The sequence below is a fragment of the Pseudomonas sp. SbOxS1 genome, assembly GCF_013416725.1.
Taxonomy (GTDB): domain Bacteria; phylum Pseudomonadota; class Gammaproteobacteria; order Pseudomonadales; family Pseudomonadaceae; genus Aquipseudomonas.
The window spans coordinates 111,516-169,186 of record NZ_JAAVXC010000007.1 but is presented as its reverse complement, the minus strand read 5'-3'; the positions used below and the strand labels follow the sequence as shown (position 1 = coordinate 169,186).

Below are 57,671 nucleotides of genomic sequence, written 5' to 3'. Positions count from 1 at the left end.
TGCGCAACATCATCGCTGAGCGGGTGCTGGGTTTGCCGCCTGAGCCGCGTAGTGACCGGGATACGCCCTTTAACCAGTTGGGCAAGGGCTGATCGGTCAAGCACCTCCTGAGTAAACAGCGTGATTAAAACATTGGATTGCGCAAGAACTGCAGGTCGACAAGCACCTAGGCCCCGGTGTGAGCGCCCCATGCCACCCACAAACCGTTGCTTACTTGGCACTGTGGAGGGTGGCTTGGGAGAGGCGTGATCCATTGCTCTACCTTTGCGGCGCTGCAAGGCATGCCAGGTAGCATGGATGCGCCTGTGCATCGATCGAGCTTTTCGGGCGTACCGAGGTGCATTTGTTGTCGAAGCGCTAAGTGTTTTTGAATTTCAATGGTGTTTCAGCGTTTCGTCTACGAGCCCAGCGCGCGGCAATAACTTGCCGCGTCGTTCAGCATCGACAAGATAAACGTGAAGGAAATGGGTGAAGAATCAGCTCTTCGATATGATGCCAATGCCACGCCAGAAGGCTCGCCGCGGCTACGAAACAGCCTATGGCCAACACGTTCAGCCATCGGCGTGCTCTTTCATAATCAGTGTGGAAGGCGGGCAAGTACTTCGCTCAGTACACTGACCAAGCCGCATTTTCTCGGCAGTCACGCCCCTTGTCATCTGCACGAATCAACGCAAACGATATAGGCCTTCCTGCCCTAACGTTGCCACCAGCCGTCCTTTCCGATCATGCACATGACCCAAGGTCAAACCACGCCCCAGGCTGGTCGAAGGACTGTGGGCAGAAACCAGCAACCATTCATCCGCCTGTACATCTTGCTGGTGGAACCAGATCGTGTGGTTGAGGCTGGAAACAAACAGGTCTTCCCCCAGTTTGTGCTCGCGGTGAGGCATCAGTGCGGTGATGCCGAACCAGAAGTCACTCAGGTAAGCGAGCACGGCTGGTTGCAGGCGCGTGGGCAGGTTGGGGGACTGAGTGGTGCGCATCCAGTAACGGATCCTGGCTTGATCGTCGCGGCCGAGTACAAACTGTTCCGGGTCCGCGGGACGAATATCCACCGAACGGGTTTTGCCGATAAAGACCCGTTCTATGGGGTTGAGTCGCTGATGAAAGGCTTCGCGAACTTGTGCCAGCCCCATTAGGCTTTCCGGATCGGGTGCGGGCTCAAAGTGCTGTTGATGCTCCATGCCGATTTCACCGGCATGGAAGGACAATGTGGCTATCGCAATGGCGCGGCCGTGCTGAACGAGCCGAACCAGCCGCGCGGCGAAGCGTCTGGTTTGTTGTATGCGTTCGACTTCAATCGACAGGGGAGCGTTAACATCTCCAGCAGCCAGAAAGCTGACTTGAAGGACATGGGGATGCAAATGTGCTTCAACAGTGGCGATGGCTGCTGCGACGGCCAGGCCGAGCGTTTGCCCACCGTAGATCGCGGCATTCTGATTGGAGTGGAAGCAATTGCAGGAGAAGCGGTCCGGCCCCACTTCATGAACGTCCAGCAGCGGCGTGATATCCACGCCATCCCACATTTCTGAGATTATGGCCAGATGCTGCACGGCGGTTTCAGAGCCCACGGAAGACTCCTGCACGCTTCTGGAAAAAGGCATCACGCCCCTCGAGGAAATCTTCGGAGCCGATCAGCAGCGCCTGAGTATCGGCCTCCCAGTCGAGCAGCGTTTCCAGACTTAAAGGGTGTCGTCCCAGTAATGATTTGGCCGCTGAAAGCGGTCCAGGCGCGCTGCTGGCCAGTTGTTGGGCGCGCTGGAGTGCGGTCTCCAAAGCTTTTCCGGCATCGACCAGAAAGTCGACAAGACCGATTTGTGCTGCTTCTTCGCCACCAAGAATCTGCTGGAACATGACCAACTGGCGAGTGCGGGGCAGGCCAATGCGCTGTGGCAATGTCCAGAGTGCACCCCAGTCCGGCATGACTCCGACTTTGCCGAATACTGCACCAAAGCGGCTGTCGGCATCGGCCACGACGAAGTCGCAGGCCGCCGCCAATGACAGCCCGGCGCCGAATGCAGCACCTTGCACGGCGGCGATTACGGGTACCCGGCCATTGACGATGGCACGGATTACGCGATGGCCGCAGCGCATGTCCTTGCGCATGGCCATCGGCCGGGTATCCAGGCCATCCAGTGGCCCCCCTGCGCAGAAGTGCTGACCACCGCTAAGTACGATAACCCGGACCTGCTCATTGTCTTGCAGGCTCTCGAGTTCGTCGGCCAAACGGCGATAGAGCTCAGGAATCAGGCTGTTGCGCTTTTCCGGCAGGTTCAGGCTGACCAGTGCGACAGCACCGTGGTGGCTTACAGTGACGGCTGTATTCATCATGAAACTCCTTAGGGCGATGGGTTTAAAGCCGCTCGATAATGGTCACGTTGGCCAAGCCACCGCCTTCGCACATGGTCTGCAAGCCATAGCGACCTCCGCTGCGCTCCAACTCATGGAGCAGGGTGGTCATCAGTTTGGTGCCGGATGCGCCGATAGGATGGCCCAACGCAATGGCGCCGCCATTGACGTTGGTCTGTTCGCTCGGGTAATCCATTTCATGCAGCCAGGCCATGGCGACGCTGGCGAAGGCTTCGTTGATTTCCACCAGGTCGATATCGGTCATGCGCAGGCCGGCTTTTTCCAGGGCGCGACGAGTCGCAGCGATAGGGGCGGTGAGCATCCACACCGGGTCATCGCCCAGAACGCTCATGTGGACAATGCGTGCCCGTGGTTTCAGGCCATAACGTATGACCGCGTCTTCCGAACAAACCAATACGGCGCTGGCAGCATCAGCCATCTGGCAGCTGGTGGCTGCGGTCAATAGGCCGTCTGGTAGAAGAGTCTGTAGTGTGGCCATTTTTTCCAGGCTACTGCGACGAGCCGTTTCATCCATACGCAGATCACCGTAGGGAACGATCTCGTGGTCGAATCGCCCTTGTTCGATGGCCGCCAGCGCGCGCTCGTGAGAGCGCAGGGAGTAGGCTTCCATGTCTTGGCGAGTGAAGCGCCAGTGGCGGGCAATGCGTTCGGCGGCTTCGAATTGCCTGAGCTGTTGCGTGCCATAGCGGGCGCGGTAGGTCTGGGCCGTGGTCCAGGGATCGGCAAAGCCTAAGTCTTTGGCGATGTACAACGCTGTGTTGATTGGTACCTGACTCATGTTTTGCACGCCGCCCGCAATCACCACGTCCTGAGTGCCACTCATTACCGCCTGGGCAGCAAAATGCACGGCTTGCTGGGACGAGCCACACTGTCGGTCGATGGTCACGCCGGGCACGCTATCGGGAAGCCCGGCGCCCAGCCAGCAGAAGCGCGCGAGGTTGCCGGCATTCGGGCCAATGGCATCGATAGTGCCAAAGATAACGTCGTCATAATCCTCGGCGGGAATCGGGTTGTGTTCCACCAGTGACTTAATGACATGAGCGCCCATGTCCATGGGGTGTACCTGGGACAGGCTGCCGGCTCGTTTGCCGGTCGGCGTACGCAGCGCATCAACGATATAGGCTTGCTTCACGGAAAACTCCTTGATCGAGTGGGGCGCGCTCAGCGAGCCTGAGTGTGGGGACGCAGAATGTTCTTGGCGATGCTCCAGCGGTGTACTTCCGATGGGCCGTCATAGATGCGGAAGGCGCGAACATCGGCGAAAATCCGCGCGACTATCGTTTCATGGGTGACACCCTGGCCACCGAGAATCTGCACGCTGCGGTCGACCACGCGCCAAATCGCTTCGGACGAAATGACCTTGGCGATGCTCGAGGCATGTCGCCCGAGATTGTCCTGGTCCAAAAACCAGGCGCAGTGCCAGACCGCAAGGCGGGTGATGTGCAGGTCCATTTCGTTGTCCGCCAGCTTGAAGCCGACGCCTTCGTGCTCACCCAGTGACTTGCCGAAAGCCTGGCGCTGGGCAGCGTAACGGGTCGCCACGTCATGGGCACGACGGGCCGCCCCGAGCCAGCGCATGCAGTGGGTCAAGCGGGCAGGGGACAGGCGCACCTGAGCATATTTGAGCCCCTCGCCGGGTTCACCCAATACGTCACTGGCGGGTACTCGGAGCTTGTCGAAGCGCACCACCGCATGGCCACCGGGGAAGCACGAATCCAGTGCGTCCATCGCGCGTACGATCTGAATGCCCGGACGGTCCATGTCCGCGAGGAACATGGTCGCCCGGCCATCTTCGAGCTTGGCCATGATGATGGCGAAACTTGCCCCCTCAGCCCCGGTGATGAACCATTTCTCACCAGTGATCAGGTAGTCGTCGCCGTCACGCACGGCGGTGGTGGCGAGCATGCCAGGGTCCGATCCCGAACCTGGCGACGGTTCGGTCATGCAGAAGCACGAACGAATTTCACCCAGGGCCAGGGGTTTGAGCCACCGCTCCTTCTGGGCCGCGGTCGCGATGACTTCCATCATGTGCATATTGCCCTCGTCGGGCGCAGCAATGTTCAGTGCGACAGGCCCCAGTGGCGAGTAGCCGGCTTCCTCGAAAAGAATCGCCTTGGCCCGATGGTTCAGACCAAGACCGCCCAACTCGCTGGGCATGTGCGAGGACAACAGACCGGCCTTGCGCGCTAGCGAGATCATCTCTTTGCGCAGGTCTTCAGTCGGGCCATGGGCTGTGCAGCGGGGATCTTTTTCGAGCGGGATAATGTGCTCAGCGATAAAGGCACGTGTCCGTTGTTGCAAGTCGAGCAGTTCGGGTGACAGGGTGAAGTCCATGGTTATTTCCGCTTCAAAGGGCTGATGAAGATGGTCGAAGGTGCAAACCCGAATTCATGAATAGAACTTCAGGTTGTTCGAAGCCATCTCTCGCATTTGGGGAGTGACCTGATAAAGCCCACCAAGAGCGGCGTAGTGGTCGCAACGCGCAACCAGCGCCGGCAAGCCGAGCCAATCGGCATACTTGAGGGCACCACCCACTGGCCTTGGGAAGCCAACACCCAGGATCAGTGCCATGTCGATTTCAATGGCGCTTTCGCAGATACCTTCTTCGAGCGCCCGGGCCGCTTCTATCAGCATCGGCAGCATGATGCGCTCGACGATTTCTTCGGAACTGAACTCACGACGCCCTTGTGGCTGCACGCGGGTCAACAGAGCCTGGGTGTCAGGATCAACCGACTTCATCAGTCGGCCCTTGATGTCCCGATCGTAACGATAGAAGCCCAATCCGTTCTTCTGGCCCAGGCGCTGTTCGGTGACCATGAGTTCAACCGCATGGGTGAAGCCAGGCAACATGCGATCGCCATAGCCCTGACTGATGCAGTCGATCACATGGCGCGAAGTGTCCATGCCAATAACGTCCTGCAAATACGCTGGGCCCATTGGCCAGCCAAAGGCTTCCATGGCTTGGTCGACGGCTTGGTAGTCTGCGCCATCATGAATCAGGCGCAGAAAAGCCAGCACGTTGGCGGTCAGGATGCGATTGACCAGAAAGCCGGGGCAATCCTTGACCACGATCGGCGTTTTACCCAGTGTTGCCGCATAGCTGGCAACCGTTGCGGCCGATTGCTCACTGGTGTGTGGACCACAGATGACTTCAACCAGCGGCATGACTGGCACCGGGTTAAAGAAGTGCATGCCCACGAAGTTTTCCGGGCGTTGCAGCGCACTGGCGATTTCAGTAATGGACAACGATGAGGTGTTGGACGCCAGTACCGTGGAAGCAGCCACCTGGGTTTCGACTGCCGCCAACACGGTTTTTTTCACGGCGAGGTTTTCCACCACCGCCTCCACCAGCACGTCGACTTTATCCATGCCTTGATAGGTCAGGGTCGGTGTAATCGACTCCAGCACTCGTTCTGCCTGGAACTGGGTCATACGGTTGTTGCTGACCTGTTTGTCCAGAAGTTTGCCGGCTTCGGCCATTCCCAGATCCAGCGCAGCCTGAGAAATGTCTTTCATGATCGTCAGTACGCCATTGGCAGCACTTGTATAGGCGATGCCGCCACCCATAATGCCAGCGCCCAATACGGCGGCGCGGGATAGCTTGCGCGACGCCTTGGCGTAATCCCGGGTTTTCTTGCGCAGGTACTGATCGTTGATGAACAGTTGGACCAGTGCCTGAGCGGCCTGGGTCTGGGCGACTTGCGCGAAGGTACGGTTCTCTTCGATCAATGCCTCAGCCAGGGATAATCCAGCACTGCGTTCGAGCAGCTCAATGGCCAACAGTGGAGCGGGTACCAACGGGTTGCGGGCAATCACGGCAGCCTTGGCATTGGCGCTCTGTTCCGTATCCAGTGCAAAGCTCAGGCTGCGCTGGCGCCGCAACGCTTGCCAGTCACGCTGGCCGCTAACAGCTTCGGCCAACACGGCTAGCGCACATTGACGCACGGCTTGATCATCGACTACTTCGTCGACGGCACCGAGTTGTTTGGCCGCCGCAGAAGTTTGAGGTTTGCCGGAGGTAATCCAGTCAATACTGGCCGCTGAACCGATCAGGCGTGGCAACCTGGCAGTCCCCCCTAACCCGGGAATAATGCCCAGGCCGACTTCTGGCAAACCGACCTTTGCGGCGTTACCCAATACTCGGAAGTCGGTGGCCAGGGTGACTTCGAAACCACCCCCCAACGCCAGGCCATTGATCGCGCAAACCGTTGGAAGCGGGAGCTGCGCGAGTTCGTTAAACACCTGGTTCTGGGCCAGGTTGTAAGCCGCCAGTTCGCTTTCAGGCCGTGCAAACAACTGGGTGAATTCGAAGATGTCGGCACCGACGATGAAGCTGTCCTTGGCGCTGGTCAAAACCAGGCCATGGACGTCACCGCTATCGCGAATGGTTTTGCAGGCGATGCGTAGCTCTTCGACTGTCAGGGCATCGAATTTGTTGACGGCCTCGCCCTTGCGGTCGAAGCACAGTTCGACCAGTTGATTGTCGAGGCGGGTCAGGTGCAGCGTTTGACCTTGGTACATGCGATAACCTGCTTTTTGTCGGTTTTATTTAGGCTGGACTGGATCAGGCGCTGGCCAGGCGCGTGGCAAACGCCAGGCGCTCGCGGCATTCGCGAACCATGCGCTCAAGCAGTTCGTCACAGGTTGGCAAGTCATCGATCAAGCCAATGACCATGCCCGCCGTGATGATCCCTTCGTTGATCTCGCCAGCCTCCAGCGCAGCACGGCCGCGAGCACCCGCCACCAAAGGGCGAATGTCTTCAAAGGCACAACCGCCAGGACGACGCTCGGTGGCGACGACTTCATCGGAAATGGCGTTCTTGAATACCCGGGCACTGTTCTTCATGGTGCGGAAGATAAGGTTGGTATCGCGCTCGGTGCCCTTGAGCAGGGCAGCCTTGATGTTTTCGTGAATCGGCGCTTCCTGGGTCAGGCAGAAGCGGGTGCCCATGTTGATCCCTTCGGCACCCAGGGCCAGAGCGGCGGCCATGCCGCGGCCATCGCCAATGCCACCCGAGGCAATCACAGGAATGGTCAACGCCTTGGCTGCGGCGGGGATCAGCACCAGCCCTGGAATATCTTCTTCACCTGGGTGCCCGGCACACTCGAAGCCATCAATGCTGATGGCGTCGACGCCGAGTTTTTCAGCGCTCAGGGCGTGCCTGACGGCAACGCATTTATGGATGATGCGAATACCGGCCGCTTTCATCTTCGGCATGTATTCAATCGCTTTGTTGCCGGCGGTTTCGACGATGGTCACCCCGTTGGCAATGATTGCATCGATGTACTCGTCGTAAGGCGGCGGGCTGATGGTCGGGAAAATGGTCATGTTGACGCCGAACGGGCTGTCGGTCATTTCCCGGCAGCGGCGGATTTCCTTGGCCAAGGCCTCCGGCGTTGGTTGTGTCAGGCCGGTCAGCATGCCCAGACCACCTGCGTTGGATACCGCTGATGCAAGCTCGGCGCGGCCTACCCACTGCATGCCGCCTTGAATGATCGGATAACGGATGCCAAGCATTTCGGTAATACGTGTCTTCATGGTGACTGCCTCGTTCACTTGACTTTGCGTTCATCCAGGCCGAGGGCCCGGCCAATGATTTCTTTCATGATTTCGCTGGTGCCGGCGAAGATTCGCGACACCCTCGCATCGCGGTACATGCGGGAGATTCGGTACTCCTCCATGTAACCGGCACTACCATGGAGCTGCACGCAGTCATCCATGACCCGGCCTTCGAGTTCCGAGGTCAGCAATTTGGCGGATGCAGCGGCTTCGGCACTTAACCGGCCGGCGTTGTGTTGCAGTACCAACTGGTCGACCCAGGTCTGCTGGCAATCGAGCAGGGCGCGCAGCTCAGCCAGCTTGAACCGGCTGTTTTGGAAGGTGCCGACCGGCCGGCCGAAGGCTCGACGATCCTTGACATAGTCCAGGGTCAGGTCGAAAGCGACCTGGGCGTGGGCCATTGACTGGATGGCTGAAAGCAATCGCTCTTCGGCCAGACCTTCAGCGAGGTACGTAAAGCCTTTTTGCGGATCGCCCAGACCGTTGCTCTTCGGGATGCGTACGTTGTCGAAGAAAACAATCACGGTGTCCTGGGCATCGAGGCCCATCTTCGCCAGCGGCGTACGACTCACCCCCGGCCAATCCGCTTCCACCAGAAACAGACCGATTGAATAGCGTTCACTGCCGGTGCGAGCGGCGACGACCATCAAGTCGGCATTGAGCCCATTCGAGATGTACATCTTCGAGCCATTGAGTATCCAATGATCGCCACAGTCCTCAACGCGCGCTTTCATGCCGGCCAGATCCGAACCGGCATCCGGTTCGGTCATGGCGACGGCGAGGATGGTCTCGCCACTGATGCAGCCTGGCAGATAGCGCTGGCGCTGCTCTTCGGTGCCGAAGCGTTGCAGATAGGGCCCGACGATGCGTGAGTGCAGGGTGAAAAACACCCCTATGTCGCCGTGACGAATCACTTCTTCGTAGACGATCTGCTCGTAGCGCAGATCGTCTACGCCGGAACCGCCGTAAGCTTCATCAGCCCACATCAGCAGCAAACCCTGGGCGCCGGCTTTGCGGAAAATTTCCCGATCACAGCGTCCGGCTTCACGCCAATGGTCGACGTGGGGGGCTATTTCCTTCTGCACGAATTTGCGAACCTGATCGCGGAACAATTCATGGTCGCTGTCAAAGATCAGTCGATTCTGGAGCATGGGTTGTCCTCTCAGGCCGCGTCGTTACGTGGATGGAAGCGCTCACCACGCTCGGCACGGGCACGCAGCCAGACCGAAGGGCGGAAACGCTCGCCGAACGCATCGGCCAGCTCATCGCAACGGGTGACGAAAGCTTGGGCACCCAAGGTATCGATCAGGGAGAGCGTGCCACCGGTCCAGGAGGGGAACCCCAGGCCGAGAATGCTGCCCAGGTCGGCGTCGGCAGCGTCGTTGAGAACGCCTTCCTCGACACAGCGCGCGGTCTCCAGCGCCTGGATGTAGAGCAGGCGGTCCTTGACGGTTTCGACGTCCGGTTGTTGCGGGGCAAGAGGAAAATGCTCCGCAAGCCCTTGCCAAAGATGCTTCTTGCCACCCTGTGGAAACTCGTAAAAACCACCGCCACTCTTGCGGCCCAGGCGGCCCAGGAAATTCATTAATTCGACGACTGGCCTTGCATGCAGGCGCAGGAATTTCTCCTCCAGGCCATCTTTGTGAGCTTGATCGATGACGCTTTTCTGCAGATCCAGCGAAACTTCATCGGTCACAGCCAGCGGGCTGGTGGCGGCACTGGCCAGGCGTGCGGCGTTTTCGATCAGGGCCGGGTTGACGCCTTCGGCCAGCATCGCCATGCCTTCATCGGTGTAAGTACTGAAGATGCGGCTGGTGTAGAAGCCTGGGCTGTCATTGACCAGGATCGGGGTTTTGCGCAGTTGACCGACGAAGTCCAGGGCACGGGCAATGGTTTGTTCGCTGGTCTTCTTGCCAACGATTACTTCGACCAGCGGCATGCGCTCGACGGGTGAAAAGAAGTGCAGGCCGATGAAATGGTCCGGGCGCTTGGAGCACTCGGCCAGGCCAGTGATTGGCAGGGTTGAGGTATTACTCGCAAATACCGCATCAGGTGCGAGCACTGCTTCGGTTTTGCCGATGACGGAGGCTTTGACTTCACGGTTCTCGAAAACAGCTTCGATGACCAGATCACAGCCGTCGAAGGCAGCATAGTCAGAGCAAGGCTCAATCAGTGCGAGGATCGCATCGGCCTTGTCTCGGGTCTGGGTGCCGCGTTCGATGGCTTTGTCCAGGATCCGTCGCGAGTAGTCCTTGCCCCGCGCTGCAGCATCGGCGTTGGTATCAAGGAGCATGACCTGGACCCCGGCAGCAGCGCTGACGTAAGCGATGCCAGCGCCCATCATTCCGGCACCCACTACACCCAGCTTGTGCACCGTGCTTTTGGCCGGTCCGACCGGACGCCGGACGAGTTTGTCGGCGGCACCCTTGTTGATGAACATCGTACGCATCAGGTTGCGTGCCACTGGGTTGGCCAGCAACGTGCCGAAGTATTTGGCTTCGACTGCCAGTGCCTTGTCCATGGGCAGTTGAGTGCCTTCAAACACCGCCGAAAGAATGGCCAGTCGTGCCGGGTAGTTCTGTGCGCCGGCGGCTTTGGCCAGCGTGGTACCAAATTGGAAGGAGCGGGTTGCGTGCGCAGCCAGGCAACCGGCGCCACCAGGAATCCGATAGCCTTTCACGTCCCACGGCTGACTTGCCTCTGGATTGTCCAGCACCCAGCGACGCGCTTGCTCCAGCAAGCCGGTAACGTCGACCAGTTCATCGACGATCCCCAACTGCAAGGCTTGCGCAGGCTTCAAGGTGTTGCCTTCAATCAACAGAGGCAAGGCCTTTTCTATACCGATCAAACGCGGCAAACGTTGGGTACCACCTCCGGCAGGTAGCAAGCCGACAGTCACTTCGGGCAGGCCGACAATGGCTTTTGGGTCATTGACCAACAGCCGTCGATGGCACGCCAACGCCAGCTCCAGACCACCGCCCAGCGCCAGGCCATTGAGCGCGGCGACGAAGGGCTTGCCGCCGGTTTCGATGCGACGCATCACCGCGTTTTCTCGATCGAAGCGGTGCGAGGCTTGGACTGCATCGATACCTTGGTCGAAGGCGTCAACCAGATCCTTGAGGTCGGCACCCGCGATAAAGCCGGATTTTCCTGAGGTCAAGACCGCACCGCGAATGGCAACGTTGGTCAGCACTTCTTCGACTGCTGCCTGCAGATCGTTGACGAATGCAGACGTAAATACATTCACCGGGCGGTCAGGCAGGTTGATGGTAATGATGGCTACGCCGTCGGCGCCCAGGTCTAGTTTCAAGGTATTCATAGCGTTCGATTCCATGCTCAGATCCGCTCGATCAAGGTGGCGGTGGCCATGCCCGCAGCGGCACACAAAGTGACGAGTGCAGTGTTCAGATCCCGGCGCTCCAGTTCATCGAGCACGATGCCCACGAGCATCGCGCCGGTGGCGCCCAGTGGATGGCCCATGGCGATCGAGCCGCCATTGACGTTGACGCGTTCGGGATCGAGGTTGAAATGGCGCATGTATCGCATCACCACCGAAGCGAAGGCTTCGTTGACTTCGAACAAGTCGATGTCGGCGATGGTCATCCCGGTTCGGGCCAGCAGTTTTTCGGTGCAGGCCGCAGGGCCCGTGAGCATGATGGCCGGCTCTGAACCGATTGAGGTGTAGCTGCGAATACGGGCACGAGGACGGAGCCCTGTCGTGCGACCGAACTCGGCATTGCCGAGCAAAATGGCCGCCGCACCGTCAACGATCGTGCTGGAGTTACCGGCAGTGTGGACGTGACGGATGGCTTCGATATCCGGGTAGCGCTGCAGCATCACAGCGTCAAAGCCATTCTGGCTGCCAGTGGCCTCGAAAGCGGGTTTGAGTCGAGCCAGATCTTCCAGGCTCGCCCCATGGCGAATGGCTTCATCTCGCTCCAGCAGTGGCTGGCCGAGCAGATCCTTGACAACGAATTGCGATTGCTGGAATCGACCTTCGGCTTCTGCAACGGCCGCTCGTTGCTGGCTGCGCAGGGCAAAGGCATCGACGTCTGCTCGACTGTAGCCATCCTGTTCTGCAATCAGATCAGCACCGATGCCCTGGGGGATGTACCAGGTTTTCCAAATCACTTGGGGGTCGGTATAGACAGCGCCGCCATCAGAGGCGATAGGCACCCTCGACATGCTTTCCACACCACCGGCAACGATGGCCTGTGCTTCGCCAGCGCGCAGTGTCGAAGCCGCGAGGTTGACTGCTTCGAGGCCAGAGGCGCAGTAGCGATTGAGCTGCAGGCCCGGCACGCTCTGGTCGTAGTCCGCTGCCAGGGCAGCGACACGAGCGATATTGCCGCCTTGTTCACCGGCGGCCATGACGCAACCCAGCAGTACATCATCGACCAGGCTGGTATCGAGCTGGTTGCGATCACGCAAGGCGCTCAAGGTCTGGGCTGCCAGCGCGGTGGCACTCACTTCATGCAGTGCGCCATCCGGGCGGCCCTTGCCGCGTGGGCTGCGTACGTGGTCGTAGATAATGGCGTCATTCACGTCAAGGATCCCTCAATGTCTGCGCGGCGGCGAACTGCCGCATGAGGCTTAAAGATTATAATCATACATATAATAGAGCAAGAGGCAGGAGCATCTGATTCGTATGAAAACCGGGCGTTTGGAAAATCGCTTACGCAGATTGACAGCCGATTAAATCATATACATCATTATGACCAGTGATATTGTTTTGTCTGCTAAATCATTGCCGCAAATAAAGGAGTTCCGAATGACTCTCGAAACAACACCTTTGCCGGATCTGGCCCGTTTACGCGCATGGCTGGAAACTGAAGTGGGCCCCGTGCAGTCCTTGAGCGTGAACGCAGTACAAGGCGGTGCGAGCAACCTGATCTATAAAATCAATGTCAATGACCGTCAGTTCGCGCTGCGTCGACCGCCCTTGGTGGCTAACGACGCCAGCTCCAACAACATCCTGCGCGAGATGAAATTGCTGCGTGCCATAGCCGAGACGCAGATACCGCATACCCGATTGGTCGCTGGTTGCGTAGATCCAGAGGTCATTGGAGCGCCATTCGCTTTGCTCGAATGGCATGCTGGTTTTGCCGGTAAATCACCTTTGCCGCCGGGCGTAGAGGGGAACCCCGAAGCCTCGCGACAAATGGCTTTCGAGCTGGTCGATGCCCTTGCCGAATTGGCCAATACCGATTGGCAAGCAATCGGTCTGGAGGGCTTCGGCAAGCCTGAGCAGTTTCTCGAACGCCAGGTATCGCGCTGGAATGCGCAGCTCGAGCGCTACAAGGTTCGCGATATCCCCGGGCTTGATGAGCTGGGGCAGTGGCTTGTCGCGAACACTCCGGCAATGCAGCGATCGGCACTGATCCATGGTGATTACCAGTTCATCAATGTCATGTATGACGCCAGTGAGCCGGTCAAGCTCAGTGCCATTGTCGACTGGGAAATGGCGACCATCGGTGATCCGCTTCTGGATCTTGGCTGGGTGCTGGCCGGTTGGCAGGAGGCCGGTGAAGAAGCGACCTATGCGAATTATATCGACTGGCAGTGGATGCCCACCCGGCAGGAACTGGCCCGGCGCTACGCCGATAAAACCGGTCTGGATATTTCCCGGCTGAATTACTACATGGCGCTGTCGATGTTCAAACTGGCGATCATCATGGAGGGCGCGTATGCCCGCTATGTAGCCGGCAAGTCCACCCACGAGGTCCATGCCCGGATGGAACACGACGTCCTGGTCATGGTTCAGCGCGGCTTGCGTTTCACCACTCTTAATTCCTGATCAACCAGAAAAGGTCGAAAACCATGTGGGATTTCAGTACTGAACCGGCGTTTCAAGAAAAACTCGATTGGATGAGTCGCTTCGTTAAAGAAGAGATCGAGCCGCTGGATACGCTCTGGCCAGACATGAGTGCACCGTACGATACCAATAACCATGTCGCGCGTTCGATCATCAAGCCGCTGAGTGATGAGGTACGTAAACAAGAACTGTGGGCCTGTCACTTGGGTTCGGAGTTGGGCGGGCAGGGATATGGTCAGATCAAGCTCGCGCTGATGAATGAAATTCTTGGACGATCGAGTTGGGCGCCAACCGTGTTCGGGACGGCAGCGCCCGATACCGGCAATGCCGAGATTCTGGCCATGTTCGGTACTGCACAGCAGAAGGCTACGTATCTTCAGCCGCTGCTGGATGGAGACATCGTTTCTTGCTATTCGATGACCGAACCACAAGGTGGTGCTGACCCATCAGTGTTTACGACGACAGCCGTGCGTGATGGTGACGAATGGGTGATCAATGGGGAGAAATGGTTCTCCTCAAATGCTCGTTACGCAGCCTTTTTGATTGTGATGTGTGTCACCGACCCGGACGCACCTATTTATGCAGGTACCTCCATGCTGTTGGTACCAACAGACACCCCCGGGGTCAACATCCTGCGTAATCCAGGTGTCTATGGCGAAAACCCGGGGGAGGGAGCCCACGCCTATATCCGGTACGAAAACGTGCGGGTACCCGCCGATGCCTTGCTGGGTGAAGTCGGAAAAGGTTTTGCAGTTGCGCAGGCGCGCCTTGGTGGTGGTCGGGTGCACCATGCCATGCGCACGGTAGGTCAATGCCAGAAAGCTATCGACATGATGGCCGAGCGGGCACTGTCGCGCGTCACCAAAGGTGAGCCGCTGGCCAGTAAGCAGATCGTCCAGCAGTACTTGGCAGATTCATTTATCGAACTTCAGCAATATCGCTTACTTGTTTTGGAAACGGCATGGCGGATCGATAACGGCCATGACTACAAAGCCAACCAGATGTACATCGCTGCGATCAAAGCGGCCGCACCGAAGATTTATCACGACATCGTCCAGCGCACGATGCAAGTCCATGGATCGCTCGGCGTATCGGACGAAATGGTGCTTGGCCAGATGTGGACCTATGCCGCTTGCATGGGGTTGGTCGATGGTCCGACTGAAGTGCATAAAGTGACGGTCGCCAAGAACCTTCTCAAACGCTACCAACCGGCGCAGGGGCTATTTCCAACTGAGCATCTGGTATCGCGCCGCGCTGCGGCAATGGAGAAATTCAAGGACTACCTGGAGTAGGCGGCGATGGACAAGATCGATTACTTCAACCTCACCGGAAAGGTCGTGCTCGTGACGGGTGGCAGCCGGGGCCTGGGGAGAGAGATTGCTCTAGCCTACGCCCGTCAGGGTGCGGACGTGATCATTGCCAGTCGCAAGCTTGAAGCCTGCCAAGAGGTCGTAGGCGAGATCACCGCAATGGGCCGGCGAGCATTGCCCTTTTCTTGTCACATGGGGAAGTGGGCCGAAATTGAAACGTTGGTCGAGACCGTATATGCCGAGTTCGGTCGTATCGACATCTTGGTAAACAATGCTGGAATGTGTCCCCTGGCGCCATCCTCCCATGAAACAGGCGAGGCCTTGTTCGACAAGGTGCTGGAGGTCAATTTCAAGGGGCCATTCCGTTTGAGCTCACTGGTGGCGTCTCGTATGGCCAGGGGAGATGGCGGTGTCGTTATTAACGTCAGCAGCACTGGGGCACTGCGGCCGTTGCCGGCAGTAGTGCCTTATTGCGGAGCCAAGGCGGCGCTGAATGCAATGACTGAGTCCATGGCCAAAGAATATGGACCTAAGGTCAGGTTCAACACGTTGTCGGCAGGACCGTTCTTGACAGATGTGGCGAAGGCTTGGCCTGTCGAGGCACGTGAAAAATTCGACAACGCCTTGGGACGACCCGGCCAACCTCATGAGGTTGTTACGGCTGCGCTATATTTAGCGAGTCCATTCAGTAGTTTTGTCACTGGCAGTCTTGTGAGGGTTGATGGTGGTATTAGCTGATAAAGAGCCCCTGTAGCTTTATGTCTAAGAGCGTGCGCTCAGTGCCAAGGCCGGCAGCTTCGTCGATGCCGTGCGTCGGTTGGTGACATCGGCTGTCGGGGCAGGAGTGTCTCCGAACTGGAAGATTGCGCCTTGGTGTGCGTTCTAGCATCGGCTCGACATCACGGCATACAGAGTTTCATACGCGTGCCCTAACTAAACTTGAGCGTTTCCATCGCGCGACAGCTGGCTGATTCCGTCCGTAATGAAAAGAATTCCAATCGAAGTGAAAACAAATTGTCAGTTTGCGTTCTTGGCAGAGCACATGCCGACGCTTACCAAGGGGCGCTGCGCAGTCTGATCAATAGTTTGTCAGTCTCGATCATGAATGCCACGGCGCGCTTTTATCCATTTGGATGACTGGCGGGGAGAAGATTTCCTGGGCTTTTCTCTGATCGCTAGCTGTAGATCTACTCGGATCGTAGGCCTAGTACTATGCAGTCCTTCATTGCCTTCATCCATTTATCTCTACCGGCTTGACCTGACCTCGGTTCGGTCAGTCAAGCCACTTCCTAATTAGTCAGTGCGAAGATAGTTAACTATTTCGACATAGGGGCATGCAGCATTTCACGTAATCCCTGTGTGGCAGTTTCCATTTTAAGATCTAATGACTTCATTTTATTTTCTAATGACCACTGAAGGGAAGGTAGGCAGTAATTTCAATAGGCTATGTAAACCAAAAGTTTATAGTGGCACTTATGGAAACCTTCAGGAGTATCGAGTCCCTTGCGTGCAGCGCCGGGGACGGCAGCTTCGCCAACAACACTCGATAATTTAGTGACATCAGCTCCGGGGCCAAGAGAAAGGACCTGAGTACGGTCAAAGGTACGGTTACTTGGGACGAACAGCCTGAAGGTTGGGGAACAAAAGCTATCATTTTGACCTACCCATCAATCATGTGGATGTCGCAGTATGAAGCTCAAGCGGTCACTATTGTCGTATTGCTTCATCCGCATGCTGATCCAAGCGTGCCATTCATCGTTGCCAAGCCTCCACTCACCAACGACACCCATGCCCGTCTTACCTATGATTGAAACGGATAAGACTCCTTTTTGGATTGCCCGAAATAAGGCCGCTACGCAGTCCTCTGACATTAAGGGATGCTGGAGTATGTCTCGCAACGAGATGGTGCTTTCAATGGATCGCTGGCGTTTGATTGAAGCGTTGGACATGTCAAAAGATGTCGCATCAATCCACCAGGATTGCCCAGCAGCAGGTCGACCTCCCAGGCAGATAAAAAAGTCATTCCTGCACAGCACCTCAATAGTGCTGATGGGTAACTTTAGGTGGGTGGCAGTCTGCATAACATTCAACCGGGAGGTCAGAGTGGCGGCCAGACGCCTTGCTTGCTTCAGGTCAGCGACAATTGTTCTATTGCCGCATGCAGAAAATCCTCTGTATCCGTGGAGTTCGCCCTCGGCAATCAACCTTTTCAGCAATTGAACGTTGATGTTGGTGGCCTTGGATATGGCCTTCAGAGGCATCATTTCGGTCAATTCTAAAGGCACATAGGGACGATGCTTTATGGTGCCAGGTGCGCGATTGGGAGGTGGGTGGTGCTTTTCGAGCTCAGAACGAACAAAATCAAATGCGGGACTCGCGAGTCTCTCATAGATGTTCACTCTGAATCGGTCTACAAACCTTGCTGCTGAATTCCTCCTGGAGGTGATGACACGGGCATCCAGTTTTTGCAGGTAAGAGTGAAAGGAGACTGGCCAGTCCGACAAGAGTCGGCCGGCCATTGAGGTCATTTGATACACGTTTTCTAGCTGGTGCAGATTGTTCCGTTTCTTTGCGTGGATGTTGTCTGCTTTGCACCCCAGATCCGCCAAACACATTGCTATGCAATGTAGGTCCAACGTATCCAGTTGGTCGATGGAGCGGCAGCCGTCTGAGCGGACGCCCATCAGGCGTTTTTCAAATTCACAACATAACCACAGCGCCTCTTGAGAGACTGAGTGGGACCCAGCACCACTTTTCAAAATCGACATACCGCAGTGAACACACATTTTGGATTCAATCGTTTGGAGATTGAAAAGGCTACCGCAGCTTAGGCAGCGATTCTCAAGCAAAATTTTATGTGAGGTGCACACAGTGTTTAGTGTCAAATCCCAGCACTCCATGAACTGTCCATGCTCAGATAAGCAGGAGGTGCAAAATTTTGGTTGAAGACAAGACCACGTCTTGTTGGTGGTGTTAGAGACCAGGTGCTCATACGCTGATCTCCACGTTGACGGGGAAGGTGGTGTTGGAAAGATGTTCAGCTCTGGTTCGCAAGTACTCCGGATATGGTCCACAAGATCTGTTAACGTTAGATAGTTAGCAGTAGCGGTTCGTCTGAGGAAGTTTATTAGGCCCTCACCAGGCGTTGCAGAGAGACTTACTAACAGGCCGAACATCTCTAGATGTCTCCTAAAAAGAAGAACGCCCCCACGCATCGCGTCTGCTCAAAAAGCTTTCGATGCCCGACAGAATAAAGTTGCTCCATCTCTGCTGCGACCCGATAGGCATGACACCGATGATATGCGAGATGCTTTTATATACAGAGGCCTGTGTCTCGTTGTAGGACCTAAAGCTCCGAACAGAGGCTAGTAGCCGGTGGAATCCATTAGGCCAGTCTAACAAGGCGTCAGTCGCCTTCTTAACGAGTCGGTGTGCGTATTTCAGGCTTACTACCTTGCGGCTCAAATTAAGGTATGTTGTTCCAGGGTCTTCTGATAAGGCGCCTAGAAAAGCGAGTAGCTCCAGTATGTCCGGCAGGCCCATGCAAAGGACGTCATTCGGATAAGAACTTATAGTGTTATTGATTTGTTGATTTTTGAATTTCGATGCAATGATGATGCTCATCTCATGTAACGGCCCAGAACAACTGGCTGAATCTATTTTTGAGTACTCGACGCCACAGGAGCACCGATCATAAGCGGGACGAGTACCTGAGAGTGTTCTCTCACATATAGGGCAACTATCGATGAGCCGGCAGTTATGGGTTTCGCACACCGTAAATGATGCCAGCGACCAATAGGACCTTCCGTAACCCGTTTCTTCTAGGCAACGAGGGCACACTCGGTAGGAGGTGAGTGCGAATTGTTTGGTTGGTAGTAAATTCCCGTATAGTCTAAGCGTCGATTTACTCATCAGTGTGGGAATCGCGGGCGATAGTGTCCTCAATTCATGACCAAGCGCTACGCTTAGCTGTAGGTGGCGTTTGATTGACATCATGCCATTGTCTGGAAGCATAAGTGCGCGTTGGAGGGCAGAAATGCCCGAAAGATGGTTCAATGCAGAGGCCCGGAAAAAAATACTCTCCAGGCTTTCCCAAGGCGAAAGTTCGGTTTTAATCAGCAGGTTTACAGTTGGAACTGTAAGGTGCTCATATTCCGCCCGCATTCTGTATTTTGCCGCGAGCAGACGTGCTTCTTTTTCTTCAGTTAGCATGGCCAACTGGTGGTCAACGAATTCAGAATTTTGATAATTCATGGTAGGGTTCCTATTATTGTTCGTTAAAGTCAAAATCATGAAATGGCTCGCGGTGATCAACCAGTGAGCGGAAATTGAATTGCTGGGAAAATGGATTCCTGTTGTCTTTTACATCGCCCCAAACTTCGTCCGTAAAGGCTTGGGACAGAACCTCTAAGGTGATACCTTCCAAGTTTTTTTTGACTACAATCCAAACAGCGCGATTAAGTATCTTTACCAGGTAGTCTATTAGGCCGTAAGACGCGTAATAAAGTCGCTGCAACATTTCGTCGGTTGTTAGGCTGATCGCTTTAACCTTAAGCAGGCTTTCAAGTGTTTTGATCAGTATCAAAAAATTATCTGAGGGGGTTTTGATGATCTTGAATCTATGGAAGTCAACCGTGGCAGAAAATCTCCTGCGCAATTGATGATCATTGTCTAGGATTTCTTGAGTTGTCCACATGCCGATAAGAACCACGGCAAGTCCCGTATGATCCATTAGGTACTTGATCCAGTTGCTGGCTTCTGTAGTTTTACGGTGATGCTCTACAATGTGTTGCATTTCGTCAAAAATCAAAAGCTCAGTCCCAAGGTCTTTGAGTAAGCGAGTAATTCGAAGTAACTTGTACTCTGACGAGTGACCGTGCTTGCGTGCAAAAGGATCATTCATTCCATCCAAAAACGCCTCGCCCATGGACTTGGTGGTTGGTTTTGCTGGGATGGTCATATACATGGTTTTGTAGTTGAGGCCGTCGGTGACATCTTTTCGGCGGTCGCTCATGAGCTTTTTGATCATTGTGCTTTTGCCAGCCCCGCTAGGGCCGCAAATGAGCAAGCCTTTAGCCTTTCCGGATATTTTTGTATCGTTGATCACCTCATGAACACGAGTAGTGCTCCGCTCGATTTGGGGAGTGGTTATAAAGTGATTGCTCAGATCTTGAATTTGTTTGGAGTCTGTCGGTATGTTCATCTTAAACCTCCGCCGCAGAAAAGGAATGCACTGGAAACATTGAAGGTGATTCTTCGTTATTATTTTCCAATAAAGGTGGTCTAAATGAATTTAGTGCCACTTTCAGCGGAACCTTGTTCGCAGAGCGTTCGTCAATAACAGCTTGCTGTTTTGCCGCTTCGCGTCGAACAGTTTGCTTGTTGGAACGAAGGGCTTCATCTATCCCCTCACGAATTTGGTGATATGCTTCTTGAATAGCTTCTCTATCTACCAATTTTGCATTTTCGGATTTGGCTTTTTTTACTGCGTCCTTATATATGTCGCGGCTCGTGCCGATAAGACGCTTGTCTTTTGCAGGGACTTCAAAAAATATGTTTCGAAAAGGATCGTGCACCCAAATATGGCCCATCTCATCTCGGTATCTCATCTGAACTTTTTGTTCTTTAGCCAGCTTCAATCGCAAGCTTGCGAGCTCATCTGAGTGATAGAAGTTGTTGGATAGCTGGATGCCATATGGCTGAACAGTCACAAATTTCCTATGCGACAGGGCGGTCTCTAGGGCATCGAGATCTGATGGCATTTGTATGACGCGAGAAGGCTCCATGGCTTTCCAGACTGCCATAGGTGTCTTCGAGGCAAGTCCTTTGTGTGGTGATTGGTGATAGATATCGACGATCCATTTAACCAGCGCGGACTCAAGCGATTTCATCGTCAAACACGCGTGCTTCTCAGGCTTGTAATCACCTCGATCTTTGACGTTTGAAAAAGTTGTACCAGGTAGTGTGTGAATAAGCCCCATGTTCAACGTTCTGAAAAAGCGCTCCACAGCGCCTTTCATTTGAGGTCCCCGAGAGCGCGGGAACATTATTTCGATGCCCATCTCAGTAAAGGCGGTGATCAGGTTGTTCGCGTGAAATTCCGCGGCGTTATCAGGAACAATACGCAAGGGGAGACCACGCGCGGGCCATTCATTGATGACTTTTGGATATTTAGCAAGCCAAGTGGTCTTCGGGCTGATGGCGCGTTCTATTACACGCAGAACACTTTCAGTATTTGGCGCAGAAAAGTGAATCCAGTATCCCATCACCATTCTACTATAACGATCTAACACGACTGTGAGAAAGGGTCGTCCGATCACGTTACCCGTGACTGGGTCTACGATCATTACATCGAGTGGCGTGTGATCAATTTCCCAGCGATCAAGAATGTTGTTTACGGTAAGCTGCCCAACGGATTTCGAGAATTTTTTCTCAGCAGCGTGCCTTCCATTTTTATTGACCTCTACCTCAAACGGATCCAGGCTTTTTATGTAGCGTCGTACGGTAGATTCAGAAATGTATTTCAACTGCCGAGATGGTAGTTTGTCACTATTGTATTCACGGGTACGGCGAATGAACTCTTCGTAGACTTGTTTTACTGGAATTGCTTCTGGCTTAAAATACGTTGTGTTTAGGACATCAAGAAGCAAGTCTTCCAGTTCTGGAGTAAAAACAGTCGCTCTGCCTTTTTTGGCATGCTGCGGTATCAAAGCAACAATACTATTGTTGAGTCCTTTGTAATGCCAACGCCTGACTGTAATTGCAGAAGGCACTTTTTTCTCATCGGCAAGCTCCTTGGCAATCTCTGGGAGGAGTTTGTTTAGAGTCTTCCTGTTCGGAAATTTGTCACATCTAGCTTTTAATGCATCGAGATAGCGTTTACGTCGCACTGCCACTACCTGATGTTTTTTTGGAAAGCATGTTAGGTCAGGCGCTACATTTCGGACAAATGGAGTTACCCCTAAATGCGGCTGGTTTTCGTCGATTGTGATCTTTCGTGCATCAAATAGAGAGTAGAACTCACTCTCTGAGAGCGTTATGGATTCTCCATACTCATCTTTGAATAGCAGTTTATGATTTATGCTTTTCCCCATGAAACGCATGATTCGATTTTCGTAATTTACTACCAGGGATGGTTTAAGCGAAAAAGTTTTCATGGCGATGGCCTCCGGTCAGGAAAATCAGTGCTGATTCAGAAATGGGGTTTCGCAGATCTATCCCGATATAGCCCAGACCTAATAATCGCCATGCTTCTTGCGGACCTAAGATTGCTATCAAGTCAGCGATTGTTTCCGGGGAGAAGCGTTCGAATTTGAGGTTGAGGTGTTCTTCGTACGTCTCGGTCACATCCTCTCCACGGCGGTGGTACATCAGAGTTAAAAGGTTATCCGCCATGGGCGTTGCAAGAATCAATTTTTCTGTAGCGATATGAAATACGCGCTCGGAACGTTCGAAGTGATCATTTACCGCTTGTAGTTTCAGTGCCACCTTATGGTTTAGGAGGCGCATGGATGGTTTGACTTCAAACCATCCGGTTGTGCCGTCTATAAAGTTGACGCATACGTCCGGTATGTATTTTGTTTCTACGCTTCCTACGGGCAGCACCTCCAATGACGGTTGGACTTCGTATGTAATGACATCCGGGGAAAGCTCTAGCAGCCGCAGGAAACTGGCTTCCAGTTGAGACTCCCAGGCAATAGGAATCCCATTCTTGCGGGATGGGTGATATCCCCGGAAGTGATTGGATCTTCGTGTTACGACTTTTCGTACTGGCATCTGCAACTCCCTCACGAGCGAGCGAATGCACAACGCTCGACAGGTGCATTGGATTGGAGGCTTTCGATGGGCAACACTTTCCCGTCGAGTGGCCTCGCTGAAATCGAAGTTATGGGAGGGGGTTGACAGGCGACGAAAAAATGGAAGAAACTACTGACACCACATCGGTAGTTGCTTTTTGTTTTCGTCGCGGTCTTAACCCCTCAAGGTTGGCCGCGTTTTACATTCTGGAGCCTCCTTTTCTTTTAAAGCCAGGCAGTGAGTCTAAAGCTCATTTCTGGCTTTTTTCGTTTAGATGACGAACGGTTTTGCAGCCTCCAGCGAAGCTAGAGTCTCGCATCAATAATTCTTCACACGTAGTAATAAAGCAATGCACCTCATCTTAGGTGCGATAACGCGTATGTATATTCACCTCGGTCGTAACATGCAAGTATAACTATCGACGCGCCAAAGTAGGTCGGCGCGCCGATAGGGGCAGATCTTATGACAACAAAAAACCCGCTGGCAATTACTTTCTTAGTAGGCGGTTGATTTTTGTTTTTTTTCTAAGAGTTTTTATAAGTACGTGTTTTCTATTTGTTATTGTTTTTTTCAAGAAATGAATGTGCAATGTGTAGTGCGCACTGCATAGTGTGCATTACGCATACGTAGTTGCCATTAATTTAGGTTTCGCGTTACACCGCAGCGAGATATTTAGTAGATGTTGAGCTGTGCTAAACCTTCCCTATCGACAGCGGGTAGGAGAGGGCGTTCGCATGATTTCCAGCATCAGTCAGATTTAAAATATCCAACAAAAACAGTCGGTTAATGAAAACAAGTGGATCATTTAATTGCCATTTTCCTCATTTTTTTTGAAAGCCTACATTGGCCGCTCGGCCGCAAACCGTTGCCTTGGGTTAATAGGAAGCATTACTATTCACGCCCTCGTCTCCACAGCACACCGCAATGACCCCCAAGCTGCCCCGCAGACACGGCTTTTTCGAGCACTACGAAGAGTTGGTTGGCACCTGGACTCGTCGCCTGAGAAACCGTCAGCAGGCCGAGGACCTGGCCCACGATACCTTCGTGCGGGTGCTCGAGTCGGATTCGGCGACGGTGCAGCAACCGCGGGCCTATCTGCACCAGACCGCGCGCAACATCGCGGTGGACGGTTATCGACGTGAGGATCGGCGGGGCGCCATGGAGTCGGAGGCGATCGATGAAAGTGTGTCGTCATCCGGCGACCCGGAGCATTACATGCAAGCGATCCAGTTGGCTGATTCCATCGAACGGGCGCTCACCGAACTGCCGGTCAACTGCCGCAAGGTGTTTGTCTGGCAGAAAATCGAAGGCCTGACCCAGGCTGAAATCGCCGAACGCCTGGGTCTGTCCAAGAACATGGTGGAAAAGTATATGATCCGCACGCTGCGGCATCTGCGCGACCGCCTTGAAGGACTGTACCCATGAGCGGCCGCGCTTTCTCATCCCCAGCCAAACAGGAACTTCCATGATGGATACTCGTGATTGTGCGTGCGGGCAAACAGCGGTTCGCGATGAAGCGGCGCGGTGGTTTGTGCGTTTGCAGGAACCCGCCGTCGATGCCGACGCGCAACGCCAATTCGAAAGCTGGCTGAACGAACACCCTCAACACCGCAGCGAATTCCAATTGCTCCAGGGCCTGTGGACAGCCGCCGACCTGGTGCCGGCGGCGCGTCTGCGGGCGTTGTGCGAAGATGCGCCGGCGCGCAGCAAACGGCGACCGATAGTGCGCTATGCGGTGGCCGCCAGTGTGTTGGCGGTAGCAGTCGGGTTGGGGTGGTTCAACACTTTGAAGCAACCGTCGCCTTATACGGCCGAGTTTTCCACAGCCCTGGGCGAGCGTCGCCAGGTAACCTTGCCCGATGGTTCGGTAGTCGACCTTGATAGCCGCAGCCGGATTCAGGTGCGGTTTGAAAAGAATCGTCGTGCCATTGAGCTGAGCGAAGGCGAGGCGATGTTCAGCGTCCAGCATGACAGCAGTCGGCCGTTTGTGGTCGAGGCCGGAAGTGGCAAGGTCACGGTCACCGGTACCCGCTTCGATGTGCGCCGGGGCAGCGCCGAAACCCGGGTCGTGGTGGAGCAGGGCACGGTCACGGTGCAAGGGCGCTCGGCGGCCGAGAATGATTTCGTCAGCCTCACCGCCGGGCTGGGCACCCAGGTCGACGCCGAGGGCAAGGTCGCGGCTGCCTACGCGGTCAACCCCGCTGAACTCACGGCCTGGCGCAACGGCAAGCTGGTGTTCAACAACGCCAGCCTGGCCGATGTTGCCGAGCAGGTCTCGCGTTATCGGGACAAACCGCTCAAGGTCGGCAACGCGGCGGTGGGCAATCTGCGCCTGACCAGCGTGTTCAAGTCCGACAACACCGACGCGTTGCTCAAGGCCTTGCCGAGCATCCTTCCGGTGGCCGTGCGCACGCTCGATGACGGCAGCCAGGAAATAATTTCAAAATAAAATTCAGGTTTTTTTCGAGTTCATCGTCTTCCTGTTCAACTGCAACTGGTTTGCATTAACAAGCGCACACTCTTGCGATCTTCAGGACTACGTTCGACGTGAAAAAAACCACCGCTAAAAACAACAATTCCCCTTGGTTGCCGCTGGCCCTTGCACTGGCGGTCAACCTGGCGCTGCCCCAGGCATTCGCTGCCGATGCGATCCACATCCCGGCGCAACCTTTGGGGCAGGCCCTGAGCCAGTTGGGCCAGCAAACTTCGCTGCAGGTTTTTTTCAGTCCTGAACTGGTGGCCGGCAAGCAGGCCCCCGCGGTGGATGGCAATATTGCGCCGGAAGAGGCGCTGCGCCAGTTGTTGCAAGGCAGCGGCCTGCAATACCAGATCAATGAAGGCTCGGTGACCCTGCTGCCGGCCCCGGCCTCTGCGGAAAACGGCCCGCTGGAGCTGGGCATGACCGACATCAAGGTGGTGGGCGACTGGCTCGGTGATGCCGATGCCGCAGTGGTGCAGAACCACCCCGGCGCCCGAACCGTGATTCGCCGCGAGGCCATGGTCGAGCAAGGCGCGATGAACGTCGGCGACGTCTTGAAGCGCGTGCCGGGTGTGCAAGTGCAAGAGGCCAACGGCACCGGCGGCAGTGATATCTCGCTGAACGTCGGCGTTCGCGGTCTGACCTCGCGCCTGTCGCCACGCTCGACCGTGTTGATCGATGGCGTGCCGGCGGCCTTCGCACCCTATGGCCAGCCACAGCTGTCCATGGCGCCGATTTCCTCCGGCAACCTCGACAGCATCGACGTGGTCCGCGGCGCCGGCTCCGTGCGTTATGGGCCACAGAACGTCGGAGGGGTGATCAACTTCGTGACCCGGGCGATCCCGGAACAGGCGTCGGCTGAAATCGGCAGCACGCTGGAAACCTCCCAGCACGGTGGCTGGAAACACATCGATACGCTGTTCGCCGGCGGCACGGCCGACAACGGCATGGGCGTGGCGCTGTTGTATTCCGGGGTGAACGGCAACGGTTATCGCAAGAGCAACAATGGCAATGACATCGACGACGTGATCCTCAAGACGCACTGGGCGCCGACCGACGTTGACGATTTCAGCCTCAACTTTCACTACTACGACGCCAGCGCCGACATGCCCGGCGGCCTGACCCAGGCCCAGTATGACGCCGACCCGTTCCAGTCCGACCGCGACCACGACAACTTCAGCGGCCGTCGCAAGGACGTGTCATTCAAGTGGATTCGGCAACTCGACGACCGCACCCAGGCCGAAGTGCTGACCTACTACTCCGACAGTTTCCGTGGCAGCAACATCGCCGCTCGCGACCAGAAGACCCTTGGCTCGTTTCCGCGCACCTACTACACCTATGGCATCGAACCGCGTGTGTCCCACGTGTTCGACGTCGGCCAGACGACCCAGGAAGTCAGCGTCGGTTATCGCTACCTGAAAGAAGGCATGCACGAAGAAGCCAGCCGCCTGGCGCTGGTCAACAACGAGCCAGTCGTGCGTCCGGGGTCGGACGGCCATGTGTACCAGGACCGCACCGGTGGTACTGAAGCCCACGCGGCGTACATCGACAACAAAATCGATGTCGGCAACTGGACCGTCACCCCGGGTGTGCGTTTCGAACATATCCAGACCGAGTGGCATGATCGCCCGGTGCTCGACACCGCAGGCAAGCCGGTGCAGGAAAAACGCCGCAGCATCGAGAGTAACGAGCCGCTGCCGGCGCTGAGCGTGATGTATCACATGTCCGATGCCTGGAAACTGTTCGCCAACTACGAAACCTCGTTCGGCTCCCTGCAATATTTCCAGCTCGGCCAGGGGGGCGTGGGTGACGAAACGGCCAACGGCCTGGAGCCGGAAAAAGCCAAGACCTACGAACTCGGCACGCGCTACAACGATGAGGTGTGGGGCGGTGAAGTGACGCTGTTCTACATCGACTTCGATAAAGAGTTGCAATACATCAGCAACGATGCGGGCTGGACCAACCTCGGCGCCACCACGCACCGCGGTATCGAGGCTTCGGTGCACTACGACATGGCGGCGCTGGACCCACGCCTCGCCGGCCTGACCGCGAACGCCGGCTACACCTACACCCGTGCGGTCTATGAAGGTGAGATTCCGGACTTCAAAGGGCGGGACCTGCCGTTCTACTCGCGCCAGGTGGCGACCGCCGGCCTGCGCTACGACATCAATCGCTGGACCTACAACCTGGATGCCTTTGCCCAGTCCAAACAACGCTCCCCGGGCGTGGCCGTGAACGCTGACGGCAGCTTCAGCAACAACTACATCACCGAAGGCACGGCGGATGGGCAGTACGGTGACATTCCGGGCTATGTCACCTGGAACGTGCGCGCCGGCTATGATTTCGGTCCGCAGGTGTCGAACCTGAAGTTGGGAGCCGGGGTGAAAAACATCTTCGACAAGCAGTACTTCACCCGCTCCAGCGACAACAACGCGGGCATGTACGTCGGTACGCCGCGTACGTTCTTCGTGCAGGCCAGCGTCGGGTTCTGATAAACCGATGTGGGTGTAGGAGCCAGGCTTGCCGGCGAACCAAGCGCCACGGTGTATCTGGTAGACCGCGTTATCGTTCTTCGCCGGCAAGTCGGATCGCCGCACCGCTGGCTCCTACAGGCGAACGGGACGCTGCGGTGATTCAGTTGCACCGCGTCACCGTTCTTCGCGGGCAAGTCGGATCGCCGCCCGCACGCTCCTACAATTCAAACCTTCAACACCTTCCCGCCAATCGCCACCGCCAGCAGCAACAGCGCCATCAACCCGAAGGCAAAACTCAAACTGGCGGCATGGGCGACAAATCCGATCACCGCAGGCCCCGCCAGTATCCCCGCGTAACCCAGGGTGGTAATGGCCGGCACGGCGATGCTTTGCGGCATCACCGTCTGCTTGCCCACCGCGGTGTACAGCACCGGCACAATGTTCGAGCACCCGGCGCCCAGCAGCGCATAGCCCACCAGCGCCGCTTCCCAGCTGGGGGCGAAGGTGGCCAGGAACAGGCCGGCCGCAGCCGTCACCCCACCGAAGACAATCACCCGCGTCGCGCCCAGGCGACGCACGATGGAATCACCGGTCAAGCGACCCACCGTCATGGTCAGGGCAAAGGCCGCGTAGCCCAATCCGGCATAGGCCTTGTCGATGCCGCGTTCCTGGGCCAGGAACACCGCGCTCCAGTCCAGGGCGGCACCTTCGGCGAGGAACACGATGAAACACATCCCGCCGATAAACAGCACGATGCCGTGGGGAACAGCGAACGCCGGCCCCGAGCTTTCGCTGCCATAGGACAGCATGTGCGGGGCAGCCTTGAGCAGTGCAACCAGCAGCAACACGATGACCACCAGCATCGCCCCCAGCGGTGCAAGCCCCAGGCCGAGCAGCGCACTGACGCCCGCCGCGCCGACGATCCCGCCCAGGCTGAACAACCCGTGGAACCCAGACATCATGTTTCTGCCGCTGGCACGTTCGACGATCACCGCCTGCAGGTTCACCGTCGAGTCCACGGTGCCGAGGCCCGCGCCGAACATGAACAATGCACCGATCAAGGCCGGAATTGACGATACCGTGGCCAGCAGCGGCAGCGCCGCACAGATCAGCAAGGTGCCAGCGGTGGCTACCTTGCGGCAACCGAAGCGCGTGGCCAGGATGCCAGCTATAGGCATTGCCAGTATCGAACCCACACCGAGGCATAGCAGCAACAAACCCAGGGTGCCTTCATCCAGCCCGGCCCGCACCTTGGCATAGGGCACCAGCGGCGCCCACGCGGCGATGCCGAACCCGGCGATGAAAAAGGCGATGCGCGTGGACATTTGTTCCATGCGCCCTGGCACGAATGAGGTCTGGGTATTGAGGTTGGTCATATCAATCCTTGGAAAAAACGTCGCGTCTGCAAGGGACAGTGAGCTGGCCCCGAGGGTTCGTTCAGCGTCGGCGATCTTGCGCGCCCAACAGGCTGACATCCTTGCACAGCCCGAGCGTGTTTCGCGATATGTTGTGGCAGAACCAGATGTCCAACAGGGAGGGCGCCATGGCGCGGATGTACGATGCACGGGGCAATATCTACAACGTGGTGGCGCCCGAGGCGCTGCGCCAACAGGGTATCGATGTGTCCGATCACGCCGACCGCGCCGCGCAAACCCGCGAGGACTGGGCGTCGGCGGCCATCGAAGCGTGCTGTGCCTGGGCACCTGGCACGCAACCGCCCGGCAGCAAGGAGCATTGCAGTGACGGTTTGCTGGTCGGGCCGTTTCAGTCATCGCCGCCCTTTGATCTGTTGATCGTCAACACCGACGGCACCCTGGCCGAGCGCAGCGGCAACGGTTTGACGATTTTCTCCCAGGCGTTGAGCGATCAGGGACTGTTTCCAAGCGACGAAGCCTGTGTGCTCAGGGTGCATCACGACAAATCCGACACACCCTCGCCGGGGCAGACGTCGGTGAAAGCCGCGCAAGTCGAGGGCGTGCAGGGTTTCTGGCTCGACCTCGGCCAGCCCGGCTTCGGACCGTCGGCAGTCAGTGCCGTTGGCGTTGAAGCCGTGCAGTTGAACGGCTGTGAGCTTAGCCACGTGCGCCAATTGTCGGCACTCAATGGCGCCTGGTCGCGCAGTCAATTTGCCCGGGTCGGCAATCCGCATTGCGTGACATTGGTGGACAGTGCAGAGGCCTTGCCGGGCAATGAGCAGATGAGGGAATCGCCATTGGCCGAGGGGCTGATGCGGATCGCCTACGCGATGCCTGCCGGGGCGGGTAAACCCTGTCCGGCAGGGATTAATCTGCAATGGGCGATGCGTGAGTCCGAGCAGCGAGTGGTTGCGCGAGTATTTGAACGCGGCGAAGGGCCGACGGCGTCCTCAGGGACGAGTGCGTCAGCGGTGGCGTGTGCGGCGTGGCGGGTAGGTTGGGTGAGTGCCGGCGAGGTGAAGGTAACGATGCCCGGTGGCACGGCGCCGATTTTACTGGAAGAAGAACAAGGGGAACTGAGCCGGGTCAGCCTGTTCGGCACGGCTCGATTGGTGGAGTGAATTTGAAATTGCCTTCGCGAGCAGGCTCGCTCCCACAGTGGTTTTGTGTCGTTCACAAAACCTGTAGGAGTGAGCTTGCTCGCGAAGGGGCCAGTCCAGTCACTGCAATTCTCAGATTTGTTCGCTGGAGAACTCCACCACCGGCATCGTCCGCTTCATCAACACCTTGCCGCCGCGCACCGAATACAGCGGCAAGCCCTGGCTGCGGATCACCTCGTAGTCGTTTTCCGCCGAGAGGATCAACAGGTTCGCCGGCCGTCCGGGTTCAAGCCCGTAGCGCTCACCCAATGCCAGGGCCTTGGCGCTGTTGACGGTGACCAGGTCCAGTGCGTTTTGCAGGTTGCGATAACCGAGCATGTGGCAGATATGCAGGCCGGCTTCGAGTACCCGCAGAATGTTGCCATTACCCAGCGGGTACCAGGGGTCGACGATCGAGTCCTGGCCGAAACACACGTTCATGCCGGCTTCCAGCAGTTCGTTGACCCGGGTCACGCCCCGGCGTTTCGGAAAGTTGTCGAAACGGCCTTGCAGGTGAATGCTTTCGGTAGGGCAGGAGACAAAGCTGATTCCGGCGTGCCCAAGCAGGCGAAACAGCTTGGCGCAGTAGGCGTTGTCGTACGAGCCCATGGCCGTGGTATGGCTGGCGGTGACCCGCGAGCCCATGTCGCGGCTGCGGGCTTCTTCGGCCAGCACTTCCAGGAAACGTGATTGCGGGTCGTCGGTTTCATCGCAATGCACGTCCACCAGACAACCGGTGCGCTCGGCCAGGTCCATGAGGAATTTCACCGAGCTGACGCCCTGGTCGCGGGTGTACTCGAAATGCGGAATGCCGCCCACCACATCGGCACCCATGCGGATGGCTTCTTCCATCAGCTCGCGACCATTGCGGTAGGACTCGATGCCTTCCTGGGGGAATGCGACGATCTGCATGTCGACCAGATGCCGGCTTTCTTCGCGCACCTCGAGCATGGCCTTGAGTGCGGTGAGCTGCGGGTCGGTGACGTCGACGTGGGTACGCACGTGCTGGATGCCATGGGCGGCGAGGGCCCTGAGGGTTTTCCTGGCGCGCACCTTGGTGTCTTCTTCGGTGATGGTGACCTTGCGCTCGCCCCAGCATTCGATGCCTTCGAACAGCGTGCCGCTCATGTTCCAGCGCGGCTCGCCAGCGGTCAGGGTGGCATCGAGGTGGATGTGCGGCTCGACGAAGGGCGGCACCACCAGGTTGCCACCGGCGTCCAGATCGTCGGGGCCCAGGGTCGGCGCCTCGGTTTGCCGGGCGATGTTGCTGATCAGGCCGTTTTCAAGGTGCAGCTCATGCAGGCCTTCCTGGTTGCGCAGCCGGGCGTTGATGATGTGCATCAGGCAGATCCTTTCATTGAACCGTTTGGACATTACCTCTACGTTAGCTCGGCAGCGGTAAATGCCGCCAGTGGTGTTTTGTAGATATCGTCTTGAGCCTGATTGCGCGACTGTGGCGGGTAAACGCCCGTAGGACCCAGCGGTGCGGCGACCCGACTTGCTGGCGAAGAACGATGACGCGGTGCAACAGACAAACCGCAGCGCCTGGTTCGCCGGCAAGCCTGGCTCCTACATGCGAAGGCGCCCGAAAGACCAACACAATGCTCAAGGCCACCACACCGTGTAGACGTCCAAATTATTTATTTAGCGACTGGCGTCAAACAGCCATCTTCAGTGGCAAAAAGCGCATCAGCGCAGCGACGATGGCTTCGGGAGCATCCTCCTGCACCAGGTGCCCGGCGTTGGCAACAGGGTGAAACTGCGCCCCAGGAATCATTTGCTGCAAAGCCCGCCCGCGTTCGATGGGAATCCACTGGTCGTCCTCTCCCCAGAGAATCTGCACCGGGCAGCGAATCGTCGGGTACAGCCCCTCGGCCTCGCGGGTGTAGCGTTCGTCCATTTGCGCGATCTGCCGATAGAACGCCGCTTGCCCAGGTTCGCCCAGCCACGGTTGCACGTAAGGTGCGAGTTCGTCGTCCGGGATGTCCCGCTTGATCGCCCCGCGAATATAAGCCGCCACGACGGCCCGCTGGATGTAATCCGGCAGGCCGCTGAACGCGGCTTCGTGCTGGCGTACATGCTGCACGAACGGCGAACCCCAGGGCGTCAGCGCCACCGGATCGATCAGTGTCAGGCTGCGGTAATCCTTGCCGTTGAGCAAATGGCTGCGCAGGGCGGTCGCCCCGCCGAAGTCGTGGGCCACCACGTCCGGGCGATCCAGGCCCCAATGTTCCAGCAACTGGGCCAACAGCTGGTTTTGCACGCCCAGGGAGACGTCGCCATCGACCTTTTCCGATTGCCCGTAGCCCAGCAAGTCGAAATAGTGCACCCGGTGCGTGGTGATGAAGTGCGGCGCAATCCTGTGCCAGACAAAGGAAGAGAAGGGTGTGCCATGCACGAACACCAGCGGCGGTCCATCGCCGCGCACGGCGTAGCGAACGTTATGCCCGTTGAAACGATAGCTTTGAGCCAGTGGCCAGTCAGTCATTGGCGTGTCCTCTTGGCGGATGCGAGGGCCAAAGCATAGGCATAAAAAAACCACCGGTCTCGGTGGTTTTTTTGATCGATTGGCTCACTCGCCGCGATAGATGCACCCGCTGGTGCAGGTCTCGTGAATCCGGATGGCGCTCAATTCCGGCAGCAGCGGCTTGAGTTCAGCCCAGATGAATTTGGCCAGCACTTCGCTGGTCGGATTCTCCAGGCCAGGAATATCGTTCAGGTAGTTGTGGTCCAGACGCTCATACAGCGGCTTGAAGATCGCCTTGATTTCCGAGAAGTCACGAATCCAGCCAGTATGCGGATCGAGGTCGCCACTGAGGTGAATCGCCACTTTGAACGAGTGACCGTGCAGGCGGCCGCACTTGTGGCCATCCGGGACGTGGGGCAGGCGGTGGGCGGATTCGAAGGTAAATTCTTTGAAGATTTCCACAGTGGTTTCAGCTCTGTTCAGGTGGCGATCGCCGCGGCGATGTGGGCAGGAGGCGAGTTTAACAGCTTGTCCTGACTAAAGGGTCAGCAAGCGTTCGGCGAGACGACCGTTGGCCGTCAGTTCGAGAAACTCGTCGCCCAGGCGGCGGCTTTCATCCATCGTCGTGCGCCAGTATTTCTGGCGGCTCGGGGCGTCGCCCATGAAGCGCTTGAAGTCATTACGATCTGGCAATTTGCCATAGGGTAGGCGCGCCAGGTATTCCTTCGATGGCGCCAGCAGCAGCACATCCTGCAAGCGCGCAGGGCAGGCGCGGCGCCACGGCAGGGTCTTGTCGAACCAGCCGGGAATCACCCGGTCGGTGAAGTGCGGATACAGCACGATGTCATTGCCGCTGTAGGGCAGGTCCAGGTGATAGTCCAGCAGGCCGCCATCGCGGAACGTGCCCGCACCAGCGCCGGGCAGGTCGCGCACGCCTTCCATCACCATCGGGATCGAACCCGAGGCCAGCAGGGCCTGGCGCAGATTGGAGGTGTCCAGCGCGACGAAGCGCGACGGGAAGTCGTTCAGCGCGTTGACCGGCGGTGCCAGGCGCGGGTCGTGGATGATCAGCCGTTCGAAGTGCCGGGCCAACCGCGCACGGCCGCGCAGGTTGTCGGCGATCACCGCCGACAAGCCTAATCCCAGGCGGCCGCGATGGTCTTGCGCGAGCAAGCCGTGGCTTTTGACCACCATGATGTTCAAGCGGTAGTGGGGGTTGTCGAGCAGGGCGGCGTCACGGCCATCGAGCAGATCATCGAGCATGCGCCGCGAGCTTTGGCTGATCTGCGCCATGGTCACGCCTTTGGCGAAGTTCTGTTCGGTATAGAGGTGGCCAAGGCGCCGCAGGCCTTCGGCGGCATCCGGCAGGCAGGCGCTGGCGAAGCGCCAGGAGCCCACCGAGGCGCCGATCAACGAGCGCTCCCGCGGCGCCGCTGGCAGCCATTCGCCGAACAGGGCCAGGTCCAACCCCTGGATCCCCAAGGCTTTTGGGCCTCCAGCGGCACCGGGTAGCGTGCCGACATCGGCGGCGCTCAAGCCACGCTCTCGAATGCGTGCCAGGGCCCGGGCGCCGGCCTTGAGGGTCAGGGAGGGGAACTTGATATGGATTGCGGTCATGCCGGTCTCGAATGCGGGCGAACGGGCGGATTATAAGCGTGTGGGTGACGCAATTTCCGTGATGCCGTGCCCGCCTTTGGTAGATGGCCGCTTTAATAGACGGTTTATTGGCGTGAAGTGACCTTGTCCGACGAGGCCACCGTGCCGCTGCCGCAATTGATGTACGAAGAGGATTTCAGCCAGCGCTGGTCCGGATAATAGGAAAACAACAGCTGCCCATCCTTCATCGAGTCAATCAGGCGATGGGCGATGGCCGGCCTGACCGCCGGGCAACCGAGGCTCCTGCCGATCCGGCCGTTGGCACGCGCCAGCACCGGGCTGACATAGGGCGCGCCATGAATGACGATTGCGCGGTCGAAGGCGTTATCGTTGAAGCCGGGTTCCAGGCCTTCCATGCGCAAGGAATAGCCATTCTGGCCGACGTAACTCTGTTGGGTACGGTACAGGCCCAGGCTGGTGGCGAAGCTTTCGTTCTGGTTGGAAAACTGGGTCGCCATGTTTTCGCCGCTGTTGCGACCGTGGGCGACCAGTTCGTGGAACAGTAGCTTGCGTTTTTTCAGGTCAAACACCCACAGGCGTTGTTCGGTCGACGGCAGGGAATAATCGATCACTGCTAGTCTCTGGGCCGGTGCTGCGCCTTGGGCGCGGGTACACTGTGTTGCGCGAACCGCCAGGGCAATGACCTTGGCATTGGCGTTTGGAGCAGCTTTGGCCAGCGCGACTTCGAGCGAATCGGCGTAGGCTGATGGTAGGAAAGCCGACGTCAGCAACAAGGCTGTCAGTGAGCCAAAGCGAAGTAGCGCCATAAAAATGTCTCATCAGGAATATGTCGAGTCTAGCAGCGAGTTGAACGCTAGCCCTTTGATTACAGGCGATTAAGGATTATCCATGGGTCAATTAACAAGGTTATTCGTCATAAGCCGTGTATTTTTTATGGTCTTTCTGATCAGCGGCACTGCTATGGGGGAAACTTCGCCGATCGTGCCGGTATCTCCGGCGCCGGTGAGTGTGCTCGGCGCTGCACCCGATGATGAGTTCGGCCAGGCGATCCAGGCGCAGCTCGAACCCCTGCAATCGGCATTTCCTCCCCTGCTGACCTCGCGCAAGCACCAACGGGTGGATGTCACCCGGGTGGTGCTGGATTTCTATTCGCACCGCAATTTCCGCGCCGCCTGGATGAACGGGCGCGATGTCAGCCAATTGCTCAAGGGCCTGGATGGCACCCAGGCCGATGGCCTGGTGCCTGAGGATTACCGGGCTGGCGAACTGGCCAAGGCGCAACTGGCGTTGCAGGCAACGGCGCCGACACCGGCGCAATGGGCGGCTTTCGATATTGCGGCAACCCGCACCTACGTCACGGCGCTGCTGCATTTGCGCCGGGGCAAGGTCGATCCGGCACGCCTGGATTTTCATTGGAACTTCGATCCCGAGGGCGTCGATCCTCGCGAGGACATGAACACCTTCTTTACCGCCCTGGATGATCACGACGTCGCTCGCGCTTTCGCCCAGGCGCCGCCCCAGGAGGCCGTTTATCGCAGCCTGCGCGAAAGCCTCGCGCAATTGCGCAGGGTTCGTGATGCCGGCGGTTGGCCGAAAGTCGCCGAAGGACAGTCGCTCAAGCCCGGCATGGACAATGCCGCGGTCAGGCAATTGCGCGCGCGCCTGGTGGCGGCCGGATACCTGGACCCGCACAAGTCCAGGCGCACCGATTACGACGACAGTGTCATTGCCGCGGTGAAGAAGTATCAGCTCGAGCAATACCTCGGCGCCGATGGCGTGGCGGGGGCGGGGACCCTGGCGGCACTGAATGTGCCGGTCGAGGCGCGAATCGACCAGGTGCGGGTGAACATGGAGCGGGCGCGGTGGTTGCTCTATAAGCTGCAAGGCACGTTTGTGATCGTCGATATAGCTGGCTACAAGGTCGCCCTGTATCGTGACGGCCAGCCGATCTGGCGTTCCCGGGTGCAGGTCGGTAAGCCGTTTCGCAGCACGCCGGTCTTCCAGTCCGAAATCACCTACATCACGTTCAACCCCACCTGGACCGTTCCGCCGACGATTCTCGTCAAGGATATGCTGCCCAAGATCCAGCAGAATCCGGGCTACCTCGCGGCCAACCGGATTCGCGCCCTGGATCGGGAAGGCAACACGCTCGATCCGTCGACCGTCGACTGGTCCAATGCGCGCGGCATCACACTGCGCCAGGACGCCGGCCCGGACAACTCGCTTGGGCAAGTGGTCATCCGGTTCCCCAACGACTATGCGATCTACCTCCACGACACTCCGCATCGCGAGCTGTTCGCCAAATCCATGCGCGCCACCAGCTCCGGCTGCATCCGGGTGGAGAACCCGCTGCAACTGGTCGAACTGTTGTTCAACGACCCTGTGCGCTGGAACGCGGCGGGTATTCAAAAGCAGCTGGCGAACGGCAAGACCCAAAACATCAAGCTTCCGGTCAAGGTGCCCGTGCTGCTGGCCTATTGGACAGTGGACCTGAATACCGACGGACGGGTGACGTTCAAACCCGACGTTTATGGTTACGATTCCCCGGTGTTGCGACTCTTGAACCAGCCTTCCAAGTTGCCCGCCCTGGAGTTGCAAAGTGCAGAGCCGTCGCTGGTCGTAACAGGTCAAGACAAGTTGTAGTCATGGAGCTTTATCGACAAGCCAGGTCGGGGGGACCCGTTGAAACTATGGAGATGAAAACGGGTCGCAGTTGATCAATCAACAGGGATAGGGACATTGATATGGATGTTGCCGACAAAAAAACGACGCTTATCACGGGGGCTCTCCGGGTGCACGACCTGGACGAGTGCCGCAACATTCAAAAGGGGCCAGTGTTCATCGTGGCGTCGGTGCATCGGCCAAAGACTTTCCGTTGCACACGTATGCCGACGTTCCAATGATCACCATGAATGGTGCCATTTCGAAATTCAAAGGGACGGGTATCACCCCGTTCTTTTATGTCTGCACCGACCAGGGATTTTCAGAACAGCAACCGGAGTTGTTCACCGAGGCCATGCGCATCAGCGAGCGGGTTGCACTGTGGGAAAAACATGTCTGGCACACGTCGCTAAAGCCCCAGGGCAAGTTGTACTTGCTGAGCCGGGCACCCAGGTTGTTGTGGCGTGATTTTTTCAGGACTGACAAAGACCTTGTCCGGGTCCGCAAGCTAGGCAGGGGGCGGAGTAAAACCCTGGGTTTCAGCAAGAACCTTAAACGTGGTTTTTTTGACGCCCGTACCGTGGCCTACCTGGCTTTGCAGCTTGCCTACCACCTGGGATTCAACCGGGTGTTTCTGGTGGGCGTCGACCTGGACCCGGCAGTGGGGCGTTTCTATGAAGTGCCCGGCAGATTCGTTTCTCCCTGTGTGCTCGATGAGCATTTTCATACGCGAATCCTGCCGTCGTTCGAGATCCTGTCCAAGCAGGTCGTGAACGAGGATTTTCAGGTCTACAACCTGTCCGATGTCTCGAAAATTCCACCTCGATTGATCCCCCGGATGACCCAGGCAGAACTCGACAGGTTGCTCTGACGGATTGTTCGTCTGCACGGCATTCATCATTTCGAATCACTCTCGTGGTGCGAAAGCGTTCGTGGCTATGCCAAAGTACCGGCTTTTCACCGACCCATTGTCGGTCGATGATATTGGCGGTCAAGCCAGCCCGCGGGAGCGTGCCGATGAACAGACTTTGCGCCGTGGTCGCGCTGATCGTGTTGACGTTCGCCAGCGCGGGCCCGAGCAGCGCGCGGGATTCAGCAAGCGCCAGGCCGCAATCGGTGGCGGGGGTATTCGACTACTACCTGCTGGCGCTGTCCTGGTCACCCACCTACTGCCTGTCCCATCGAGACGATGCGCAATGTTCCGGCAAAGGCTATGGCTTTGTGCTTCACGGCCTTTGGCCGCAATACACCCAGGGTGGTTGGCCGAAGTCCTGTGCGCCGAGGGTCAAGCTCTCGGCAGAGGAGCGGGCGAAGGGCTTGATGCTGTACCCGTCGCAGAAGCTGCTTGAGCACGAATGGGCCAAGCACGGCACGTGCAGCGGCCTCGGCGCCATCGGTTATCTGGAGGCTTCCGACAAGGCCTTGGGTGCGGTCAGGATTCCCGAACAACTGCAACCGTTGAGCAGCACCCATTATTTTTCAGCCCGGGATATTGCGCAGATGTTCCGCCAAAGCAATCCGGGGATGGCGGCGGATGGCATTGTGGTGATCTGCAACGGGCCGCAGTTGTCCGAGGTTCGGGTCTGCATGGACAAGGACCTGGCCTTTGCCTCTTGCGGCAAAGGCGTGAAGACACAGTGCCGTGCCGGGGATATCCGGGTTCCGCCTTTGCGGTGATCAACCTAGCGCCAGTCCTGCCTGTACCACCGACAGCAGATTGTTTTCGGTCAGCGCCACCGCATCCGGTCGCCTTGCGGCTTGCTCGATCGTCTGTAGCCACCAATGTGTTGCGCCGTGTTCGTCCACGGTACGTAACAGGGCCAGTTCGTTGTCACTGGCGTGAATTTCGACACGTCCCTCGCCATCCGCCGTGAAGCGCTCAACAGGGTCGAACGTGATGCTGTGGTGATTGCCGGTGATCACCAGTTGGTCGATGGCATAGTCGAACGTATCACCCAGCGGGTGGCTCTCGAACACGTGAGTGGGGTTGCGCCGCAGAACCAGGCCAGCCCCGGTCAAGGGCTGCAACCAGGTCTCGATCCGGTGATACAGCTCATTAACCTGGTCCGGCCAGCTGTCGATCGCCTGATCGATCAGGCTGGTAGGCCGGGTCTGTTTCAGTTTTGCGGCCAACTCGTCTGCCTTGCTCATTTCGTTTCCCTGTCGTGGTGTAACACTCATCGTAGCTCCTTGAGAGTGATGCGGCTGTTGTCCTGCGTCATGCCCCTGACGATTTCCAGAAACGGGGTAATCATTTGGCATTTGCTGCCCTTTTCTCGAGGGTAACACCGTAAACTTGGCGCACAAAATCAGGAGGCGTGGGGTGTCGCTCGTGCCTTGTCCTTTCAGGGAGCGCTTTTTGCCAACACGCCTTGATGACCTGTACCACGCCCAGGGCGTTGCCTTGAAACGCATACCGCTGCGCAAGGCAGCGGTGGTGTTTATCGGCGCGGTGTGCCTGTGCCTTTGCGGCTTGCTTTATTTGCAACTGGAACAATCCCGGCGCCATGACTTGAGCCAGGCCCAGGTCGCTTCGTCGAACCTGACGCGGGCCATGGCACAACAGGCCGAAGACACCTTCATGCAGGCCGATCTGGTGCTGACCAGCCTGGTGGACTGGATTCAGGCCGACGGATCCGGCCCGGCCCAGCGTCCGCGTTTGCAGAAAACGTTCGCCCGGCGAGTGCAGGCGCTGGAGCAAATGCACGGCATCCTGTTGTTCGACCAAAAGGGCCAGTGGGTCGTCACCTCGTTTGAAGCACTGCCGCGCGGGAACGGCGTGGCGGACCGCGAATACTTCAAGTTTCACCAGCAGAATGTCTCAACCGTCGCGCACATCGGCCCGGCCATCCGTAGTCGGGAAAATGGCGAATGGATCATTCCGATCTCCAGGCGGGTCAATGACAGGAATGGCCAGTTCCAGGGGGTGCTGCTGGCCGGGATCAAGATGTCGTACTTCGAGCGGTTCTTCAAAAGCTTCAGCATCGACGACAACGGCGCGATGTTCCTGGCGTTGACAGACGGCACCTTGCTGGCCCGTCGGCCCTATGTGCAGGCGCAGATCGGTACGTCATTGGCCAACGGGGAAATCTTTCAGAACCTGCTGCCCCGGGCAACTTCCGGCAACGCGATGTTCGCTTCCGAGATGGACTCGATTATCCGCCTGCATGGCTATCGGCAGTTGGAGGCCTACCCGCTGGTGGTCTCGGCGGCATCTTCCCGGGACTCGATCCTGGCGGGCTGGTACGACACGGCGTTGCGCTCCAGCGCCATTGTCGTGCTGGTCATGCTGGGCATCGGATTGATCGGCTGGGTGTTCATTCGCCAGGTGCGTGTCGGTGAACAGGTCGAGGCGGATTTGCGCCAGGCTCAGCAAGCGCTGGAGCTGATTGCCACCCACGACAGCCTGACCGGCCTGGCCAATCGCCGGTTGTTCGAGCGGGCCCTCGACATCGAATTCGGGCGCGGCGCCCGGCAGCACAGCCCGCTGAGCCTGATCATGCTCGATATCGATTTCTTCAAGCGCTACAACGACACCTACGGTCATGTGGTGGGCGATCACTGCCTGGCCGAAGTGGCGCGTGCCGTGAAAAGTTGTTGCCATCGCAAGGCCGATCTGGCGGTGCGCTACGGTGGCGAAGAGTTTGCGGTGTTGCTGCCCGACACCGATATCCAGGGCGCCATGACCCTTGCCGAGCAGATTCGCCGTGCCGTCATGGGCAAGAACATCAGCCATACGGGTTCGCCCAGCGGGTACGTGACCGTCAGCCTCGGTTGTTATTCGTTCGTGCCGACGGGGCGCGACAGCATGGAAGTGTTCATCCAGCGCGCGGATGCGGCGCTGTACCAGGCCAAGCATTCGGGCAGGAACCGTTCGGCGACGTTGTCGATGGAGGGCGTGGCCGAGGCGCTGATGCGATCGGATCGCTGATGCCGCTGCGCGACTGCCGGTAGCCGATTGTCTGCCTGTCAGAACTTGTTCATTTGATCGTCTAGAGTTCCGATAGCTCTGCCGGCCCCGGCAGATCTCCCCATCGCACGGACGGTCGCTACTATGTCGATAACCCAAGCTTTGACCTCCATTGCCCTTATCGTTGTGTCCAGCGCGGTGTTTCCGCTGGTCAGTCAGGCGCAATCGAAAATCACCGCCGAAGAAGCGCACGCCATCGGCGTGGATGCCTACGTTTATTTTTACCCGCTGTTGACCATGGACATCACCCGCAAGCAATTTACCAACATCGAACCGGGCAAGGAGTTCGGCAAAGGCCCGATGAACATGTTCGTGAGTGTGCCTGAGTACCCGCCCGCGAGTTTCAAAGGGGTGGTGCGGTCCAATTTCGACACCTTGTATTCCATCGCCTGGCTTGACCTGACCAAGGAACCGCTGGTCATCGCCGCGCCGGACACCGCAGGACGCTTCTACTTGCTGCCGATGCTCGACATGTGGAGTGACGTATTCGCTTCGCCGGGCTGGCGCACCACGGGAACCGACGCCGCACAGTTCCTGGTGACGCCACCGGGCTGGACCGGCACCGTGCCTGCGGGGTTGAACCATCTGCCGGCACCGACGCCCTTTGTCTGGGTGATCGGGCGCACCAAGACCGATGGCGCGGCGGACTACGCGGCGGTGCACAAGATCCAGGCCGGCTACACGGTGACGCCGTTGTCCCGGCTGGGCAAGGGCGCAGAGCCGGTCGCGATCAAGATCGACCCGGCCGTGGACATGACCACCCCACCGAAAATCCAGGTCGACACGATGTCGGCGGCCGACTACTTCGCCTATGCCGCCGAACTGCTCAAGGTGCATCCGGCCCACGGCACCGACCAGCCGCTACTGGCGCAGATCAAGCGCATCGGCATCGAGCCGGGCAAGTCGTTCAGCATGGATGCCCTGGACCCTGAAATAAGAGCGGCGCTGGAGACTGCGCCCAAGGACGCGCAAGCACTGATGACGTGGAAGGTGCCGACCCTTGCACGCGTGGTCAATGGCTGGTCGATGAACACCGACACCATGGGCGTCTACGGCAACTATTACCTCAAGCGCGCGATCGTGGCGCAGGTGGGGCTCGGCGCCAACTTGCCCGAAGACGCGATTTATCCGTTGAATATCGGCGATGCAGACGGCAAACCCCTCGACGGCGCGCACAAGTACGTACTGCATTTCCCCAAGGATGAGGCGCCTCCGGTGAACGCCTTCTGGTCGATCACGCTCTACGACCCCGAAGGTTTCCAGGTGGGGAACGGGCTCAACCGCTTTGCGGTCAGCAGCTGGATGCCGTTCAAGAGCAACGCCGACGGTTCGCTGGACATCTACTTCCAGAATGAAAGCCCCGGCAAGGACTTGGAGGCCAATTGGCTACCGGCGCCCAAGGGCCCATTCAACCTGACCATGCGCTTGTACGGTCCGAAGGCCGAGGCGTTGAACGGCAAGTGGAATCCGCCAGCGGTCAAGCAGATGTAGGCGCGGGCAATCCAGGCAGCCGGCGATTGGACGTCGTCGGCTGAACTGCCGGCAGTGTTCAGGTGGTTGCAGGTAATCTTTTCCAATACAAACGTTCGAGCGTACGCAAACGCTGCATTTTATGATCTGCGGCTCACAGGGATCGTTTGTTGCGGGTGTGATTCTGACGCGTGTGACAGGGATATTTTCATTTAAAGGATTAAGCAGTATGAGTCGTATGCAGTTTTACATAGCCAAGACAAAGACAGATCGCAACAGCGCAAATATTCTCGCTGTTTTTGCCTGTGGGAGAGACGAACCCCAATGGTGTTGGGTGCCCGTGGGGTTTGTGGTGCAGTTGATCAATCAGGGGGTGCCGTTCAACACACTGTTGAAGAGAAGTGACAATGATTATGTGAAGGGAGCCAGGGTCGAAGTGCATGACGAGGTTTTTTTACGAACAGTCGCCAATAACACCCCCGGCGATAGCCTGGACAATTTGCCGACAATCGTCGAATGAGTTTAATGCACTGATGTTGCAAGCAGCCGACGATGGACCATCATCGGCTGCCCTTACGCGTTCAGCTGCCCGTCCCGCCGCCAGCCCCGCCGGTCCCGCCGCCGGCTGCCCCGGTGCCACCTCCGGCACCCGAACCGCTGTTACTGCCCGCGCTTCCACTTGAAGAACCGGTTGCACCACCGTCACCGGCGTTGCCGCCCGAGGGCGAGCTCGGCGTGTTGTCCGGTGGCATGACAGGGCCGCTGGTTGCGCCGGATTTAGTGCTCGTCGTATCAGCATCATCGCCGGACGCAGCGAAGGTAGCCAGGGAGGCCGTGCACAGCAATCCAGCGAGAAACAGTGAAGCGATTCTGGTGTTCATCATGGTCCGTCTCCAAAAGATGAGTCGTTACCTGAAATTGGTGTGAAGGGCAGGGCGGTTGGTGCCAGCTGGATGACGAGTGGCAGGCTACGCTGGACCGAACACCTGGCAGGCCATGCGGTCACAGCCATGAGGCCGAGCCAAACGGGACGGTGGTCATGAAAAAGCTGCGAATCGCGACGTTCAACGTCAACGGCATGCGCGCCCGCCTGCCGAATCTGTTGGCCTGGCTTGAGCGTGAGCAGCCGGACATCGCCTGCCTTCAGGAACTCAAGTCGGTCGACAGTGCGTTTCCCGCCGCGCAGCTTGAGGCCATCGGCTACGGCGCGATCTGGCAGGGGCAAGCGTCGTGGAACGGGGTGGCGATCCTGGCGCGGGATGCGCAGCCGCTGGAAAGCCGCCGAGGCCTGCCGGGCGATGCCGACGATAGTCACAGCCGGTATCTGGAAGCGGCCGTACACGGGATTGTGGTGGGGTGCCTGTACTTACCCAACGGCAACCCGCAACCGGGGCCGAAGTTCGATTACAAACTGGCCTGGTTCGAGCGCCTGATACGCTACGCGCAGACGCTACAGGGCAGTGAGCATCCGGTGGTGCTGGCGGGGGACTACAATGTGGTTCCCACCGACCTCGATATCTACAACCCACGTTCCTGGCTCAAGGATGCCTTGCTGCAACCCGAGAGCCGCGAGTGTTATCAGCGCCTGCTGGATCAGGGCTGGACCGATGCCGTGCGTCATCTGTATCCGCACGAGCGGGTCTACACCTTCTGGGACTATTTTCGCCAGCACTGGCAGAAGAACTCCGGGTTACGCATCGATCACCTGTTGCTCAACCCGGCCTTGAGTCCTTACCTGGAGGAGGCCGGTGTCGATGCCTGGGTGCGCAACGAACCCCATGCCAGCGACCATGCGCCCACCTGGATTCAATTGGGCTCGCGCAAGCGCCGTTGATTTTTCTTGCCGGCCGATTGGCTAAATCAATTGTCGGCCGTGCCCCTTCATCCCTTATACATAGCGTCCACAGCTTGCGTGCATAAGGATCAAGCGATGAGCGAGCCACGTCTGAAAAACCCTGCTGCCTACCTGCAACGCCTGGGATTCGAAGCGCCCCCCGCGCCGACGCTTGAAACCCTGCGCCTGCTTCAATTGCGTCACACCGGTGCCTTTGCGTTTGAAAACCTCACCACGCTGGCGGGCGAGCCGGTGCGCATCGACTTGGCGTCGATCGAGCAAAAGGTCCTGCAGGATAGGCGCGGCGGTTACTGCTACGAACTCAACTATCTGTTTCTGACCTTGCTCCAGGCGCTCGGCTTCGACGCGCGGGGCATTAGCGGGCGCGTGGTCATGGGCCAGCCGGAAGGCGCCTGGACCGCGCGTACTCACCGCCTGAGCCTGGTGACCCTCGATGGCGTGCGCTACATCACCGACGTCGGTTTCGGCGGCATGGTGCCCACCGCACCGCTGTTGCTCGACAGCCTCGATGAGCAATTGACACCCCATGAGCCGTATCGCATCGAGCAGCACGCCGACGGCTACACCCTTCGCGCCAAGGTCGCGAATGAGTGGCGCCCAATGTACATCTTCGACCTGCAGCGCCAGGAGGACATCGATTACACGGTCGGCAACTGGTACGTCTCGACCCACCCCGAATCATCGTTCGTTAAACAGCTGATGGTGGCCCGAACCGGGGAAGGGTGGCGACGTACCCTCAACAACGGCAGCTTTGCCATTCATCACATGGGGCAGGACAGTGAACGCCGGCAAGTGGCCGATGTAGAGGCGTTGATCGGCGTCCTGGAGAGCGAGTTCGATATTCGGGTGCCCACGCATCCGACGTTGATGCGCACACTTGAGCGATTGATAGCGCCGCAATAGGCGGTTCATCGTGCACACAATAAAAGTGCGGATTGGATCGGCCTGCCCCTTTTCCGTGCCTGATTACGGCTGGGCTTCGGGCTCCATCACCCGCTGAATTTCGCTGAGGGCTTGCGCGAGCTTTTTTTCCAGGCTTTTCAACTCAGAGGCGGTGATCCCCTTTTTCAGGTGCCTGGCCGTACTGCTCTCGGCTTTGTCATGCTCGGTCAGCAACGCCCGACGCAGCGTGTTGTTGATCGCGGTCTGGTAACCGTAGCCCTCGCTCTCTGCGAGCGCGCGTGCCGCCTCGATGACGACGTCATCGAGCATGATGGTGATGCGGGTCTTGCCTTTGCCGGGGGCAATTGCCCCGCGCCTGGCATGGCTGAAGTCGTACTCGTCTTTCATGGGTCAAACCTCCAGATACTGGCGGCGCTCGTTTTTGCTGGCGAGGCGCGCGGAAATGATTCGAACGAAATTCGGGTCACGGTAGGTGTACGCCACGACCAGCAAACGACCTTTGGCGTCCAGCCCCATGATGATCCAGCGTTGTTCATCATGGTGATCGTCCTCAAGGGTCAGTGCCCGTTCATCATGGAACACTGGCTCCGTCTCAGCGAGGCTGATGCCCAGGTGCTTGAGTTTGTTGGCTGCGTTCTTCGCCTTGTGATACTGAATTTCGAATGGCTTCATTATGCATACTTTATATGTATATGAAAGACGGCGATCGCTACCGATGGTCGCCAGGAATTCAAAAGACTAGTGGGCGCGGGAGAATGGGGCGGACGGATGTATTGCAGGGTTTTTTTGCGAGCTGGAGCGCGGTGGCACTCAGTCTGCATGAACGACCGTTCATAATTTGACTGGCAAGTTGTATACAACTCTATAGACATTTGTCCTAGATCTTGAATACAGTGTGCGCATAACAAAAACCAGGGAACCCCCTAACATGAAAACGCCCCATGTTTCACACCAACGGCCTGAAGATGAAAATCTCGGGATCGGCGCGAATATGGCTTACGGCCTGCAACATGTTCTGACCATGTACGGTGGCATCGTCGCGGTGCCCTTGATCATTGGTCAGGCCGCCGGGCTGTCGCCGGCGGACATCGGTTTGTTGATTGCTGCTTCATTGTTTGCGGGGGGGCTGGCCACGTTGCTGCAAACCCTGGGTCTACCGTTTTTCGGTTGTCAGTTGCCGCTGGTACAGGGCGTGTCGTTTTCCGGTGTCGCGACCATGGTGGCGATTGTCAGCAGCGGTGGTGAAGGCGGGTTCCAGTCGATCCTGGGGGCGGTGATAGCCGCGTCCCTGATCGGGTTGCTGATCACACCGGTGTTCTCGCGAATCACCAAGTTCTTCCCACCGCTGGTCACGGGCATCGTGATCACCACCATCGGCCTGACGCTGATGCCGGTAGCGGCGCGCTGGGCCATGGGTGGCAACAGTCATGCCCCTGACTTTGGCAGCATGGCCAACATCGGCCTGGCAGCGGTGACGCTGGTGCTGGTGCTGTTGTTGAGCAAGATCGGCAGCGCCACCATCTCAAGGTTGTCGATCCTGTTGGCGATGGTCATCGGGACGCTGATCGCGGTGTTCCTCGGCATGGCGGATTTCTCGTCCGTCGGCCAGGGGCCGATGTTCGGTTTCCCGACCCCCTTCCACTTTGGCATGCCGACCTTCCACTTCGCGGCAATCCTGTCGATGTGCATCGTGGTCATGGTGACCCTGGTGGAGACTTCGGCCGATATCCTGGCCGTGGGTGAAATCATCGACACCAAGGTCGACTCCAAGCGCCTGGGTAATGGTCTGCGGGCGGACATGCTGTCGAGCATGATCGCACCGATCTTCGGCTCCTTCACCCAAAGCGCCTTCGCCCAGAACGTCGGGTTGGTGGCGGTGACCGGCATCAAGAGCCGTTATGTGGTGGCGACCGGCGGCCTATTCCTGGTGATCCTCGGCCTGCTGCCGTTCATGGGGCGTGTGATCGCCGCGGTGCCCACCTCCGTCCTCGGCGGGGCCGGTATCGTGCTGTTCGGCACCGTTGCAGCCAGCGGGATTCGGACGCTGTCCAAGGTCGACTACCGCAACAACGTCAACCTGATCATCGTCGCGACCTCCATCGGTTTCGGCATGATCCCGATTGCCGCGCCGAACTTCTACGATCACTTCCCAAGCTGGTTCGCCACGATCTTCCATTCGGGCATCAGCTCCTCGGCAATCATGGCGATCGTGCTCAACCTGACCTTCAACCACCTCACCGCCGGTAACTCCGACCAGCAGTCGGTGTTTGCGGCCGGTACCGAGCGGGTGCTGCGCTATCAGGACCTGGCGGCGTTGCGCGAAGGGGATTACTTCAGCGACGGCAAGTTGCACGACTGTGATGGCAAGGAGATCCCGGTGGTGGAATCGGCGCACGGGGCGGTCGACCCGCGACCGGTGCTGGCTAAAAGCAGCGAGCATGTCTGACCTGCATCGCGGATGAAAAAAGGCCGATCTGTTGAATAGACAGATCGGCTTTTTCTTTGCGGATCAAAAAATCGCTGTCTTTTGCATCGGCCACAAAAAAGCCCCTGAATCTTTCAATTCAGGGGCTTTTGATATTGCTGTCTGGCTCCACGACCTGGACTCGAACCAGGGACCCAGTGATTAACAGTCACTTGCTCTACCAACTGAGCTATCGCGGAATGGCGCCTATGTTACTGATTCAAAAAGAGAAGTCAAGCGTTTGATAGTAAAATGAGGATTTCATCGGGACGGACGGTGGTTTATCACCGATTGGCGGTTACCGGAATCGCTTGGGGGGGCTAACATGGCTGCCCGGAAGTGGTTCCACGCGCTGCCGGCCATTCGCCGATAAGGTACGTGCCATGACTTGCTTGACCGCCACAAAACCTCAACACAATGGGGTGTTCCCATGAGCATCGCGCAAATCAGCCTGCCCAAGGGCGTCGGCCCGCACGCCGAAAAACTGTTCGATGCAATCACCCAGGCCAGCAACGCCGATGAGTTGAACCGTGCGGGGGGGAAGGCCGAGGGTTTTGTCCTGGGCCTGGAAAGCACCAAGGCGATCAAGAGCCAGGTCGCTGAATCTCTGTATGTCGCCTATGACGATGCCGCCAGCCAGCGCGCGACCGAACTGGCCTAGCCGCCGAAGGTAATGGTGCCAAGCATCAGTTTGGCATAGAGCGCCGTGGCACCCAGCTGCACCAGCCACAGGGCCAGGCCACCGAGAAACACGCCGGCAGCGACTTGCATCACCAGGTTGTTGCTGCGTTGTTTGGCCGGGGCGCGGGGGATGAAGTCATCCAGGTCATCGCGGTCGGCGCGTAGGTCATCGTTTTTCATTTGGGCTCTCGTAAGAAATCTCGGGTGTACTTAAAACCCTGTAGGAGCAGCCGGTCGACGCTCGAATGCTCGCGAAAAACCTGAGGGCACCACGGGGCGTCAGGTTTCCCGAGTCATCGTTGACGACCATCTCGAGCAGGCTCGCTCCTACAGTGGATAGATGTGTGCAGTTTAGAGGGCTCGCTCCGGTTGCCGAAAATTATCTGCGACAAATAAAAAACGGGAAGCCCGTGGCTTCCCGTTTTTCTTATCGGCAGACGACTCAGATCACCTGAACGATCGCATCCGTCACAACTTTGATGTTGCTCTGATTCAGCGCAGCCACGCAGATACGACCGGTGTCCAGGGCGTAGATGCCGAACTCGTTGCGCAGGCGATGCACTTGTTCAACGCTCAGGCCGGAGTAGGAGAACATGCCGCACTGACGACCGACGAAGCTGAAATCGCGCTGAGGCGCTTTTTGTGCCAGCAGGTCGACCATCTGGGTACGCATGCCACGAATACGCAGGCGCATTTCGGCCAGTTCGGCTTCCCACTGGGCGCGCAGTTCCGGGCTGTTCAGCACCGCAGCGACAACGCTGGCACCGTGCGTCGGCGGGTTGGAGTAGTTGGTGCGGATCACGCGTTTGACTTGCGACAGTACGCGCGCGCTTTCTTCTTTCGATTCGCTGACGATCGACAGGGCGCCAACGCGCTCACCGTACAGCGAGAACGACTTGGAGAACGAGCTGGAAGCGAAGAACGTCAGGCCCGACTCAGCAAACATACGTACGGCAGCGGCGTCTTCGTCGATGCCATCGCCGAAGCCCTGGTAGGCCATGTCGAGGAACGGCACGTGGCCTTTGGCTTTAACGACTTCCAGGACGTTTTTCCAGTCCGCCGGGCTCAGGTCCACGCCGGTCGGGTTGTGGCAGCAGGCGTGCAGCACAATGATCGAGCCGTTTGGCAGCGCGTTCAGGTCTTCCAGCATGCCGGTACGGTTCACGTCGTGGGTCGCGGCGTCGTAGTAACGGTAGTTCTGCACCGGGAAACCGGCGGTTTCGAACAGCGCGCGGTGGTTTTCCCAGCTCGGGTCGCTGATCGCCACAACGGCGTTCGGCAGCAGTTGCTTGAGGAAGTCGGCACCGATTTTCAGTGCGCCGGTACCACCGACAGCCTGGGTGGTGATGACGCGGCCGGCAGCGATCAGCGGCGAATCATTGCCGAACAGCAGCTTTTGCACCGCCTGGTCGTAGGCGGCGATGCCGTCGATTGGCAGGTAGCCACGGGAAACGTGTTGAGCGGCGCGAATGGTTTCGGCTTCGACAACGGCGCGCAGGAGTGGAATTTTCCCCTCCTCGTTGCAATAAACACCGACTCCCAGGTTGACCTTGTTGGTACGGGTATCGGCGTTGAATGCTTCGTTGAGGCCCAGGATTGGATCGCGTGGTGCCATTTCGACAGCGGAGAACAGGCTCATTTTTGCGGCGGCTCTGAATGGAGAATGGAGGGACGTGTCGCGCTCCAGCCGAATGCACTAGAGCGGTGCACAAACGGGGAGCTAGTATAGAGGCCATCTGCGATTGATGGCGACAGACGAATCGGCTTTTAAGGTAAGTTTTTTCCATTATTTTTCGACCGTTAGTCGATTGGCGTCGTCAAAGGCTTTACCCGTTGTAGGACGTTTGCCTTGAAAGCGCTGGCAATCGGCTCCACATTGAGCGCAATCCAGTTTTTTCCTCGGGCGACATCGGTCGTTTGCGGTCTTTCTCGTTCGTGTCGGTTTAACCGGCAAGAGTGATCCCAGAGGTTCTACATGTCTGAATTCCAGCTAGTCACCCGCTTCGAGCCCGCCGGCGATCAACCGGAGGCTATCCGCCTGATGGTCGAGGGCATCGAGGCCGGGCTGGCGCACCAGACGTTGCTCGGTGTGACAGGTTCAGGCAAGACCTTCAGCATCGCCAACGTGATCGCCCAGGTGCAGCGCCCGACGCTGGTGCTGGCGCCCAACAAGACCCTCGCCGCGCAGTTGTACGGTGAGTTCAAGGCGTTCTTCCCGAACAATGCCGTCGAGTACTTCGTTTCCTACTACGACTACTACCAGCCTGAAGCCTACGTGCCGTCTTCGGACACCTTCATCGAGAAAGACGCCTCGATCAACGACCATATCGAGCAGATGCGGCTGTCCGCGACCAAGGCTTTGCTGGAACGTAAGGACGCGATCATCGTCACCACGGTGTCGTGCATCTACGGCCTGGGCAGCCCGGAAACCTATCTGAAGATGGTTTTGCACGTGGATCGCGGCGACAAGCTCGACCAGCGTGAATTGCTGCGACGCCTGGCGGACTTGCAATACACCCGCAACGACATGGAATTCGCCCGCGCGACGTTCCGTGTGCGCGGCGATGTGATTGATATCCACCCGGCGGAATCGGATTTTGAAGCGATCCGCATCGAACTCTTCGACGATGAAGTGGAAAGCCTGTCGGCATTCGACCCGCTGACCGGAGAGGTCATCCGCAAGCTGCCGCGCTTCACGTTCTACCCGAAAAGCCACTACGTGACGCCCCGGGAAACCCTGATGGCTGCCGTCGAAGGGATCAAGGTCGAGTTGCAGGAGCGCCTGGAATACCTGCGTTCCAACAACAAGCTGGTGGAGGCACAGCGTCTGGAGCAGCGCACCCGGTTTGACCTGGAGATGATTCTCGAGCTGGGTTATTGCAACGGCATCGAGAACTATTCGCGCTACCTGTCCGGTCGCGAAGCTGGGGCAGCGCCGCCGACCCTCTACGATTACCTGCCGGCCGACGCCTTGCTGGTGATCGACGAATCCCACGTCAGCGTGCCGCAAGTGGGCGCCATGTACAAAGGCGACCGCTCGCGTAAAGAGACGCTGGTGGAATATGGCTTCCGCCTGCCGTCGGCGCTGGACAACCGGCCGATGCGTTTCGACGAGTGGGAAAGCATCAGCCCGCAGACGATTTTTGTCTCGGCGACGCCGGGCAACTATGAGGCCGAACACGCCGGGCGCGTGATTGACATGGTGGTGCGTCCGACCGGGCTGGTGGACCCGCAAATCGAGATCCGCCCGGCACTGACCCAGGTCGACGACTTGCTGTCGGAAATCACCAAGCGCGTCGCGCTGGAAGAGCGAGTGCTGGTCACCACGCTGACCAAGCGCATGGCCGAGGACTTGACCGACTACCTGGCCGATCACGGCGTGCGCGTGCGCTATCTGCACTCGGACATCGACACCGTGGAGCGGGTGGAAATCATCCGCGACTTGCGCCTTGGCACCTTTGATGTGCTGGTGGGGATCAACCTGCTGCGCGAGGGCCTGGACATGCCGGAAGTGTCGCTGGTGGCCATCCTCGATGCCGACAAGGAAGGCTTCCTGCGTTCCGAGCGCTCGCTGATCCAGACCATCGGCCGGGCGGCGCGTAACCTCAATGGCCGGGCGATCCTGTATGCCGACCGGATCACGGGCTCCATGGAGCGGGCGATCGGTGAAACCGAGCGCCGCCGCGACAAGCAGATCGCCTTCAACCTGGCCAACGGCATCACGCCCAAGGGCGTGTTCAAGGACGTTGCCGACATCATGGAAGGCGCCACCGTGCCGGGTTCGCGCAGCAAGAAGCGCAAGGGCATGGCCAAGGCCGCCGAGGAAAACGCCCGCTACGAAGCCGAGCTGCGCTCGCCGGGTGAGATCGCCAAGCGCATCAAGGCGCTGGAAGAGAAGATGTACCAGTTGGCGCGTGACCTGGAGTTTGAAGCGGCGGCGCAGATGCGCGACGAGATTGCCAAGTTGCGGGAGCGGTTGATTACTGTCTGAAAGAGCAGAGACAACGTTGACCTGTAGGAGCTGGCTTGCCAGCGAATGGATGGTGGCCCTGATGCAGCCTTCGCTGGCAAGCCAGCTCCTACAGATGGGGTGGTGGTCTCAATGTGCTTCCCCAGCCTTCAACCCCGCCGGCAATGTCCTGGTCAGCAACACCGCCAGCATGCTGATCCCCAGCGCAATCCCGACAAAATGAAACGCATCGTTATAGGCCATGATCGACGCCTGCTGGTGGGCGATCTCGCTGAGCTTGCCCAGCGCCGCCGTTTCGTTGCCCAGGGTGCTGGTCAACGACGCCAGGCGCTCGGCCACCTGCGGATTGCTCGGCACGATCGCCTCGCGCAGATAATCGAAGTAGGTCTTGGTCCGCGCATCCAGCAGGGTGGCGAGGAGGGCGATGCCGATGGCGCCTCCGAGGTTGCGCAGGATGTTGAACAGGCTCGACGCCGAGCCCGCATCCTGGGGCAGGATGTACGCGGTGGCGATCAACGAAATGGTGACCATGATCAGCGGCTGGCCCAAGGCGCGAATGATCTGGATCTGGTTGAACTGTGGCCCGGCGAAATCCGGGTTGAGCACGCCAGAGGAAAAACTCGCCAGGCCGAACAGGCCGAAGCCAATGGTGCACAGCCATTTCGGCGAGACAACCTTCATCAACTTGGGCACCAGCGGAATCAGGAACAGCTGCGGCACGCCCATCCACATGATCACTTCGCCGATCTGCAGGGCGTTGTAGTTCTGGATCTGCGCCAGGTACAACGGCAACAAGTAGATCGACCCGTACAGCCCAACCCCCATCCCGATGCTGGAAATGCTCGATAGGCCGAAATTGCGATTGCCCAGGATGCCGAGGTTGATCAGCGGATTGGGCTTGGAAAACTGCACGATCACGAAGGTGATCAGGCTGATCAGCGCGATGCTGCCCAGAGCCACGATCAGGTCCGACTCCAGCCAGTCCTTGCGATGGCCTTCTTCCAGGAACACCTGCAAACAGCCCAGGCCGACGCCCAGGGTGACAATCCCGGCGTAGTCGGTGCTTTTCAGCAGTTCCCAGTGGGCGGCCTTCTTTTCCAGGCCGTACATCAGGCCGGCGATCATGAGCAGGCCAGGCGGTATGTTGATGTAGAAAATGTATTCCCAGCCCCAGTTTTCCGTCAGCCAGCCACCGAGCGTTGGGCCGATGGAAGGGGCGAAGGTGGCGGTCATGGCGAACATGGCCATGCCTTTGGCGCGGTGATGTTCGGGGAGTTTGATCAGGGTCAGGGTGAACGCCAACGGAATCAGCGCGCCGCCCGTGAAACCCTGCAAGGCACGAAAGACGATCATGCTCTCCAGGCTCCAGGCCATGGAGCACAGCAGCGAGGCAACGAGAAAACCGAGGGATACCCACACCGCCAGGCGTCGCGCCGATAACAGCTGAACCAGCCACGCGGTCAGCGGGATCATGATGATTTCCGCCACCAGGTACGAGGTGGAAATCCACGATCCTTCTTCCAGGGTTGCCGACAGCGCGCCCTGAATGTCCTTGAGCGAGGAGTTGGTGATCTGGATGTCGAGCACCGCCATGAAGGCGCCGAGCATCACGCTCATCACCGCGATCCAGTCCCGCCGGGTCGGTTCCCCGACCGGGCGGATCAGTTGATCACCGGCCATCGTCAGGGGTGTCTTTGCTGCTTAGTTTGCTGGTGAGGTCTTCAGGCGCGTCCTTGATGTTCACCTTGGCGGTCACTGACATGCCCGGGCGGATCTTGCCACGCAACGGGTTGTCTGCGGCGAAGGTCAGTTTCACCGGGATCCGTTGCACGACCTTGGTGAAGTTGCCCGTGGCATTGTCCGGCGGCAACAGGCTGAACTGCGCGCCCGAGGCGGCGAACAGGCTGTCGACCCGGGCTTCGATCGGCGTGTCGCCGTAGGCGTCGAAGGTCAGTTCGGCTTTCTGTCCGGGTTGCATGTGGCCAATCTGGGTTTCCTTGAAGTTGGCCTGAATCCAGATGTCTTCATCGGGCACCACCGACAGCAAATAGGCGCCGGCCTGCACGTATTGGCCATTGCGCGCGGCACGCTGGCCGATCAGGCCGCTGATCGGCGCATGGATTTCACTGCGGGTGAGGTTCAGCTCGGCCTGGGCCAGGTCGGCCCTGGCATTGGCGATCTGCGCGTCGAGGCGCTTGATTTCGGCGTTCAGCGCATTGATTTGCTGGCGCTGGCCCTGGGCGTCCGCCTGGGCCTTGAGCAATTGTGAGCGGGCAATGTGATTGTCGGCCGAGAGCGTGGTCACGCGCTCTTCCGAGACATAACCGGGCTTGCGCAAGGTCTCGGCGCGGGTCAGGTCTATCTGTGAGCGGCCCAGGCTCGCCTGGCTGGACGCCACCTGCGCGTCGCTGGCGGCAATCAGGCTGGCCTGCTGGGTCAGTTTGCTCTGGGCTTGCAGGCGTTCGGCCTGGCGGGTGGCGAGTGTCGCGTTGGCGCGCTCGACGGCGAGGCGGAAATCATCGCCTTCGAGGCGGATCAGCAACTGGCCTTTGTCGACGTGCTGGTTGTCCTGCACCAGCACCTCGTCGATGCGCGCGCCCAACTGGCTCGACACCCGAGTGATCTCACCCTGGACATAGGCGTTGTCAGTGCTTTCATAAAATCGCCCGTTGAAAAACCAATGGGCGAAAAAGCCCCCGGCGATCAGCAGGACAATCAACAGGAAGATGGACAGGCGACGCTTGAGTTGGGCAGGCATGGGGCAAACTGTAGTCGAGAATATGTAAGGAAAGTTATCAGCAGGTGAATCTGGCATACAGCCGATAAACGGTAAATGCCATCGGCTGATATTCGGCCATTCACCACGGCATACGGGCGTTGTAGAGGCAAACTTGGCTTAAATGCCCTGTTCACTGGAGCGGGGCGGGTGTCGCCTGTTACCATTCGCCCTTTGTTTGATCTTCTTTTCGAGACTTGCCATGACCACCGTCCGCACGCGCATCGCGCCATCGCCTACCGGGGACCCCCACGTAGGTACCGCTTACATCGCACTGTTCAACTACTGCTTTGCCAAGCAGCACGGCGGTGAGTTCATCCTGCGGATCGAAGACACCGACCAGCTGCGTTCGACCCGCGAGTCCGAACAGCAGATTTTCGACGCCCTGCGCTGGCTGGGTATCGACTGGAGCGAAGGCCCGGACGTTGGTGGCCCGCACGGTCCATACCGTCAGAGCGAGCGCGGCGAGATTTACCAGAAGTACTGCCAGCAGCTGGTCGACCTGGGTCACGCCTTCCCGTGCTTCTGTACCGCCGAAGAGCTGGACCAGATGCGCGCCGAGCAAATGGCCCGTGGTGAAACCCCACGTTACGACGGCCGTGCGCTGTTGCTGTCCAAGGAAGAAGTGGCGCGCCGCCTGGCCGCTGGCGAACCGCACGTGATCCGCATGAAGGTGCCGAGCGAAGGCGTCTGCGTGGTGCCGGACATGCTGCGTGGCGACGTGGAAATCCCGTGGGACCGCATGGACATGCAAGTCCTGATGAAGACCGACGGCCTGCCGACGTACTTCCTGGCCAACGTGGTCGACGATCACCTGATGGGCATCACCCACGTGCTGCGTGGCGAAGAGTGGCTGCCGTCGGCGCCGAAACTGATCCTCTTGTACGAATACTTCGGCTGGGAACAACCGGAGCTGTGCTACATGCCGCTGCTGCGTAACCCGGACAAGAGCAAGCTGTCCAAGCGCAAGAACCCGACCTCGGTGACCTTCTACGAGCGCATGGGCTTCATGCCCGAAGCCATGCTCAACTACCTGGGCCGCATGGGCTGGTCGATGCCGGACGAGCGCGAGAAGTTCTCGCTGCAGGAAATGGTCGACAACTTCGATCTCAAGCGCGTCTCCCTGGGCGGGCCGATTTTCGACATCGAGAAGCTGTCGTGGCTCAACGGCCAGTGGCTGCGTGACCTGCCGGTGGAAGAGTTCGCCGCGCGCGTGCAGAAGTGGGCGTTCAACGCTGAATACATGATGAAGATCGCACCGCACGTGCAGGGCCGCGTCGAGACCTTCAGCCAGGTCGCACCGCTGGCCGGGTTCTTCTTTGCCGGTGGGGTGAATCCGGATGCCAAGCTGTTCGAATCGAAGAAGCTCTCGGGTGATCAGGTTCGCCAGTTGATGCAGTTGATCCTGTGGAAGCTCGAAAGCCTGCGCCAGTGGGAGAAGGACAGCATCACCGCGACCATTCAGGCGGTGGTCGAATCCCTGGAGCTTAAGTTGCGTGACGCCATGCCGCTGATGTTCGCTGCCATCACTGGCCAGGCCAGCTCGGTGTCGGTACTCGATGCGATGGAAATCCTCGGGCCGGACCTGACCCGATTCCGTCTGCGCCAGGCGATCGACCTGCTGGGCGGCGTGTCGAAGAAAGAAAACAAGGAGTGGGAAAAGCTGTTGGGCGCTATCGCCTGACACGCTTGATGACGGACTGATGGCCATTGTGTACGCCCGTCGTTGGGCGCGCGGTGGTCCTCAGACCCCCGATTTTTCGGGGGGAGGGCGGTAAGTGATTGTTATGTCGGCAAAAAATTTTAAATTTTTTGAAAAATAAGTTTGACAGACTTTCGATACGCCCTTAAGATTCGCCCCGTCCTCAGCGATGAAGCCAACGGCAACATCAACGATGAGGGGCTATAGCTCAGCTGGGAGAGCGCTTGCATGGCATGCAAGAGGTCGACGGTTCGATCCCGTCTAGCTCCACCAATTTACAGTTCAAGGTCTGGCCACACCGGCCTTGAATCGATCAGTACTCAGCACTGATCAGTTGTATAGAAGGGTTTGCGTCCCCTTCGTCTAGTGGCCTAGGACACCGCCCTTTCACGGCGGTAACAGGGGTTCGAGTCCCCTAGGGGACGCCAGTTTTACAGAAGCGATGTTGCAAGATGTCGCTCCGCCGCGAGGCGAAAAATCTGGGGCTATAGCTCAGCTGGGAGAGCGCCTGCATGGCATGCAGGAGGTCAGCGGTTCGATCCCGCTTAGCTCCACCAATTTTACAGTTCAAGGTCTGGCCACACCGGCCTTGAATCGATCAGTTCTCAGCGCTGATCAGTGTATAGAAGGGTTTGCGTCCCCTTCGTCTAGTGGCCTAGGACACCGCCCTTTCACGGCGGTAACAGGGGTTCGAGTCCCCTAGGGGACGCCACGATTACCCGCTCTGCGGGATTTTATAAGGGTCATTCAATTATTGAATGGCCCTTTTGTTTGTC

General features: G+C 58.2%; 47 protein-coding genes, 5 tRNA genes and 1 pseudogene (1 of these 53 only partly in view). 24 read left to right on the top strand and 29 right to left on the bottom strand.

Features of this window, described 5'->3' with window-relative positions; all coding sequences use genetic code 11:
• Window positions 1-92 carry the final stretch of an acyl-CoA dehydrogenase family protein gene (locus HFK74_RS11300; protein WP_180203566.1) on the top strand. It extends 1,081 nt beyond the left edge of the window, so only the last 92 of its 1,173 coding nucleotides appear in the window; the start codon falls outside the window, past its left edge; the stop codon is at window positions 90-92.
• Between the two features lie 573 nt (window positions 93-665).
• Here the strand turns inward: HFK74_RS11300 and HFK74_RS11295 are convergent.
• From HFK74_RS11295 to HFK74_RS11255, 9 genes are read right to left on the bottom strand one after another with little or no spacing between them, the layout of a single operon-like run.
• Window positions 666-1,571 (bottom strand): acyl-CoA thioesterase domain-containing protein, encoded by a 906-nt coding sequence (locus HFK74_RS11295; RefSeq protein WP_180203565.1) that lies wholly within the window; start codon window positions 1,569-1,571, stop codon window positions 666-668.
• Window positions 1,561-2,328: an enoyl-CoA hydratase/isomerase family protein gene (locus tag HFK74_RS11290; protein WP_180203564.1), complete on the bottom strand. Its 768-nt coding sequence runs from the start codon at window positions 2,326-2,328 to the stop codon at window positions 1,561-1,563. Before HFK74_RS11290 ends, HFK74_RS11295 begins: the two co-directional genes overlap by 11 nt.
• A gap of 25 nt (window positions 2,329-2,353) precedes the next feature.
• A complete protein-coding gene (locus HFK74_RS11285; protein ID WP_180203563.1) occupies window positions 2,354-3,502 on the bottom strand; it encodes an acetyl-CoA C-acetyltransferase in 1,149 nt (382 codons plus the stop codon).
• A gap of 29 nt (window positions 3,503-3,531) precedes the next feature.
• Window positions 3,532-4,704: an acyl-CoA dehydrogenase family protein gene (locus HFK74_RS11280; protein ID WP_180203562.1), complete on the bottom strand. Its 1,173-nt coding sequence runs from the start codon at window positions 4,702-4,704 to the stop codon at window positions 3,532-3,534.
• 54 nt (window positions 4,705-4,758) lie between these two features.
• A complete protein-coding gene (fadB, locus tag HFK74_RS11275; RefSeq protein WP_180203561.1) occupies window positions 4,759-6,891 on the bottom strand; it encodes a fatty acid oxidation complex subunit alpha FadB in 2,133 nt (710 codons plus the stop codon).
• Between the two features lie 43 nt (window positions 6,892-6,934).
• On the bottom strand, window positions 6,935-7,927 hold the full coding sequence (locus HFK74_RS11270) for an NAD(P)H-dependent flavin oxidoreductase (RefSeq protein WP_368738159.1): 993 nt from the start codon (window positions 7,925-7,927) through the stop codon (window positions 6,935-6,937).
• Window positions 7,924-9,081 (bottom strand): acyl-CoA dehydrogenase family protein, encoded by a 1,158-nt coding sequence (locus HFK74_RS11265; protein WP_180203560.1) that lies wholly within the window; start codon window positions 9,079-9,081, stop codon window positions 7,924-7,926. The genes HFK74_RS11270 and HFK74_RS11265 overlap by 4 nt, the downstream gene beginning before the upstream one ends.
• Before the next feature lie 11 nt (window positions 9,082-9,092).
• Window positions 9,093-11,249, bottom strand: a complete 2,157-nt coding sequence (locus tag HFK74_RS11260) for a 3-hydroxyacyl-CoA dehydrogenase NAD-binding domain-containing protein (RefSeq protein ID WP_180203559.1) — start codon at window positions 11,247-11,249, stop codon at window positions 9,093-9,095.
• Between the two features lie 17 nt (window positions 11,250-11,266).
• A complete protein-coding gene (locus tag HFK74_RS11255; protein ID WP_180203558.1) occupies window positions 11,267-12,475 on the bottom strand; it encodes an acetyl-CoA C-acetyltransferase in 1,209 nt (402 codons plus the stop codon).
• A 226-nt stretch (window positions 12,476-12,701) separates the two neighbouring features.
• Here HFK74_RS11255 and HFK74_RS11250 point away from each other — a divergent pair, with 226 nt between their 5' ends.
• Genes HFK74_RS11250 through HFK74_RS11240 form a run of 3 tightly spaced genes read left to right on the top strand, consistent with a single transcriptional unit; the run spans window position 12,702 to window position 15,793 of the window.
• Window positions 12,702-13,727 carry a phosphotransferase family protein gene (locus tag HFK74_RS11250; protein WP_180203557.1) on the top strand — a complete coding sequence of 342 codons (1,026 nt, stop codon included), beginning with the start codon at window positions 12,702-12,704 and terminating at the stop codon, window positions 13,725-13,727.
• Between the two features lie 23 nt (window positions 13,728-13,750).
• Window positions 13,751-15,037 carry an acyl-CoA dehydrogenase family protein gene (locus tag HFK74_RS11245; protein WP_180203556.1) on the top strand — a complete coding sequence of 429 codons (1,287 nt, stop codon included), beginning with the start codon at window positions 13,751-13,753 and terminating at the stop codon, window positions 15,035-15,037.
• Window positions 15,038-15,043: 6 nt separating this feature from the next.
• Window positions 15,044-15,793 carry an SDR family NAD(P)-dependent oxidoreductase gene (locus HFK74_RS11240; RefSeq protein WP_180203555.1) on the top strand — a complete coding sequence of 250 codons (750 nt, stop codon included), beginning with the start codon at window positions 15,044-15,046 and terminating at the stop codon, window positions 15,791-15,793.
• 929 nt (window positions 15,794-16,722) lie between these two features.
• On the opposite strand, the gene HFK74_RS11235 is transcribed toward HFK74_RS11240, so the two are convergent.
• From HFK74_RS11235 to HFK74_RS11215, 5 genes are all read right to left on the bottom strand, one after another.
• Window positions 16,723-17,823: a hypothetical protein gene (locus tag HFK74_RS11235; protein ID WP_180203554.1), complete on the bottom strand. Its 1,101-nt coding sequence runs from the start codon at window positions 17,821-17,823 to the stop codon at window positions 16,723-16,725.
• 421 nt (window positions 17,824-18,244) lie between these two features.
• On the bottom strand, window positions 18,245-19,309 hold the full coding sequence (locus HFK74_RS11230) for a TniQ family protein (protein ID WP_180203553.1): 1,065 nt from the start codon (window positions 19,307-19,309) through the stop codon (window positions 18,245-18,247).
• A 13-nt stretch (window positions 19,310-19,322) separates the two neighbouring features.
• The gene (locus tag HFK74_RS11225; protein WP_180203552.1) at window positions 19,323-20,258 is read right to left on the bottom strand and encodes a TniB family NTP-binding protein; all 936 of its coding nucleotides are present in this window, start codon (window positions 20,256-20,258) and stop codon (window positions 19,323-19,325) included.
• Between the two features lies 1 nt (window position 20,259).
• Window positions 20,260-22,212, bottom strand: coding sequence for a Mu transposase C-terminal domain-containing protein (locus HFK74_RS11220; protein ID WP_180203551.1), 1,953 nt, complete (start codon window positions 22,210-22,212; stop codon window positions 20,260-20,262).
• On the bottom strand, window positions 22,193-22,831 hold the full coding sequence (locus HFK74_RS11215) for a TnsA endonuclease N-terminal domain-containing protein (protein ID WP_180203550.1): 639 nt from the start codon (window positions 22,829-22,831) through the stop codon (window positions 22,193-22,195). The genes HFK74_RS11220 and HFK74_RS11215 overlap by 20 nt, the downstream gene beginning before the upstream one ends.
• A gap of 945 nt (window positions 22,832-23,776) precedes the next feature.
• Between HFK74_RS11215 and HFK74_RS11210 the strand changes: the two genes are divergently transcribed.
• From HFK74_RS11210 to HFK74_RS11200, 3 genes are all read left to right on the top strand, one after another.
• Window positions 23,777-24,277, top strand: a complete 501-nt coding sequence (locus HFK74_RS11210; protein ID WP_180203549.1) for a sigma-70 family RNA polymerase sigma factor — start codon at window positions 23,777-23,779, stop codon at window positions 24,275-24,277.
• Between the two features lie 40 nt (window positions 24,278-24,317).
• Window positions 24,318-25,301 carry a FecR family protein gene (locus HFK74_RS11205; protein ID WP_180203548.1) on the top strand — a complete coding sequence of 328 codons (984 nt, stop codon included), beginning with the start codon at window positions 24,318-24,320 and terminating at the stop codon, window positions 25,299-25,301.
• A gap of 98 nt (window positions 25,302-25,399) precedes the next feature.
• Complete coding sequence (locus tag HFK74_RS11200) at window positions 25,400-27,823, top strand: TonB-dependent receptor (protein WP_180203547.1); 2,424 nt, start codon at window positions 25,400-25,402, stop codon at window positions 27,821-27,823.
• A 206-nt stretch (window positions 27,824-28,029) separates the two neighbouring features.
• On the opposite strand, the gene HFK74_RS11195 is transcribed toward HFK74_RS11200, so the two are convergent.
• Window positions 28,030-29,181, bottom strand: a complete 1,152-nt coding sequence (locus HFK74_RS11195) for an MFS transporter (RefSeq protein ID WP_180203546.1) — start codon at window positions 29,179-29,181, stop codon at window positions 28,030-28,032.
• Between the two features lie 167 nt (window positions 29,182-29,348).
• Between HFK74_RS11195 and HFK74_RS11190 the strand changes: the two genes are divergently transcribed.
• On the top strand, window positions 29,349-30,341 hold the full coding sequence (locus HFK74_RS11190) for a diaminopimelate epimerase (protein WP_180203545.1): 993 nt from the start codon (window positions 29,349-29,351) through the stop codon (window positions 30,339-30,341).
• 111 nt (window positions 30,342-30,452) lie between these two features.
• On the opposite strand, the gene codA is transcribed toward HFK74_RS11190, so the two are convergent.
• The 5 genes from codA to HFK74_RS11165 form a co-directional block, all read right to left on the bottom strand.
• Window positions 30,453-31,700, bottom strand: coding sequence for a cytosine deaminase (codA, locus tag HFK74_RS11185; RefSeq protein WP_180203544.1), 1,248 nt, complete (start codon window positions 31,698-31,700; stop codon window positions 30,453-30,455).
• 316 nt (window positions 31,701-32,016) lie between these two features.
• Window positions 32,017-32,847: an alpha/beta fold hydrolase gene (locus tag HFK74_RS11180; protein WP_180203543.1), complete on the bottom strand. Its 831-nt coding sequence runs from the start codon at window positions 32,845-32,847 to the stop codon at window positions 32,017-32,019.
• 84 nt (window positions 32,848-32,931) lie between these two features.
• Window positions 32,932-33,288 carry a 6-carboxytetrahydropterin synthase QueD gene (queD, locus tag HFK74_RS11175; RefSeq protein ID WP_008056290.1) on the bottom strand — a complete coding sequence of 119 codons (357 nt, stop codon included), beginning with the start codon at window positions 33,286-33,288 and terminating at the stop codon, window positions 32,932-32,934.
• Window positions 33,289-33,363: 75 nt separating this feature from the next.
• On the bottom strand, window positions 33,364-34,443 hold the full coding sequence (locus tag HFK74_RS11170) for a patatin-like phospholipase family protein (RefSeq protein ID WP_180203542.1): 1,080 nt from the start codon (window positions 34,441-34,443) through the stop codon (window positions 33,364-33,366).
• Window positions 34,444-34,547: 104 nt separating this feature from the next.
• Window positions 34,548-35,249, bottom strand: coding sequence for a murein L,D-transpeptidase catalytic domain family protein (locus HFK74_RS11165; RefSeq protein ID WP_180203541.1), 702 nt, complete (start codon window positions 35,247-35,249; stop codon window positions 34,548-34,550).
• Window positions 35,250-35,331: 82 nt separating this feature from the next.
• Here HFK74_RS11165 and HFK74_RS11160 point away from each other — a divergent pair, with 82 nt between their 5' ends.
• From HFK74_RS11160 to HFK74_RS11150, 3 genes and pseudogenes are all read left to right on the top strand, one after another.
• The gene (locus tag HFK74_RS11160; RefSeq protein WP_180203540.1) at window positions 35,332-37,086 is read left to right on the top strand and encodes a murein L,D-transpeptidase; all 1,755 of its coding nucleotides are present in this window, start codon (window positions 35,332-35,334) and stop codon (window positions 37,084-37,086) included.
• A gap of 101 nt (window positions 37,087-37,187) precedes the next feature.
• Window positions 37,188-37,975, top strand: a pseudogene (locus HFK74_RS11155) (lipopolysaccharide biosynthesis protein).
• A gap of 146 nt (window positions 37,976-38,121) precedes the next feature.
• Window positions 38,122-38,781, top strand: coding sequence for a ribonuclease T2 (locus tag HFK74_RS11150; RefSeq protein ID WP_180203539.1), 660 nt, complete (start codon window positions 38,122-38,124; stop codon window positions 38,779-38,781).
• Here the strand turns inward: HFK74_RS11150 and HFK74_RS11145 are convergent, their stop codons facing one another.
• A complete protein-coding gene (locus tag HFK74_RS11145) occupies window positions 38,782-39,255 on the bottom strand; it encodes a hypothetical protein (RefSeq protein WP_180203538.1) in 474 nt (157 codons plus the stop codon).
• Between the two features lie 208 nt (window positions 39,256-39,463).
• Here HFK74_RS11145 and HFK74_RS11140 point away from each other — a divergent pair, with 208 nt between their 5' ends.
• The 3 genes from HFK74_RS11140 (at window position 39,464) to HFK74_RS11130 (ending at window position 43,064) form a co-directional block, all read left to right on the top strand.
• Window positions 39,464-41,035 carry a GGDEF domain-containing protein gene (locus HFK74_RS11140; protein ID WP_180203537.1) on the top strand — a complete coding sequence of 524 codons (1,572 nt, stop codon included), beginning with the start codon at window positions 39,464-39,466 and terminating at the stop codon, window positions 41,033-41,035.
• A gap of 123 nt (window positions 41,036-41,158) precedes the next feature.
• On the top strand, window positions 41,159-42,565 hold the full coding sequence (locus HFK74_RS11135; RefSeq protein ID WP_180203536.1) for a DUF1254 domain-containing protein: 1,407 nt from the start codon (window positions 41,159-41,161) through the stop codon (window positions 42,563-42,565).
• Window positions 42,566-42,773: 208 nt separating this feature from the next.
• The gene (locus tag HFK74_RS11130) at window positions 42,774-43,064 is read left to right on the top strand and encodes a hypothetical protein (RefSeq protein ID WP_180203535.1); all 291 of its coding nucleotides are present in this window, start codon (window positions 42,774-42,776) and stop codon (window positions 43,062-43,064) included.
• A gap of 61 nt (window positions 43,065-43,125) precedes the next feature.
• Here the strand turns inward: HFK74_RS11130 and HFK74_RS11125 are convergent, their stop codons facing one another.
• Entirely contained in the window at window positions 43,126-43,428 is a 303-nt protein-coding gene (locus tag HFK74_RS11125; protein ID WP_180203534.1) for a hypothetical protein, read from the bottom strand.
• Between the two features lie 155 nt (window positions 43,429-43,583).
• On the opposite strand from HFK74_RS11125, the gene HFK74_RS11120 reads away from it, so the two are divergent.
• Window positions 43,584-44,378 carry an exodeoxyribonuclease III gene (locus HFK74_RS11120; RefSeq protein ID WP_180203533.1) on the top strand — a complete coding sequence of 265 codons (795 nt, stop codon included), beginning with the start codon at window positions 43,584-43,586 and terminating at the stop codon, window positions 44,376-44,378.
• Between the two features lie 96 nt (window positions 44,379-44,474).
• Window positions 44,475-45,302 (top strand): arylamine N-acetyltransferase, encoded by an 828-nt coding sequence (locus HFK74_RS11115; RefSeq protein ID WP_180203532.1) that lies wholly within the window; start codon window positions 44,475-44,477, stop codon window positions 45,300-45,302.
• 63 nt (window positions 45,303-45,365) lie between these two features.
• Here the strand turns inward: HFK74_RS11115 and HFK74_RS11110 are convergent, their stop codons facing one another.
• Together HFK74_RS11110 and HFK74_RS11105 are read right to left on the bottom strand one after the other, a co-directional pair.
• Entirely contained in the window at window positions 45,366-45,689 is a 324-nt protein-coding gene (locus HFK74_RS11110; RefSeq protein ID WP_180203531.1) for a BrnA antitoxin family protein, read from the bottom strand.
• A gap of 3 nt (window positions 45,690-45,692) precedes the next feature.
• On the bottom strand, window positions 45,693-45,974 hold the full coding sequence (locus HFK74_RS11105; protein WP_180203530.1) for a BrnT family toxin: 282 nt from the start codon (window positions 45,972-45,974) through the stop codon (window positions 45,693-45,695).
• A gap of 256 nt (window positions 45,975-46,230) precedes the next feature.
• Here HFK74_RS11105 and HFK74_RS11100 point away from each other — a divergent pair, with 256 nt between their 5' ends.
• Complete coding sequence (locus tag HFK74_RS11100; RefSeq protein WP_180203529.1) at window positions 46,231-47,748, top strand: nucleobase:cation symporter-2 family protein; 1,518 nt, start codon at window positions 46,231-46,233, stop codon at window positions 47,746-47,748.
• Window positions 47,749-47,890: 142 nt separating this feature from the next.
• Here the strand turns inward: HFK74_RS11100 and HFK74_RS11095 are convergent.
• Window positions 47,891-47,966: transfer RNA gene (locus HFK74_RS11095), tRNA-Asn, on the bottom strand.
• A 230-nt stretch (window positions 47,967-48,196) separates the two neighbouring features.
• Here HFK74_RS11095 and HFK74_RS11090 point away from each other — a divergent pair.
• Window positions 48,197-48,427, top strand: a complete 231-nt coding sequence (locus tag HFK74_RS11090) for a hypothetical protein (protein WP_046817880.1) — start codon at window positions 48,197-48,199, stop codon at window positions 48,425-48,427.
• Here HFK74_RS11090 and HFK74_RS11085 read toward each other — a convergent pair.
• The gene (locus tag HFK74_RS11085; RefSeq protein ID WP_180203528.1) at window positions 48,424-48,627 is read right to left on the bottom strand and encodes a hypothetical protein; all 204 of its coding nucleotides are present in this window, start codon (window positions 48,625-48,627) and stop codon (window positions 48,424-48,426) included. The two genes, HFK74_RS11090 and HFK74_RS11085, sit on opposite strands and share 4 nt — an antisense overlap.
• A gap of 262 nt (window positions 48,628-48,889) precedes the next feature.
• Window positions 48,890-50,086: an amino acid aminotransferase gene (locus tag HFK74_RS11080; RefSeq protein WP_180203527.1), complete on the bottom strand. Its 1,197-nt coding sequence runs from the start codon at window positions 50,084-50,086 to the stop codon at window positions 48,890-48,892.
• A gap of 336 nt (window positions 50,087-50,422) precedes the next feature.
• On the opposite strand from HFK74_RS11080, the gene uvrB reads away from it, so the two are divergent.
• Window positions 50,423-52,438: an excinuclease ABC subunit UvrB gene (uvrB, locus tag HFK74_RS11075; RefSeq protein ID WP_180203526.1), complete on the top strand. Its 2,016-nt coding sequence runs from the start codon at window positions 50,423-50,425 to the stop codon at window positions 52,436-52,438.
• A gap of 108 nt (window positions 52,439-52,546) precedes the next feature.
• Here the strand turns inward: uvrB and HFK74_RS11070 are convergent, their stop codons facing one another.
• Window positions 52,547-54,037, bottom strand: a complete 1,491-nt coding sequence (locus tag HFK74_RS11070; RefSeq protein WP_180203718.1) for an MDR family MFS transporter — start codon at window positions 54,035-54,037, stop codon at window positions 52,547-52,549.
• Window positions 54,038-54,086: 49 nt separating this feature from the next.
• Window positions 54,087-55,175: an HlyD family secretion protein gene (locus HFK74_RS11065; protein WP_180203525.1), complete on the bottom strand. Its 1,089-nt coding sequence runs from the start codon at window positions 55,173-55,175 to the stop codon at window positions 54,087-54,089.
• Between the two features lie 220 nt (window positions 55,176-55,395).
• On the opposite strand from HFK74_RS11065, the gene gltX reads away from it, so the two are divergent.
• The 5 genes from gltX to HFK74_RS11040 all read left to right on the top strand — a co-directional run bounded on the left by gltX (window position 55,396) and on the right by HFK74_RS11040 (window position 57,607).
• Window positions 55,396-56,877: a glutamate--tRNA ligase gene (gene gltX / locus HFK74_RS11060; protein WP_008056328.1), complete on the top strand. Its 1,482-nt coding sequence runs from the start codon at window positions 55,396-55,398 to the stop codon at window positions 56,875-56,877.
• Window positions 56,878-57,092: 215 nt separating this feature from the next.
• Window positions 57,093-57,168 (top strand) — tRNA-Ala (locus HFK74_RS11055).
• A 79-nt stretch (window positions 57,169-57,247) separates the two neighbouring features.
• A tRNA-Glu gene (locus HFK74_RS11050) sits at window positions 57,248-57,323 on the top strand.
• Between the two features lie 53 nt (window positions 57,324-57,376).
• Window positions 57,377-57,452 (top strand) — tRNA-Ala (locus HFK74_RS11045).
• Window positions 57,453-57,531: 79 nt separating this feature from the next.
• A tRNA-Glu gene (locus HFK74_RS11040) sits at window positions 57,532-57,607 on the top strand.
• The last annotated feature ends 64 nt before the right edge of the window (window positions 57,608-57,671 follow it).

Excerpts from the sequence above, each read along its gene's own strand:
- HFK74_RS11290 (WP_180203564.1), bottom strand. The coding sequence starts at position 2,328 with ATGAATACAGCCGTCACTGTAAGCCACCACGGTGCTGTCGCACTGGTC.
- HFK74_RS11280 (WP_180203562.1), bottom strand. The coding sequence starts at position 4,704 with ATGGACTTCACCCTGTCACCCGAACTGCTCGACTTGCAACAACGGACA.
- fadB (WP_180203561.1), bottom strand. The coding sequence starts at position 6,891 with ATGTACCAAGGTCAAACGCTGCACCTGACCCGCCTCGACAATCAACTG.
- HFK74_RS11265 (WP_180203560.1), bottom strand. The coding sequence starts at position 9,081 with ATGCTCCAGAATCGACTGATCTTTGACAGCGACCATGAATTGTTCCGC.
- HFK74_RS11260 (WP_180203559.1), bottom strand. The coding sequence starts at position 11,249 with ATGAATACCTTGAAACTAGACCTGGGCGCCGACGGCGTAGCCATCATT.
- HFK74_RS11250 (WP_180203557.1), top strand. The coding sequence starts at position 12,702 with ATGACTCTCGAAACAACACCTTTGCCGGATCTGGCCCGTTTACGCGCA.
- HFK74_RS11245 (WP_180203556.1), top strand. The coding sequence starts at position 13,751 with ATGTGGGATTTCAGTACTGAACCGGCGTTTCAAGAAAAACTCGATTGG.
- HFK74_RS11240 (WP_180203555.1), top strand. The coding sequence starts at position 15,044 with ATGGACAAGATCGATTACTTCAACCTCACCGGAAAGGTCGTGCTCGTG.
- HFK74_RS11235 (WP_180203554.1), bottom strand. The coding sequence starts at position 17,823 with ATGTCGATTTTGAAAAGTGGTGCTGGGTCCCACTCAGTCTCTCAAGAG.
- HFK74_RS11230 (WP_180203553.1), bottom strand. The coding sequence starts at position 19,309 with ATGAATTATCAAAATTCTGAATTCGTTGACCACCAGTTGGCCATGCTA.
- HFK74_RS11225 (WP_180203552.1), bottom strand. The coding sequence starts at position 20,258 with ATGAACATACCGACAGACTCCAAACAAATTCAAGATCTGAGCAATCAC.
- HFK74_RS11220 (WP_180203551.1), bottom strand. The coding sequence starts at position 22,212 with ATGAAAACTTTTTCGCTTAAACCATCCCTGGTAGTAAATTACGAAAAT.
- HFK74_RS11215 (WP_180203550.1), bottom strand. The coding sequence starts at position 22,831 with ATGCCAGTACGAAAAGTCGTAACACGAAGATCCAATCACTTCCGGGGA.
- HFK74_RS11210 (WP_180203549.1), top strand. The coding sequence starts at position 23,777 with ATGACCCCCAAGCTGCCCCGCAGACACGGCTTTTTCGAGCACTACGAA.
- HFK74_RS11205 (WP_180203548.1), top strand. The coding sequence starts at position 24,318 with ATGATGGATACTCGTGATTGTGCGTGCGGGCAAACAGCGGTTCGCGAT.
- HFK74_RS11195 (WP_180203546.1), bottom strand. The coding sequence starts at position 29,181 with ATGACCAACCTCAATACCCAGACCTCATTCGTGCCAGGGCGCATGGAA.
- HFK74_RS11190 (WP_180203545.1), top strand. The coding sequence starts at position 29,349 with ATGGCGCGGATGTACGATGCACGGGGCAATATCTACAACGTGGTGGCG.
- codA (WP_180203544.1), bottom strand. The coding sequence starts at position 31,700 with ATGCACATCATCAACGCCCGGCTGCGCAACCAGGAAGGCCTGCATGAG.
- HFK74_RS11180 (WP_180203543.1), bottom strand. The coding sequence starts at position 32,847 with ATGACTGACTGGCCACTGGCTCAAAGCTATCGTTTCAACGGGCATAAC.
- HFK74_RS11170 (WP_180203542.1), bottom strand. The coding sequence starts at position 34,443 with ATGACCGCAATCCATATCAAGTTCCCCTCCCTGACCCTCAAGGCCGGC.
- HFK74_RS11165 (WP_180203541.1), bottom strand. The coding sequence starts at position 35,249 with ATGGCGCTACTTCGCTTTGGCTCACTGACAGCCTTGTTGCTGACGTCG.
- HFK74_RS11160 (WP_180203540.1), top strand. The coding sequence starts at position 35,332 with ATGGGTCAATTAACAAGGTTATTCGTCATAAGCCGTGTATTTTTTATG.
- HFK74_RS11150 (WP_180203539.1), top strand. The coding sequence starts at position 38,122 with ATGAACAGACTTTGCGCCGTGGTCGCGCTGATCGTGTTGACGTTCGCC.
- HFK74_RS11145 (WP_180203538.1), bottom strand. The coding sequence starts at position 39,255 with ATGAGCAAGGCAGACGAGTTGGCCGCAAAACTGAAACAGACCCGGCCT.
- HFK74_RS11135 (WP_180203536.1), top strand. The coding sequence starts at position 41,159 with ATGTCGATAACCCAAGCTTTGACCTCCATTGCCCTTATCGTTGTGTCC.
- HFK74_RS11130 (WP_180203535.1), top strand. The coding sequence starts at position 42,774 with ATGAGTCGTATGCAGTTTTACATAGCCAAGACAAAGACAGATCGCAAC.
- HFK74_RS11125 (WP_180203534.1), bottom strand. The coding sequence starts at position 43,428 with ATGATGAACACCAGAATCGCTTCACTGTTTCTCGCTGGATTGCTGTGC.
- HFK74_RS11120 (WP_180203533.1), top strand. The coding sequence starts at position 43,584 with ATGAAAAAGCTGCGAATCGCGACGTTCAACGTCAACGGCATGCGCGCC.
- HFK74_RS11115 (WP_180203532.1), top strand. The coding sequence starts at position 44,475 with ATGAGCGAGCCACGTCTGAAAAACCCTGCTGCCTACCTGCAACGCCTG.
- HFK74_RS11110 (WP_180203531.1), bottom strand. The coding sequence starts at position 45,689 with ATGAAAGACGAGTACGACTTCAGCCATGCCAGGCGCGGGGCAATTGCC.
- HFK74_RS11105 (WP_180203530.1), bottom strand. The coding sequence starts at position 45,974 with ATGAAGCCATTCGAAATTCAGTATCACAAGGCGAAGAACGCAGCCAAC.
- HFK74_RS11100 (WP_180203529.1), top strand. The coding sequence starts at position 46,231 with ATGAAAACGCCCCATGTTTCACACCAACGGCCTGAAGATGAAAATCTC.
- HFK74_RS11090 (WP_046817880.1), top strand. The coding sequence starts at position 48,197 with ATGAGCATCGCGCAAATCAGCCTGCCCAAGGGCGTCGGCCCGCACGCC.
- HFK74_RS11085 (WP_180203528.1), bottom strand. The coding sequence starts at position 48,627 with ATGAAAAACGATGACCTACGCGCCGACCGCGATGACCTGGATGACTTC.
- HFK74_RS11080 (WP_180203527.1), bottom strand. The coding sequence starts at position 50,086 with ATGAGCCTGTTCTCCGCTGTCGAAATGGCACCACGCGATCCAATCCTG.
- uvrB (WP_180203526.1), top strand. The coding sequence starts at position 50,423 with ATGTCTGAATTCCAGCTAGTCACCCGCTTCGAGCCCGCCGGCGATCAA.
- HFK74_RS11065 (WP_180203525.1), bottom strand. The coding sequence starts at position 55,175 with ATGCCTGCCCAACTCAAGCGTCGCCTGTCCATCTTCCTGTTGATTGTC.
- gltX (WP_008056328.1), top strand. The coding sequence starts at position 55,396 with ATGACCACCGTCCGCACGCGCATCGCGCCATCGCCTACCGGGGACCCC.